A 56,225-nucleotide genomic window follows, 5' to 3' on the forward strand; every position below is an offset into this window, starting at 1 on the left:
GTGACCCCGGCGGCGTCCGGCGTTTCCAGCGTGGCGCCGCGGGCCGTACGGCGCGCCGGGTCTGACCCCGATGGCGTCCGGCGTTGCGAGCGCAGGCCATGCGGCGCGCCGGGTCCGACCCCGGGCGGCGTCCGGCGTTTCGGGCGCGGCGCCGCGGGCCGTGCGGCGCGCCGAATCCGACCCCGGGCGGCGTCCGGCGTCTCACTCCCGGATTGCTCCCCAGAATCACCGGGGTAATTCGAGGTACTTCCGGGTAACAATTGGCCATGGGTACCGTCGTCTCCTCGGCCCTGCGGCTCAAGGACGGCGCCCGCCTGTACAGCGTGCTCCACCCCGCCGTGGGCCGTCACCCCCGCCCCGTCACGGTGGTCCTCCTGCACGGATGGACGCTCGACAACCGCCTCTGGCGGCAGCAGATCGCCGACCTCCCGGCCCGGCTGGGCACTCCCGTCTCGGTGCTCGCCTTCGACCTACGCGGCCACGGCCGCTCGTCGGCCACCCACGGTGCCGACGCCAACCTCGAACAGCTCGGCGACGACCTCGCCGAAGTGATCGAGCAACTTGTCCCGCGCGGGCCGGTCGTCCTGGCCGGGCACTCGCTCGGCGGGATGGCCATCATGGAGTACGCCCACCGTCACTCGGCCGCCTTCGCGCGCCGGGTGGTCGGGGTCGTGCTCATCGCCACCTCCGCCGAGGGCTCCTCGCGCACCAGTTACGGCCTGAGCCCTCGCCTGGCCCGGGTGATGCGCGTGCTGGAAGTCCAAGGGGCCGGACTGCTGGCCCGCTCCGGGGCCTGGCGGCCGCACCGACGGCTCATGCCGCTGCTCGCCCCCGGCGTGCGCTGGCTCGTCTTCGGCCACCGCGTCGACACCAGCTGGGTGGCCCTCACGGCGTCGATGGTCGGCAATGTGCCGCTGTGCGCGATCGGCGGCTTCCGGCCGTCGGTCGACCTGCACCACCGGGTCGACACCCTGGCCTCGATGGCCGGGCTGCCCGTCACGGTGATGGTCGGCTCGCTGGACCGGCTCACCCCGCCGGCCTGCGCCGAGACGATCGCCCGCGAGCTGCCCGACGCCGAGTTAGTGGTGTGTCCCGAGGCCGGGCACATGCTGCCGATCGAGCGGCCGGACGCGGTCACCGACGCGATCATCTCCGTCCTGCGGCGCTCACGCCGCCGCGACCGTCACACCGTCAAGCGTGCCCAGGAAGCCGGGGCCCAGGGCTGACGACGGGGTATGCACGCCCGGCGGCGTCTCCCCCGCGCGGACCCGCCGCAGGGCGCGCAGCGAGGCGTCGGCGGTCAGGGCGTAGGCGTTCGGGCCGGCGAACGTCGCCGAGCGGGTGTTGCCGGCGGCGTCGCGGACCTCGGCCCAACCCTCGCTGCCCGCGCTCGCGCGCACCTCGGCCGACGGGCCGCCCCGGCGGACCATCGCCCGGGCCAGGGCGCGCAGCGGGCCGAAGCGGAAGGCGCCGGCCAGCGCGGACCCCGGCGGCAGGGGCATGTACACCGTGATGTCCGGGATGCCGGTCGAGCGGTAGGCGGTGACCAGGTCGCCCCAGCGGGTCGCGCCGACGCGGTGCGGGCCGGACGGGAACGGGACGATCCGGGACGGGGAACCGTATCGGGTCGGGATCAGCGTGCCGCCGACCCGGCGGGCGGCCCCGCCGCCCATCTCCCCCAGCGCGGTGCGGGCGGTACCCCGCGACAGGCCACCGGGGGCGCGGAAGGCCAGCTCCAGCGCGACCGCCCCGGGCAGCTCGGCGGCGAGCAGGGCGGCGAGGCAGTCGGTCGGCACCACGTCGAAGCCGGCTCCGGTGATCATTGTCACGCCGGCGGCGCGGGCCGCCTCGTCATGGCCGAACATCCGCTCGAAAACGTCCAGCTCCCCGGTAATGTCCAGATAGTGCGCGCCCGCGGCCAGGCAGGCGGCGACGGCCGGCTCGGCGGTCTCGGCGAACGGCCCGGCGCAGTTCACGACGGCATCGACGCCGTCGAGCAGCCCGGCCGACGGCGGCCCTACCCGGTGTGACAGGCCGAGCTCGTGCGCGAGCGCGGCGACCGGGCCTTGCGAGCGGCCGGCCAGGACCGGGCGCTCGCCCCGCGTCACCGCGAGCCGGGCAAGCAGTGACCCGCTGTAGCCGTTTGCGCCATATACCATCCAGCCCACGCTCAGCAAGGTATGAGACCCTGGGCGCGGACGGAAGTGGCGGACCGACGTCGCATTGAGGAGGGAGAGCCGCGGTGCATCACATCGAGGCATGGATGGGCACGCTCCCCCCGATATGGGTGTACCTGATGGTCTGCCTCGTGATCGGCATCGAGAGTATGGGCGTCCCGCTACCCGGCGAGGTCGCGCTGGTCACCGCGTCGCTACTTTCCGTCACCACCTCGGTCAGCCCGTGGCTGGTCGCCGGCGCCGCCTCGGTCGGGGCGATCGCCGGGGACAGCGTCGGGTACCTCATCGGCCGCCGCGGCGGGCGGGCCCTGCTCGAGCGGTTCGGGCGGCGCTTCCCCAAGCACTTCGGGCCGGAGCACCTGGCCAAGGCCGAGCGGGCGTTCCAGCGCTGGGGCGTCTGGGCGGTGTTCTTCGGCCGGTTCATCGCGCTGCTGCGCATCCTGGCCGGGCCGCTCGCCGGGGCGCTGCGGGTGCCGTATGGCAAGTTCCTCGCCGCCAACGCGCTGGGCGGGATAACCTGGTCGTTCGGCACCGTGTTCACCATCTACTCGCTGGGCCGGGTGGCCGAGAAGTGGCTCAAGGACTTCTCCTGGGTGGCCCTCGCGGTGGCCGTCGTCGCCGGCGTGGCCTCCACCCTCTACCTGCGCCGCCGGGCGGCCGCGGAGGCCCGGGCGCTGGCCGCCGAGGCCGACAAGGAGCCGGCGGCCACGCCGTAGCAGGGTCCCCGGAGGGGCGCCTTGCCGGAGTCGGCCCGCGCGAAGCGAGTAAGATTCCGGGGTTGTTTTCGCCGGGCGGCAGGAGTAGATAGCGTTGAGCGACGCGGTTCGCGACTCGGAGATCGCCGCCGAGCAGCAATACCTGGACCGGGTGTACGTGCGGTTGGACCAGTTGCGGATCACCGCGGCCGAGGTCGAGAAGGCCGGGTACAGCCTGGCGCGGGTCGGCAACTTCGGCGCCCTGGTCGAGCGCGACGCCATGGTCTACCACGCGGCGCGGCGCCGGCGGGCGCTGGAGAGCGAGCACGACGGGCTGGTCTTCGGGCGGCTCGACCTGGGCCCCGACGGGGTGTCCGGCGCGGACGCCGCGGCCGTGGAGCCGGCGGTGCCGGGCGGCGAGGTGCGCTACATCGGGCGGCTGGGGCTGCGCGACGAGGAGTACGAGTCGCTGGTCGTCGACTGGCGGGCGCCCGCGGCGGCGCCGTTCTACCGGGCCACGCCGGCCGACCGGATGGGCGTGGTGCGGCGGCGGAGCATTCGCAGTACCAACGAGAAGGTCGTCTCCATCGAGGACGACCTGCTCGATCCGGCCGCCGCGCCCCCGGACCTGGCCGTGGTCGGCGACGGCGCGCTGCTGGCCAACCTGTCCCGGGCCACCGGCCGGGGCATGAAGGACATCGTCGCCACCATCCAGCGCGAGCAGGACGACGCGATCCGCTCCCCCGCGTCCGGGATCACGATCGTGCGCGGCGGCCCCGGCACCGGCAAGACCGCCGTGGCCCTGCACCGCGCCGCATACCTGCTCTACGCCGACCGCAACCGCTACGAGTCCGGCGGCGTGCTCGTGGTCGGCCCGTCCGACGTGTTCGTCGGCTATGTCTCGCGGGTGCTGCCGTCGCTCGGTGAGGACACCGCGACCCTGCGGTCCCTGGGCCAACTCGTCGAGGGCGTCCAGGCGACCCGGCACGAGCCGCCGGCGGTCGCCGCCGTCAAGGGCTCGCTGCGGATGCAGCGGGTGCTGGGCCGCGCCGCCCGCAGCCCGGGCCCCGATTCGCCGGAGAGGCTCCGGATTCTGTACCGCGGGGAGCTGCTCAGCCTCGACCGCGCCGCGCTCGACGAGCTGCGCCGCACGGTGCTGGGCCTCGGCGTGAAGCGCAACGCGGCCCGGGCCAAGGCGGCCGGCTACGTGCTCGACGCGCTATGGCGCCAGAGCGTGGAGCTGCTGCCGTCCGGCCGGCAGCAGAAGCGCGAGGAGTTCGCCCCGGACATCGCCGAGCGCCCGGAGTTCATCCAGTTCATGCGCGGCTGGTGGCCGGTCCTGCGCCCGGCCGAGGTGCTCGGCTGGCTGGCCGACCGCTCGCGCCTGTCGCGCTGGGCCGGCGGCGTGCTGAGCAACCGCGAGATCGCCACCCTGGCGGGCTCGATCGCCGTCGATGACCTCTCGGTCGAGGACATCGCGCTGCTCGACGAGCTGCACGAGCTGCTCGGCGACCCGCCGGCCCGCAAGCGCCAGCCGCGCGACCCGTTCCAGGTCGCCGAGGGCGTGCGCGAGGTGACCACCTACGCCGACCGCATCGCCGCCGCCCGGGCCCAGGCCGTCGAGCGCCCGGACGACTACCGCGACTACGCGCACATCATCGTCGACGAGTCGCAGGACGTCTCCCCCATGCAGTGGCGCATGGTCGGCCGCCGAGGCCCGCACGCCACCTGGACGATCGTGGGCGACCCGGCCCAGGCCGCCTGGGCCGACGCCGCGGAGTCGGACCGCGCGATGGAGAGCGCGGTCGGCACCCGCCGCCGCTCGTCCTTCACCCTGACCACCAACTATCGCAACTCGGCCGAGATCTTCGCGGTCGCGGCCCGGGTCATCCGGGCGGCGCAGCCGGACATCGAGCTGCCGACCGCGGTGCGTTCCTCGGGCATCGCCCCGGTCGAGACGGTGACCACCGACCTGGAGGCGGCGGTCCGCGAGGCCGCGAAGACGCTGCTGGACCAGGTGGAGGGCACGGTCGGCGTGATCACCCCGACGGCCCGCCGCGCCGAGGTCGCCGCGTGGCTGTCCGGCCTGGCCCCGGAGCGCCTGCAGACGGTCGGTGCCCTGGACTCCAAGGGCATGGAGTACGACGGCGTCCTGGTCGTCGAGCCCGCCGACATCCGCGACGAGGCGAAGACCGGCTTCCGCACGCTGTACGTCGCCCTGTCCCGCGCCACCCAACGCCTGACCACCGTCGGCACCCGCCCGTTCTGACGCCGCAGTTGGCCTCATTGTTTCTCCCCAGCAAGGCACAGAACCAAACGCGAACCCCCAGGACGGCGGCTGTCCGCACAGGGACAGTCGCCGTCCATGGACCTAGGCTTGTGATCCGTGACGGCTTGCGGTAGCGGGCGGGTAGCTGTTCGAGTTTGTTGACTTCTGGTCGGCTAGGTTCGAAGCTGTACGCCATGCGAGCGCACCCGTGCGCACCCCCAGGGGGTGACCACCCGGCGGAATTCTTCGGCCGGGCCAGCGAGGTGCGCTCATGTGCGAGCGACGTACCGTCTGCGTTGGAACCCGTTGTGGGTCCGGACACTCGCGCAGTCGTGATGACGACCCCCGCTGCGCCTGCGAAGGGAACGGCGTGATGCTCGCACAGCAACGTCAGGCGGCCATCCTCGACCTGGTCCGCCGGCACGGTGGCGTGCGCGTGAGCCAGCTGGTGCGCCAGTTCGGCGTCTCCGACATGACCATCCGGCGCGATCTGGAGGCCCTGGCCGAGCGCGGCCTCGTCGACAAGGTGCACGGCGGCGCGACCATCGCCGGGCCCGGCTCGACGGAGGAGCCCGGCTTCGACGCCAAGTCGGTGCGCCAGCGCAACGAGAAGGCGGCGATCGCCGAGCGGGCCGCGAAGCTCATCGAACCGCACACCGCGGTCGCCCTGTCGGCCGGCACCACCACCGCCGCGCTGGCCGCATACCTCGTCGATGTCCCGGGACTGACCGTCGTCACCAACTCCATCCCGGTCGCCGACACCCTGTACCACGCCGGGCGCCCCGACCAGACGGTCGTGCTCACCGGCGGAATCCGCACCCCCTCCGACGCGCTGGCCGGCCCGGTGGCCGAAGCGGCGATCGGCTCGCTCAACGTCGACGTGCTCTTCCTCGGCGTCCACGGGATGAGCCCGCGCACCGGATTCACCACGCCAAACCTCATGGAGGCCGGCACCAACCGGCTGCTGGTCGCGGCCGCGCGCCGGCTTGTCGTGCTGGCCGACCACACGAAATGGGAAATGGTGGGTATCGCCACCATCATGCCCCTGGACGAGGCGGACATCCTCATCACCGACGTGGGGCTGCCCGCGGAGGCGCGGGTGCAGCTCGCCGAGCGCGTCGGTGAGCTCATCGTCGTCGACCCGAACGGCTGACCACGACCGTGGCCGGCCAAGGACACTGGAGCACGAGTGAAGCGCACGGTCACCCATCTCGCCGACGGCCGGGAGCTCATCTACTTCGATGAGCGCGACGACGCGTCCCGGGACGCCGTCGACCAACGGGAGCTGCCCCCGCCGCCGGCGGCCCCGGAGATGCGCTACGACCCGATCCTCGACGAATGGGTGGCCATCGCGGCGCACCGCCAGGCGCGCACCTTCCTGCCCCCCTCGGAGCAGTGCCCGCTGTGCCCGTCGACGCGCGAGCGGCACAGCGAGATCCCCGCGCCGGAGTACGACGTGGTGGTCTTCGAGAACCGCTTCCCCTCGTTCAGTCACCGGGTCGGACCGGCCCAGGACGACGTGCTGCCCGGCCTGGCGCCGGCCCGTCCGGCGACCGGCCGCTGCGAGGTCGTCTGCTTCACCTCGGACCACAACGCCTCGTTCGCGTCGCTGAGCCCGGCCCGCGTGCGCACCGTGCTGGAGGCGTGGGCCGACCGGACCGCCGAACTGTCCACCCGCGACGACATCGAGCAGGTCTTCTGCTTCGAGAACCGCGGCGAGGAGATCGGCGTCACCCTGCACCACCCGCACGGGCAGATCTACGCGTACCCCTTCGTCACTCCCCGCACCCGGCGCATGCTGCGCTCGGCCCGCGAGCACCGCGGCCCCGGCAACCTCTTCGCCGCCGTGCTGGCGGCCGAGCGGGCCGACGGCGCCCGGATCGTGGCCGGCAACGCGCACTGGACCGCCTTCGTGCCGGCCGCCGCGCGCTGGCCGTTCGAGGTGCACCTGTACCCGAACCGGCACGTGCCGGACATCCCGGCGCTGGGCAGCGAGGAGCGCGACGCGTTCGGGCCGCTGTACCTCGAGGTGCTGCGCCGCCTCGACGGGCTGTTCGGCCTGGCCATGCCGTACGTCGCCGCCTGGCACCAGGCCCCCGTGCGGGTCGGCCGGGAGGTGGCCTACCTGCACCTGCAGGTGTTCAGCACCCGGCGGGCGCCGGGCAAGCTCAAGTACCTGGCCGGATCCGAGTCGGCCATGGGCGTGTTCATCAACGATGTGCGGCCCGAGCAGGCCGCCTCGATGCTGCGGGAGGTCAGCCTGTGAGCACCGCCCCGCAACGGCTCCCGGACGGGCCCTACGACTGCGTGTGGGCCAGCCCCGGCCGGGTCAACCTCATCGGCGAGCACACCGACTACAACGACGGCTACGTGCTGCCCTTCGCCCTCCCCCACCTCACCGTCGCCGGCGCCCGCCGCCTGGCCGCGCCCGAGTGGCGGATCGCCTCGGAGCAGACGGGCGAGACCGTCACCTTCACCGCGGACGAGAAGGTCGAGGGCTGGGCCGCGTACGCCGCCGGGATCGTCTGGGCGCTGCGCGAGGCTGGCCACGACGTCCCGGGCGCCGAGCTGACCGTCGCCTCGGACGTGCCCTTCGGCGCCGGGCTGTCCAGCTCCGCCGCCCTGGAGTGCGCGGTGATGGCCTGCCTGCTCGACCTCGCCGGCGCCGACGTGCCCCTGGCCGATCGCCCCCGGCTGGCCCAGCGGGCCGAGAACGCGTACGTGGGCGCGCCGACCGGCATCATGGACCAGTCCGCCTCCACGCTGTGCCGGGCGGGCCACGCGCTGTTCCTGGACTGCCGGTCGCTGGCCACCGAGCAGGTGCCCTTCGACCTCGCGGCCCAGGGTCTGGCCATCCTCGTGGTGGACAGCAAGGCCCCGCACGAGCACGTCAGCGGCGAGTACGCGGCCCGCCGGCGCAGCTGCGAGCAGGCGGCCAAGATCCTGGACGTGCCCGCGCTGCGCGACATCGGCGCGGGCGGGCTCGACGCGGCCCTGGCGCGCCTCGACGACGAGGTGATGCGGCGGCGGGTGCGCCACGTGGTGACCGAGGACCAGCGGGTGCTCGACACCGTCGACGCGCTGCGGGCCGGTGACGCGCGGGCCGTCGGGCCGCTGCTGACCGCCTCGCACGCGTCCATGCGCGACGACTACGAGATCACCGTGCCGGAGGTCGACACGGCGGTCGCGGCGGCCCTGGCGGCCGGCGCGCACGGGGCCCGGATGACCGGCGGCGGCTTCGGCGGGTGCGTGCTGGCCCTGGTGGACGCCGAGCGGTGCGCCGAGGTCGAGGCGGCGGTGCGGGGGGCGTTCGCCGATGCCGGCTTCGCGCCCCCCGACGCCTTCGCCGTGACCCCCGCGGAGGGGACCCACCGCATCGGCGGATGAGCCTCGCGTACAACTCCTGACGCAGCGCCGCCACCCGCACACGTTGTGCGACCTCGCCGCCCACGGCCCCGACACGATGAGTGCCTGCCACTCACCGGAGACGCTGGGAGGTCGCGCGTGAGCGTGCCTGGATACCGCGACATGCCGGGGCGCGAGTGGGACGCCCACTCCCCCGTGGACCTTGCGGAGGCGGAGGAGTTCCTCGCCCTCTACTACCAAGAGCAGCACCAGCGCGACGGCCGGGAACGCCTGGCCCGCGTGCGGGACGAGATCGCCGAGACCGGCACCTACGCGCACACCTACGCCGAGCTGGTGTTTGGCGCCCGGGTGGCGTGGCGCAACGCGAGCCGGTGCATCGGGCGGCTGTACTGGCGCAGCCTCATCGTGCGGGACCTGCGCAACGTCGCCGAGCCGGCCGAGGTCTTCGACGAGCTCGTCCGGCACCTGCGCACGGCCGGGCAGCGGGAGCGGCACGTGATCCGCCCGGTGATCTCGGTCTTCGCGCCGCACCGGCCGGGCCGCCCGGGCCCCCGGCTGTGGAACGACCAGCTCGTCCGGTACGCCGGCCACCGCCACGCCGACGGCACCGTGACCGGCGACCCCCGGTACGCGCAGTTCACGGAGACGCTCCAGCAGTACGGCTGGCGGGGCAAGCCGGACGACCCGTTCGACGTGCTGCCGCTGGCCATCGAGGCCCCGGACGGGTCGGTGAGCCTGTACGAGCTGCCCGAGGACGCCGTCTGGGAGGTGCCGATCGAGCACCCGGAGCTGCGCTGGTTCGCCGAGCTGGGGCTGCGCTGGTATGCCATCCCGGCGATCGCGAACATGCGGCTGAACATCGGCGGGGTCGACTACCCGCTGGCGCCCTTCAACGGGTGGTACCTGGGGACCGAGATCGGCGCCCGTAACCTCGCCGACCGGGACCGCTACGACCTGCTGCCGGCGGTGGCCGCCCGGATGGGGCTGGACACCTCGACCGAGCGCTCGCTGTGGAAGGACCGGGCGCTGGTCGAGCTGAACCGGGCCGTGCTGTGGTCCTTCGACCAGGCCGGGGCGCGCATCAGCGACCACCACACCGAGTCGGAGCGGTTCCTGGCCCACCTGGCCAGCGAGGAGCGCTCGGGCCGGCGCGTGCCGGCCGACTGGTCGTGGATCGTGCCGCCGATGAGCCCCTCGACCACGGGCGTCTTCCACCGGTACTACCACGAGGCCGACCAGAGGCCGGGCTTCTACCTCGACTCCGACGCTCGCGAGCTGGGCAAGCGGGGCCGCTCCCCGGTCCCGCCGGCCGCGGCCCGCTGCCCGGTGGCCCGCACCCCGCCGCTGCCCCGGCCCAGGCCGACCCCGGCGGTCATCGCGCCGGTGCGGCCCGCCTCCCCGGACACCGTGGTCCTGGAGCCGGTGGTCCCGAGGCGCAATGCCCCGAAACCCGTGGGCGTGGACGGCGGGCCGGTGGTACCGCGGCAGCGGCCCGGCTGGCTCAGCCGGCTGATCCGGCGCTCTTGAGCACCTCGGCCAGGGCATCCACGGCGCCGTCGATCTCCTCGCGCGTCACCACTAGCGGCGGGGCGAGGCGCAGGGTCGAGCCGTGGGTGTCCTTGGCCAGCACGCCCCGGGCCATCAGCCGCTCGCTCGCCTCGCGCCCGGTCATCAGCGCCGGGTCGATGTCGATGCCGGCCCACAGGCCGCGCCCGCGCACGGCGGTGAGCCCGTGCCCGACCAGCTCGCCGAGGCGGCGGTGCAGGTGCTCGCCGACCTCGCGGGCGCGCCGCTGCGGCTCGCCGGTGGCCAGCAGGCCGACCACGGCCCGGGCGACCGCGCAGGCGAGCGGGTTGCCGCCGAAGGTGGAGCCGTGCTCGCCGGGCCGCAGCACGCCGAGGACGTCGCGGTCCGCGGCGACCGCGGAGACGGGGACGATGCCGCCGCCGAGGGCCTTGCCCAGCACGTACATGTCGGGCACGACGCCCTCGTCGTCGCAGGCGAAGGTGGCCCCGGTGCGGCCCAGCCCGGACTGGATCTCGTCGGCCACGAACAGGACCCGGCGCTCGGTGCACGCCTCGCGCACGCCGGTCAGGTAGCCGCGCGGCGGGACGAGGACGCCCGCCTCGCCCTGGATGGGCTCCAGCAGTACCGCCACCGTGGTCTCGTCGATCGCGGCCCGCAGCGCCTCGAGGTCGCCGTAGGGCACGACCCGGAAGCCGGGCGTGTAGGGCCCGTAGTCGGCGCGGGCCTCGGGGTCGGTGGAGAAGCTGACGATCGTCGTGGTGCGGCCGTGGAAGTTCCCGTCGGCCACGATGATCGTGGCCTGTCCGTCGGGGACGCCCTTGACCTTGTACCCCCACTTGCGGGCCACCTTGATCGCGGTCTCGACGGCCTCGGCCCCGCTGTTCATCGGCAGGACCATGTCCTTGCCGGTCAGCTCGGCCAGGTCGCGGCAGAACGGGCCGAACTGGTCGTGCAGGAAGGCCCGGCTGGTCAGCGTGACCCGATCCAGCTGCTCGCGGGCGGCGGCGATCAGCCCGGGGTGGCGGTGGCCGAAGTTCAGCGCCGAGTAGCCGGCGAGGCAGTCGAGGTAACGACGGCCGTCGACGTCGGTGACCCAGGCCCCCTCGGCCTCGGCGATGACGACCGGCAGCGGATGGTAGTTGTGCGCCGTGTGCCGCTCGGCCTCTTCGACCGCCGTCACGGTCCTGTTCGCAACGCTGGTCATGACCGAACCTCCAGGGTGCAGCACTTCGGGCCACCGCCGGCCTTGTGCAGCTCGGAGACGTCGACCGGGACCGGCTGGAACCCCTTTGACGCTAGCTCGGCGGCCAGCCCGGTGGCGGCGGATGGCAGGACGACCCGGTGCCCGTCGCTGACCGCGTTCAGGCCGAGCGCGGCGGCGTCGTCGGCGGTGGCGAGGACGGCGTCGGGGTACAGCCGGCGGAGCACTTCCCGGCTGCCCGGCGAGAACGCCCCCGGGTAGTAGGCCACCGCGCCGCCCGGGCCGGCCTGCGACAGCACGGTCAGCGCGGTGTCGAGGTGGTAGTAGCGCGGGTCGACCAGCTGCAGGGTGATCACCGGCCGGCCGAAGAGCTCCTGGGCTTCGGCGTGCGCGGCGTGCTCGGTGCGCAGCCCGGTGCCGGCCAGGATCCGGTCGCCGGCGAGCAGCAGGTCGCCCTCGCCCTCGTTGACGCTCTTGGCCGAGTGCACCTCGAAGCCGTTGCGGGCGAACCACTCGAGGTACGCGGGGCCCTCGTCGGCCCGCTCGGGGTGGCGGAACTGGGCGCCGTACACGCGGCCGTCGACGACCGTGGCGCCGTTGGCCGCGAAGACCATGTCGGGCAGGCCCGGGACGGGGTCGATGAGCTCGACGGTGTGGCCGAGCTCCCGGTAGAGCTCGTAGAGCGTCGTCCACTGCGCGACGGCCCGCTCGGCGTCGACCGGGGCGGCCGGGTCCATCCACGGGTTGATCGAATAGTCCACGGCGAAGTACGTCGGGCGGCACATGAGGTAACGACGACTCATGCCTCAAAACCTACGGCCGCCCGGCGCGGCGAACCATTGCGATTCACTGCTTCTGCTCGCGCCTTTCTTGTGTCCTGCTCCCCGTTTGCGGCGATCCGTTGCGCGCCGACCGTCGCCGGCCGACGGGCCACGATGCCGGGGCTGGCGTCGGGGCCGGGCAGTTGATCCGGTTGTGCAGCCGGGCGACCCGGTGGACAGGTGCGGGAGGAACGGCCGCGGCCGGGCGGCGGCTACCTGACCTCGCGCCACACGCCGGGCTGGGCCAGCAGGCCCGAGACGCAGTCCATGGCGCTGTCCTCGTCGCCGAACTCGTATCGCCGGGCGCGGCCGTCGGCGCCCCCCTCGCGGGACTCGACCCACCAGATGCCGGCGTCCTCGAAGAGGTACACGTCGCGGCGGGCCAGGCGTCCCCAACTGCCGTTCCACCAGTGCTTTCGGCGCTCCATGAGAGACTATTCGAACACATGTGCCAACTCTGCGGAAGGCCGACCCGCCCATATCGACGTCATTGCGCGCCGCAGGTTAGCCGGGCGCCCCGCTTGGGTACGCCCGTCTGCATGCCGGCGGATCTCATCGACCTCCTGGTGGCCGAACATCGCCGGTTGGAGTCGCTCTTCGCGGACGTGGAGACCGCGCGCACGTCCGACGGGCGGGAGGCGGCGCTGGGTGCGGCGCTGGCCGCGCTCGAGCGACACTCCCTGGCCGAGGAGCGGTTCCTGCACCCGGCGCTGCGCGAGTACCTGCCGGCGGGGCCGGAGATCGCCGCCTACGAGGACGCCGAGCACGCGTCGTTCAGGCGCCAGGCCGGCGATCGGGCCGCGGGGCTCTTCGACGCGGCGCGCCAGCACATGCAGGAAGAGGAGACCGAGCTCTTCCCGCGGCTGGCCCAGGCCTGCCCGGCCCGAGAGCTGCGCCGCCTCGGCGACCTGCTCGAATCGGTGCGTGTGACGGAATGATCGGGCGGGTAAGCCGCTATTCATGGCAGTTCCCGAGGACCGGCAGCCGCTGATCGCCACGCTCAAGAAGGCCGCATTCCATCTCAAGGACGCGGGGATCCCGTTCTGCCTGGCGGGCAGCTTCGCGGTGTACGCGCGCGGCGGGGAGTCCGTCGATCACGACATCGACTTCCTCATCAAGGAAGAGGACGCCGGGCGGGTGCTCGCCGCCCTGGCCGAGGTCGGCTTCCGCGGCGAGGTGCCACCGGAGGGCTGGCTGGTGAAGGCCTGGGACGCCACCGAACACGGCGACCTGCTCATCGACTTCATCTTCTGCCCGGTCCAGCGACCGGTGACCGACGCGACGTTCCGGGACACGGACGTCATCGCGGTCAGCGCCTCCCACATGCCGGTGCTCTCGGCCACCGAGCTGATGATCCACAAGGTGCTCACCTGGTCGGCGCACTACTGCGACTTCGCGCGCGGACTGCCGGTGGCGCGCTCGCTGCGCGAGCAGATCGACTGGGCGCGGGTGTACCGGGAAACGGCCCACTCGCCGTACGCCCATGCTTTCCTGTTCTTGATCGACAAGCTCGGGGTCATGTCGCTGGCCGAGGCCGGCGCCCTGTCCGCGGCCGTTTGAGGGGGCCGACGATGTCCATTGAGCATTATGTCGAAGGCGCGCTGCAGCACCTGCTCGCCGAGGACGAGCGCATCGCGGAGCAGGGGATCCGGTTCGTGCGCACCGACACCGGCATCTCGCTGGTCGGCGAGGTGGAGAGCGCCGAGCGCCGCGACCTGATCTGCCAGGTCGTCGCCGAGGCGTTCCCGGATCTGCCGGTGCGGTGCAACATCGGCCTGACCCGCTCCCACGAGCCGGAAGAGGTGGAGGAGCTGTGACGGCGTGTGTCAGGGTGGCCGCGGTCGGGGACGTGCACCTCGACGCCGATGTCCTCGGGCGGTACCGCCCGGCGCTGGAGCACCTGGCCGGCAAGGCCGACCTGCTCCTGCTCGCCGGCGACCTGACCCGTCACGGCACCCCGGAGGAGGCCCGCTGCGTGGCCCAGGAGTTCGGCGGGCTCGCGGTGCCGGTGGTCGCCATCCTGGGCAACCACGACTACCACGGTGATCAGCAGGACGAGGTCGCCGCGGTACTGCGCGACGCCGGCCTCACGGTCCTGGAGTGCTCCGGCACCGTCGTGCACTGCGACGACACCCGCGTCGGCGTGGCCGGCACGAAGGGCTTCGGCGGCGGCTTCGCGGGCGCCTGCGCGAGCGAGTTCGGCGAGCCGGAGATGAAGGCCTTCACGCGCCACGGCCGCGAACTGGCCACCCGCTTCGGCGAGTGCCTGGCCGCGCTGGACTGCGACGTGCGGATCTCCCTGACGCACTACTCCCCCGTGCCGGACACCCTGCTGGGCGAGCCACTGGAGATCTACCCCTTTCTCGGCTCGTACCAGCTGGCCCAGGCCATCGACTCGGCCCCCGGCGTGGCGCTCGCCGTCCACGGCCACGCGCACGCGGGCTCGGAGCGCGGGACGACGCCGGGGGGCGTGCCGGTGCGCAACGTCGCCCATCCGGTCATCAAGCAGGCCTACAACGTCTACCAGTTGTCGGTCCCGGCGGCCCTGACCCCGGCCTGACCGGGGATTCGGACATACACCCTGACCGGCGAAAAATAGGATAAGTCGAGCGCGCCAGCGCCCGACTTATCGGGAACCGGTCGGGTCTCAGGGGCTTCGTTTACGAGGACCTTCGTTCACAGGGGCTGTGGTAGTTCGCCGCGCAAGAAGGTCAGGGCGCGGGCCAGCAGGCGGGAGACGTGCATCTGCGAGATGCCCAACCGCTGCGCGATCTGGCCCTGGCTCAGGTTCTCGGTGAAGCGCATGGCCAGGATGCGCTGCTCGCGGGCCGGCAGGCGGGCGATCAGCGGGCGCAGGGACTCGCGGTCGTCGACCTCCTCCAGCGCGCGGTCCGTGACGCCGAGCAGGTCGGCGAGCTCGGCGCCGGCCTCCTCGCCGCCGGCCGGGGCGTTGATGGACAGGACACGGTAGGCGTGGCTGACCTCCAGGCCCTCGATGATCGCCTCCTCGGTGACGGACAGGCGGGCGGCCAGGTCGGCGATCGTCGGGGAACGGCCCAGCTCCTGGGCCAGCGGGCCGGAGACCCTGGCGATCTCCAGGCGGAGCTCCTGCAGGCGGCGGGGCACGCGGACGTCCCAGCCCTTGTCGCGGAAGTGGCGCTTCAGCTCGCCGACGATCATCGGGATGGCGTAGCTGGTGAAGGCGCAGCCGCGGGCGGGGTCGAAGCGGTCGACCGACTTGATCAGGCCGACCACGGCCACCTGGACCAGGTCGTCCAGGGGCTCGCCGCGGTTGCGGAAGCGGCGGGCCAGGTACTCGGCGAGCGGCACGTACAGCTCGATGAGGCGGCCGCGGACGCGCGGGCGGTCGGAGCTGCCGGACGGGAGATCGGCCAGGAGGGTGAGCAGGGACCGGGCGGCGGCCTCGTCGTGGTGCGGGCCGCCGTGGGAGTTGCCCCGCGGGGCGTGGGAGTGGGCGGTGACGGTCATGAGGGGATCCCCCTGCCTGCCGGCCCGGGGGACGGGTGCGGACGGCACGGCGCCCGGGCGGGAGAAGCGAACGCCGATCGGCGCCCTGTTGAGCGCCCGGCCCTGCAGCGGCCCGTGGCGGGATCGCGGCTGCTTGACGAGGCCGCCGGTGCGAGCTTCCACATCCGTCAAGGGACGACCGGCGGAGCGACCATCGGCCGTTCGGCTGATGCGGTCAGACCAACGTACCGCGGCGCGTACGCCACCGGCAAGGTGCGCTCACGAATGGGGACGAGCTCATGCCGTACAACTGCGGGGTCTCAGGAAACCTCGGAGAGGGCCTCGTCGTCCTCGTCGGTCTCGTCCGCGGGCTCGGCGTCGGCGACGACGCCGGTCACCGAACGGTAGACGCGCTCCATCTCGGTGGCGGCGCGGTCCCAGGTGTAGCGGGAACGAACCCGGTCGATGGCGGCGCTGGCGAAGCTCATCCGGCGGACCTCGTCGCCCAGCAGGCCACGCAGGGCGGTGGCCATGGCGACGGTGTCGCGCGGGGGGACCAGGACACCGGTGACGTTGTCGATGACACTCTCCGCGATGCCGCCCGACGCGTAGGCCACGACCGGCACGCCGCAGGCCATCGCCTCCAGCGGGGTCAGGCCGAAGGGCTCGTACCAGGGCGTGCAGGCCAGGACGTCGGCGGAGCGGTACCAGCCGGCGAGCTCCTCCTGGCCGACGGCACCGACGATACGCAGGCGGTCGGCGACGCCGTGGCGGTCGGCCAGCTGCAGCAGGCGGCGGGCCTCCGGGTCGCGGTCGACGCCGGACGGGTCGGGGCCGCCCACGACGACGAGCTCCGCGCCCGGGACGCGGCGCAGCGCGGCGACGAGGTCGGCGAAGCCCTTGCGGGCCACGAGCGGGCCGACGCTGAGGATGCGGCGCAGGCCGGGGCGGCGGTGGTCGGCGGCCGGGCCGCCCGGTGTGAACCGGTCGGTGTCGACGCCGGACGGGACGATGACGGTGCCGGAGCGGCGCACCCCCATGCGGCCGAGCTCGGCGACCTCATCCTCACTCTGCGCGACGACCCGGTCGGCGATCGAGCCCAGGGTGCGCTCCAGGCCGGCCCGCGGTCCCGGGCCCCTGCTGTGATCGCGCGGCATGTGATCACGTGGCAGCTGGCGGCGCTCGGCGGAGGCGAGGCCGTGGTACGTGACGACGACCGGGCGCCGGTCGTCGTTGGTGGCGGTGAGGGCGGCGAGGCCGGAGAGCCAGTAGTGGGCGTGCACGACGTCGGGTCCGGCGCCGGGGCGCGACCAGCGGGCGGCCAGCGCGCGGCCGAAGTCGCCCATCAGGGGAAGCTGCTCGTCGGCGGGCACCGGGGCCGCGGGCCCGGCCGGCATGTGCTCGATGGTGACGCCGGACTCGAGGTTCACGCAGTCGGGTAGCGCCGGGTCGTCGCGGCGGGTATAGACGACGACGTCGTGGCCGAGCCGGGCCAGGGCGTCGGACAGGGCCGCGACGTGCGTGTGCTTGCCCCCGGTGCCGGGCCGGCCCAATGCCAGCGGGTTGGCCTGCCCAGAGATCAGGGCGATCCTCAAGACACCGAACCTCCAGACTGCGCTCACCTGCCACCGCCCCTACCCAAGCCGGTTGGTGGTAAACATCAACAGGCAAGCCGGTCGTCGGCTCGCACCGGCGGACCGCACCGAGCAACCGGCAGACCGCACCGAGTAATCGGCGGACCGCACCGAGCAGAAGGGCGCAGGCATGGTCGACAGGGCACCCGAGGGCGGCAGCGCGGAGCCGGCCGAGGCGCTCGCCGCGCTGGTCGCCAAGCTGCGCGCGGAGCTGACCGGGGTGCGCACCGCCATGCGGAACCGGGCCGTGATCGAGCAGGCCAAGGGTGTGCTCGTCGAGCGGCTCGGGATCACCCCGGACCAGGGGTTCGACCAGCTGGTGCGGCTGTCGCAGCGGACGAACATCAAGCTCATCGAGGTCGCCGCGGCGATCGTGGGCACCACCTCGCCCGACCCCAACGCGCCGGACGTGGTGAATCTCATCGACGACGAGCTGCGCCTGCACGTGGCCCGGCGCAGGGCCGATGCGCGACAAGCCGGGGGGAAAAGGCCGGAAAAGCCGGATACCGTACCGTCACCGGCCCGCAGACGCGCCAGCCGGACGCCCGAGGTGGAGGCGCTGCAGTCCCAGCACCAGCTGCTCGGCGCCCGGATCGCGGCCGCCCGCAGCTACGACGAGATCTGCGAGGTGCTCAGCACCGCCCCGACCGCCTGGCCGGCGCCCAGCTCGGTGCTGCTCACCCTGCTCGATCCGGACGGGGCGCAGCGCGGCGTCGGCACCCACGGGGTGCCCGGCGAGGTGCGCAGCCGGTGGTCGCGCATCCCGCCGGACCCGGGACTGCCGCTCGTCGTGGCGGTGCAGGACGTCGAGACGCTGTGGCTCTCCGGGCGGGATTCGTCGGGCAGGTACCCCGTGATGGGGCACCTGCCGTTCAGTGGCGAGACGCTGCTGGCCTCCCCGCTGATCTCCGGCGAGCGGGTCATCGGCGGCATCCTGCTGACCTGGGCCGACGGGCTGCCGGAGGGAGAGGAGCTGCGGCGGTACGTCGGCGCGCTGCTGGAGCCGGTGGCCCGGCAGGTCGACGCGCTCATCGGCGACGAGATCGCCAGCGCCTGGTTCCACGTGGCGGGCGAGGAGAGCGGGCAGGCCGCCCCGGCCCAGGTGTGGCTGCCGACGGTGGTGGACGCCCTGCACGACCCCGGGGCGCTGCTCTCCCCCGTGTACGAGGACGGGCAGCTGGTCGACTTCCGGGTGGAGTACGCCAACGGGCTGGCCCGCAGGATCTTCGCCGCCGCCCGGGTGGACCCGGACGAGGCGACGCTGCTCGCGGCGTACCCGGCGCTGGGCAGCTCGACGCTGCTGCCGGAGTTCGCGCTGGTCCTGCAGGACGGCCAGCCGCGGCGGCTGGACGGGCTGCGGGCCGACCCGCGCACCGACGGGGTGCCCGGGCCGCAGACGCTCTCGGTGCACGCCGTGCGGCTGTGGGACCGGGTGTTCGCCGTCTGGCGGGTCGCGACCGAGGCCGACCTGCTGCACGAGCAGCTGCTGCAGGCCGAGCGCATCGCCGGCATCGGCTCCTTCTGCTGGGAGCTGCGCGACCCCGAGCCGCGCTGCTCCCCCGAGCTCGTCCGGCTCTTCCACCGCGGCGCGCCGCGCGACGGGGGGCAGGTGCCGGTCGAGGAGCTGACCGCCTCCGTGCACCCCGACGACCTCCTCGGCGTGCAGGACGCCGTGCGGCGCACGATCGTGGAAGGCAAGCAGCTGCTCTGCGAGGTGCGCGGGGCGGGCCGGGTCAACGGCCGCCGGCTGCGGATCACCGCCGAGCCGATCTTCGACGACGCCGGCAACGTGACCGAGGTCCGCGGCACCGTGCAGGACGTCACCGAGGAGCGGGCGATCGAGGCCCGCCTGCGCCGGGCCGAGGAGGCCCTGGCCGCGCAGCGGCACCGGCTGGCCGACGAGCGGCGGGCCGCCGAGGCCCTGCAGAAGGCGCTGCTGCCGACCGGCCCGGAACTCGACCGCATGGAGGGCGTGGAGATCCGCGGGCGGTGCCGCTCCCCCGAGCGGGTCGGGACCGTGGACGGCGACTGGTACGACGCCACGCCGGTGGCCGGCGACGGCACGGTCCTCGTCCTGGGCGACGTGGACGAGCGCGGGCTGTCGTCGATGACGACGGCGGCGCGGCTGCGCTACGCGGTGCGGGCCTACGCGGCGCTGGACATGTCCCCCGGCGACATCCTGACCGCGGTCAACGCGATGCTGTGCGACATGGAGGTGGAGCACACCGCGTGCCTCGTAGTGGCGCGGTACTCCCCCGCCTCGCGCGAGCTGCGGTGGGCGGCGGCGGGGCAGGTGGCGCCGGTGCGGTACACCGTGGACGGGCAGGGGACGGTGCTGTCGGGGCCGCTGGGGCTGCCGCTGGGCGAGGTCGCCGAGATGCGTTACACGGACACGGTGGTGGCCCTGGCCCCGGGCGACCGGGTGCTGTGCTACGCCGGCGGGCAGCCGGGGGCCGGGCGGAGCCGGGGCGACCGGCGCCGGGGCGGGAGCCTGGAGCTGATCCGGCGGGCCGGCGAGACCATCGACCTGACCGACTTCGACTCGGTGGTGACGCACCTGGTGACGAGCCTCAACGTGCCGGACGACGAGGACGTGTGCGCGATGCTGGTGCACGTGCCCTGAGGCCCCGCCCTCAGAGCGTGCGGGTGTCCCACTCCCACGGCAGGGACAGGCCGTCGAAGCGGCCCAGGGCGTCGCGGTGGCGGGCGGCGATGACGATCCGGTCGGGGCCCAGGTGGGCGAGCAGGTCGTCGTCGCCGTAGTAGCGCAGCCGCGGGTCGGGCCACTGCCACAGGGCGTCGTCGAGCTCGCGGAGGCGGACCTTGACGGACCGTAGCTCGCCGGGGGCCGGGTGCATGCGGACGAGGCCGTGCAGTGGGGCGTAGGTGGCCTCGTAGACGGCGGCGTACACCAGGAAGCGCGACAGCGTCAGGCCGGTCGGGGACTCGTCGTTCTCGATCACCTCGGGGTCGGGGGTGCCGGAGCGGAATGTCGCGTTGTCGTAGGAGTACCAGTCGCCGGCGCCCTGCCAGAAGCGGATCGCCGGGTCGCGGCGCTCCTGCGGGGCGGGCAGCGGGAGCATGCCGTGGTCGCGGCTGAGGGGGTAGGAGTAGCGGGCGGCCAGGCGGTGCCACTCCAGCAGCGGCTCGGGCGCCTCCGGACCGGCCTCGCCCTGTTCGACCGGTGGGGCGGGCGGGCGGTCCGGTGGGCCGTACCAGCGGTAGACGAACCGGCCGAGGCTGTCGGGGGCTACGACGTCCAACTCGTACACGGGCACCATGATGCCGCCCGGGTCGCGCCTCGGCGTCGCCGCCGACTTCGGGTGGTATCGAGCGGCCCAGCCCTCGGCGGGGGCCCGGTTCCTGGTCGGCCGGGTTCGGTCGCGGTCGGGGCTTTGAGGGTGGCGCACCGACACGCCCCGGGGGCGGCCCAGAACGTGCCGGTGCGGTCTGTGGCCCGGACTCCGGGCGGGTGGCGCGGGTCAGCGCAGGGCGGCCCGCAGGTGGGCGTGGATCGTGCGGGCCGCGGTCTGCGCGGCGCGGATGGCGGCCACGTCGGCCGGGTCGTGGGGGAAGAACGTCAGGCGGCCGTCGTCGCACAGCAGGACGGGCACCTCCAGGCGCTCGAGGATCGCGCTCAGCGCCCGCTGGGCGTCCAGCGCGGCCCGGCCGGCCCGGCGCGCCACGGCGGCCGGGACCCGCCACAGGTCGTCGACGGTGCACGCCGACGGAGTCACCACATCGACCATCATGGTTTTGACGATAAGAACCGCTCGGGAAGTACCGCCACCAAGATTTTTTTCCTGTGGATAACTTCCGTCCGGTCGGACGAGGGATGTCAATACACCCGTCGAGAGGCCGACGCGGGCTGTTGAGACGATCACGGTCAGGCGGCCGATCCGTATGCTGGCGGCGTGAACTCGGTGGGGTACCGGCTCGGGGTGGACTTCGGTACCTCGAATACCGTGGCAATGCTGGCGTGGCCGGACGGCCACGTGCGGCCTCTGTTGTTCGACGGCTCGCCGACGCTGCCGTCTGCGGTGTACGCGGACGAGACGGGCGACCTGCTCGTGGGGCGCGACGCGATGCATGCGGCGCGGATCGGGCCCGAGCGGTACGAGCCGAACCCCAAGCGGCGCATCGACGAGCCCGCGGTGCTGCTCGGCGACCGGGAGATCGCCACCGTGGACCTCATCGCCGCGGTGCTCGGCCGGGTCGCCGGGGAGGCGCGGCGGGTGACCGGCGGGAGCCTCGGGCCGGCCACCGTGACCTGCCCGGCCGCGTGGGCGCAGACCCGGCGGGGGGGTGCTGCTGGCCGCCGCGCGGCGGGCCGGGCTCGGCGAGGTGACGCTGGTGCCGGAGCCGGTGGCCGCCGCCCAGGTCTTCCTCACGCTGCCCGCGCCGGACGCGCCGCACGGGCGGCCGGGGTCGGCGTTCGTCGTGTAGGACCTCGGCGCCGGGACGTTCGACGCCTCCGTGGTCCGGCACGCCGGAGAGCGCTTCGAGGTGCTCGCGACGGAGGGGCTGAACACCAGCGGCGGGCTGGACATCGACGCGGCGATCGTGGCGTACCTCGGCGCGAGCCACGGCGGGCAGAACCCGCAGGCGTGGGGGCGGCTGGCGCACCCGTCGACCAGCGCCGAGCGGCGGGCGCACCGGATGCTCTGGGACGACGTGCGCTCGGCGAAGGAGATCCTCTCGCGGACCGCGTCGACGATGATCCATGTGCCGCCGCTCGATACCGACGTGCCGCTGGGGCGGGACCAGTTCGAGCAGCTTGCGCGGCCGATCCTCACGGCCACCGTGACGGCCACGCGGGCCGCGATCGCGGCGGCCGGGCTCGGGCCCGAGGACGTCGGCGGGGTGTTCCTCGTGGGCGGCGGGAGCCGGATTCCGCTGGTGGCGACGATGCTGCACCAGGCGCTCGGGAAGGCTCCTACGGTGGTGGAGCAGCCGGAGCTGGTGGTGGCGCAGGGGGCCGTGGGGGCCTCCGCGCAGTTCACGTTGCCCTCGACGGGTGGGGTTGCCCGCGGCGGGGTGGTTGGCGGCGGGTCCGCTCCGGGGGCGTATGCGGCCGGCTCCGGGACATTCGGGGCGCCCGTGTCGGGGGCGCCGTCCTCGGGCGGCGGGCCCACTCCGGGGGCGTATGCGGGCGGCTCCGGGACATTCGGGGTGCCCGTGTCGGGAGTGCCCATGTCAGGCGCGCCGTCCTCCGGCGGTGGGCTCGGCGGAGGTGGGGCGGCCGCGCCCGTGTCGCCCGCGTTCTCGGCGGCGCCGGTCAGTGGGCACCCGGTCGCGTCTCCCGGGAACGGAGCGGTCACCGGCGGACGGGTTCCCGCGGGGCCGGTCGGGGTCGGTCCGGCCGGCGGTGGCGGGCGGGCCGCATCCGGTGGCGCCGCGGGTGGCGCGAGCCCGGCCGAGCAGGGGCGCGGCAAGGGGGTGATCGCCGCCGCCGTCGTGATCCTGGTGCTGGTGCTCGGGCTCGGGGCGTGGGGGGTGGTGTACGCCATCGGCAAGCTGGGCGGCGGGTCCGGCGTCGCGGTGGACCGCGAGCATCCCGGCGACGACTGGTCGAGCACGGCCGAGACGTACGACAGCAAGCCGGGCACGACGGTCGCGTACCGGTGCGCGCCGAACGGGACGATCATCACGGTGTGGGGGTCGGGGCCGTACACGACGGACTCGTCGGTGTGCACGGCCGCGGTGCACGCCGGGAAGATCACGCTCGACGCGGGCGGCCGGGTGGTGATCAAGATCGTGGCCGGGCCGAACTCCTACGAGGGGACCACGCGGCACGACATCGCGACCTCCTCGTACAACGAGTTCCCCTGGGCGTTCGAGTTCGTCGGTTGAAGCGCGCGGCGCCGGGCCCGGGCCGTGTGACCCGGACCCGGCGGTCGCGCGCTGGCGCCCGGGTCAGAGGGTCTGAGTCCTGGCCACGGCGAGCAGCTCACTGGAGTGGCTGCCGAAGACCCCTACCGTGTCGGGGCGAGGAGTGAAGCCGGGCAGGGTGGTCAGGCCGTCGCTGCCGTCGACGAGGCGCAGGGCGAACGGGGCGGTGTCCTGCAGCACCAGCGTGACGTCGAGGCCCTCGGCCGGCGGGCCGTGGAAGACGACGCCGAAGCGGTCCTGGCCCTCGATGTAGGTGGTGGCGGCGCGGCCCTCCACCGTGGCCGACACGACCCGGTGGTCGCCGGCCGCGCCGTAGAACGACAGGAAGCGGACCGGGCGCTTCGAGGCGATGCGCAGGTGCAGCGTGCGCTGCCCGCCCGCCGTGCTGTCGGACAGCACCGTGGCCTCGGGGGCGGGGAGGTCGGCGGCCTGGGCCGGGCCGACCGAAAGCTCGCCTGCGGGCAGGACCGGGAACTGGCGGTTCAGGGACTGGCGGCCGTGCACGTAGCGGGAGGTCCAGGCGCCCGGGGACTGCTCCAGGCTGACCCACTCGGCGGTGCCGGTGTCGCGGTCCAGGGCGTACATCAGGTGGGTCGGCTCGGGGTGGGTCGGGTCCCAGTTGTCGACCACCATACCGGTGGCGGTGCACACCAGCGACGCCACTAGGGCCACGGCGGCCGGGCCGGCGGCGCGCAGACGGTTGCGCGCGGCCAGCGGCGGGCGGAACAGCAGCTCCAGGACCGGCAGCACGGCCAGGCCCAGCAGCGTCGCGAACATCGCCGCCGCCGCGCCGGTGGCCAGGCCGAGGGCCGGGAGGAACAGCGCGACGGTCGGGGCCAGCACCAGCACGGGCACGGCGGCGCCGACCGTCAGCACGGCGGTCCTGGCCAAGGGCGGGCGGACGTACAGGGCGGCGATGCCGGCCAGCGATCCGACCAGGGCGGGGATGGCCACCAGGTAGGAGCCGCCGGGGATCACGGCGGCGAAGAGCGCGCCCAGCAGGGCGAGCAGCGCCAGGCCACCGGTCGCCAGTGGGACCGGGCCCAGGCGTCGGCGACTCATGGCGTACCACGACAGCAGCATCGCGGCCGTGAGCGCCAGCACGCCGAACCGGAACCAGGTCGGGCGGGCCGGGTCGAGCAGTTCGCCGTAGCCGGGGCGGATGAGCACCAGCAGCGACCACAGGGCCTGGGCGGCCACGGCGGCGGCGATCAGCGGTACCAACGCCAGGGCCAGGGCGGACAGGGTGCGCGGGATCGTGGTCAGGCCGCGGCGGCGGGCCAGGAGGACCAGGGCGGCGACGGCGAGCAGGGCCAGCGCCGCGATCGGCCACGTCAGGGTCGCCGGGTAGCGGACCAGGAGGCCGGCGAAGGGGAAGTACACGGCGTCGCTGCTCGCGGGGCGCATGAGCGGGGGCAGGTCGGCGCGGCCGAACTCGCGGGCCAGCGCCAGGGCGTTGTCGCCGTGGTGCTGGAGGCTGGCCCGGTTCATCGTCGACGGGCGGTCGAACGGGCTGTGGTAGACCGAGGAGCCGTCGATGTACGCGGTGTTGAGGCCGGTGAACCGGGACTGGGCCAGGAACGGCGTGAAGTCGGTGTCGTTGGACAGCAGGCGGTACACCTCGACGGCGAGGCTGGTGCCGACGGGGTGCGGGGTGCGGGCGTAGACGTCGATGAGGTCGGCGTTGCTCTCGGAGGTCTGGAACATGACGGCGGGGCCGCTGCTGCCGCGGGCCTCGAAGTTGAGCACGACGGACGGCTTCTGGCCGAGCGGGTGCTGGCTGACGAACGCCTCGGCGCCGCAGAGGCAGGCCTCCTCGGCGTCGGTGAACAGGAAGACGACGTCGTTGCGGGGGCGCTCGGCGCCGGGGGCGGTGAGGGCGCGGGCGACCTCGAGCAGGGTGCTGGTGCCGGCGCCGTCGTCGTTGGCGCCGTAGCTGACCTGGACGGAGTCGTAGTGGGCCATCAGGACCAGTTGGCCGGTCGAGGCGGTGCCGGGGAGCACGGCGACGACGTTGCGGATGTGGGCCATGCCGCCGTCGCCGAACTTGCCGGCGTTGACGCCGACCGCGTCCTGAATCTCGGGGTGGAGGCCGTCGGCGGTGAGGGTGTCGATGACGTACTGCCGGACGCGGTCGGCGGCGGGGCTGCCGGTGACGTGGACCTCCTGGCCGATGCGCTGGACGTGCTCGAACGCGCGGCCGGCGGAGAACTGCTCGGCGGGGGCCGTCGCCGGGCGGGGGGACGGCGGCTGGACGTCGGCGATGCCCAGGGCGGCGATGATCGCGAGGACGATGAGGGTGGCGGCGGCGACCAGCGGGCGGCGGGGTGGGGCGACGAAGCTGCGGTCCCCGGGCGCGGGAGCCGGGACGGGCGGTGGGGTGACGGCGCCGGTCCGATCCGGTTCGGCGTCGTTCGCTCGCTCTGGGGTGGGCTCTGAGGCGGGCTTGGCGGCGGGCGCCGGGGTGTCGCCAGGGCTGGCGGGTGGAATGTCGTCGGACACGGTTCGTCCTCCTGGGCAGATGCCGGCGGGGTCTCCCGGCGCGGGGGTGAAGACATTCTGCACGCGGTCCCCGGTGGGGCTCGGGCCGCCCGGAAGACCGATTCCGGAGCGTGATGTCCTCCGAACGGAGTGCTCCGGGTCATGAACGGGTGCCGGTCGGTTGTTGGCGACCAATTCGGGGCCCGGAGTGCCTAGCGTCATCGTCCATGAACAACGAACTCACCCCCGCCGCCCCCGTCGAATTCGACGCCGGGTACCTGGCGACCGCCGAGCTCGACGCCCGGTTCTACCTCGACCAGGTCATGGCCATGGTCGGCGTCGATGGGCTGGTCGAGGCCCTTGCCCAGCCGTACCTGCTCGCGCGGGTCGACCAGCACTCCGCGGCGGTGCGGGAGAGCCTGATCGCGGCCGGGAAGGCGATCGACTCGATCTCGCTGGCCGGGTACGCCCGGTCGGTCATCGCCGTGCAGCAGCGGCACGGGCGACCGCTGCCGACACCGGACAGCGTGGACTGGTCGGACGCGGACTGGACCGTGCTTCGGCTGGTGGCGGTCTGCCACCTCGCCGACGCCGTCGACGCGTTCTGATCGCCGCCCGGGGGTGGGTGTGGCGCGCTCACCGTACGGCTCGCCGCGGGCGGGCCGTGGGCGCGTGACTCGGGATCAGAATGCTGTAGAACCGGACATAAGCTCCGGCGGGCGAAAAAGGCACATTGCCGGAGTCAGGCCCGTTCAGGAGCCAGGCGCGCTTGTAGGACCAGGGCCGTTGTCGCCCAGGGTTATCGTCGCCTAGAGCCGTCGTCGCGGCCCCATTGTCAGGGCCAGGGTCATCGTCAGGACCAAGCCGAGGCTCTACGCGGGAGTGCATGTCGCTCGGGAGCGGGTCGGCGTCGGGGGCTGTTCGGCGAGGAGCGCAGCGCGTGGCGGCCGTTGCCGGGGCGCTGGTCAACGCATGGGTCAGCACGGCCCTGAGTGTCGGCAGGGCACTGTGCGCGCTCTGGGCCCGATGTCACCGTTTGTTGCCGTCAGGGCACTGTGGGGTGCTGGAGCTGGCACATGACGTACCACTGCGGCGGTTAACGGCGGCGGCCGGAGGACTCATTCCAGCGGAAATGCACGAACAGGCGGCCGAAGTTGTCGGAGTCCTTTTCGATGCGGTGGTACAGGGCCTTGATCTCGCGCTGGTCGAGGAAGCGCAGCACGCGCTTCTTGAGGGCGCCCGACCCCTTGCCGGGGATGATCTCGACGAGGGTGGCGCGCTTGGCCACCGCCTCGTCGATGATCGCTCGCAGCGCGCGGTCGATGTCGCCGCTGCGGTTGAAGATGTCGTGGAGGTCGAGCTTGAGCTTCACCCTCCCAGCGTAGTCACTCCCGCGGTGACCGGGTGCCCGGCCGCCTTCCAGGCGTGGAAGCCGCCGGTCAGGTCGGTCGCCCGGTGCAGGCCGAGGTCCTGCAGCGCCGCGGCGGCCAGCGACGAGGTGTAGCCCTCCGAGCAGAAGACGACGACCGGCAGGTCGTAGCGGTCGGCGATGTCGAGGCGGGCGTCGCTTCGCGGGTCGAACCGCCACTCCAGGACGTTGCGCTCGATCACCAGCGCGCCCGGGATCTCGCCCTCGGCGGCGCGCTGCGCGGCGGGGCGGATGTCGACGAGGACGGCGCCCTCAGCGGCGGCCAGGCGGGCCTGGTCGGCGTCGAGGCGGGTCAGGCGGGCACGGGCCTCCGCCAGGATGGCGTCGATGCCTCGGCCGGGGGTGCGGGTCGGGGTGGTCGTCGTCACCAGTCCGCCCCCGCCGTCGTGATGGACTCGACGCTGAGGCGGCCGTCGTGCAGGCGGTAGCGGGTCATGGCGGTCAGGGCCGGGCCGTAGGCGTGCACGGTGACGGCCGGGCGGGCGCCGGCGTTGACGATGCGGTGCACGTGGTGGGCGCCGAAGCGGCGGCCGTCGCCGGCAATGTAGGGGGTGGCGGCCAGTTCTCCGCCGCGGACGGTCTGCTCGACGACCTCGCCGGAGACCACGGTGAAGGCGCCGGCGGAGCCGCCGTGGTCGTGCAGGTCGGTGCCCTGGCCGGGCAGCCAGGTGAGCAGCCAGACCTCGTGGTCGTCGGCGACGGCGAGGCGGCCGTACCAGCGTTTGGCGGGGTCGAAGCGGGGGGCGAAGGGCCAGTCGTCGGGCTCCGCGGCGTAGTTGCGGGCGAGGGACAGGAAGTCGGTGGCGGTGACGATGGGCATACGGTTCTCCAGTATTAGTACTTGTTAGATAGGAATTTAAGCAGAGACTGCGCCCCGGCGGGCAACGGCACGGCGAAAGGGGTCGCGAGCGAGGGCTCTAGCGGGTACAGCGCGCGCTGGCGTGTCGAACCAGGTCGACCACCAGTCGTTGGGTCAGCAGCGCGCCGTCAGGCCCCATGAAATCGATGTTGCCGAGCCGCCCGCGAGATCGTCAACCTGCGTCCACAATGCGGGAAGGATGTGATGCTGAGAACGGCGAGCGGGACGCCGCCGGATGACAGGACAATGTGCGCGGTTTGACAGCGGGAGCGGGCATGCTGCACTGCGTAAGGAGAGACTTCCACAGGGGGAACACGCCATGAGCTTCGCTTTCCAGGCAACCGGCCTGGTCAAGCGCTTCGGCAAGACCACCGCGCTGGCCGGGGTGGACCTGGCCGCCGAGCCCGGGACGGTGCTCGGCGTCCTGGGCCCGAACGGGGCCGGGAAGACCACCGCGGTGCGCATCCTGGCCACGCTGCTGCGCCCGGACGAGGGCCGGGCGGTCGTGGGCGGGTACGACGTCGTGCGCCAGCCGGCCGCGGTGCGCCGCATCAGCGGGCTGACCGGGCAGTTCGCGTCGGTGGACGAGGATCTCACCGGGACCGAGAACCTCGTGCTCATCGGGCAGCTGCTGGACCTGCGGGCGAAGGAGGCCAAGGTCCGGGCGGCGCAGCTGCTCGCCGAGTTCGACCTCACCGAGGCGGCGAACCGGCCGGCCAAGACGTACTCCGGCGGCATGCGGCGCCGGCTCGACCTGGCCGCGAGCCTGGTCGGGCGGCCGGCCGTCGTCTACCTCGACGAGCCGACCACCGGGCTGGACCCGGCCAAGCGCGAGGACGTGTGGAACATGGTGCGCTCGCAGGTGCAGGAGGGCACGACGGTGCTGCTGACGACGCAGTACCTGGAGGAGGCCGACGCGCTCGCCGACAACATCTCGGTGATCAACCACGGGAAGGTCATCGCGCACGGCACGCCGGCGCAGCTCAAGCACATCGTCGGCGGGCAGACGATCAGCGTGCGGCCGGCCGACCCGGCGCACCTGGACACGGTCGCGACGATCCTCGCCGCGGTGTCCGGCAACGAGCCGGAGTCGCACGGGCGCGGGGTGCTGTCGGTGCCGGTCTCCGACGACAGCGCCATGACGGCCGTGGTACGGCGGCTGGACGAGGCCGGGATCAGCGTCATCGAGCTGTCGCTGCACCTGCCCAGCCTCGACGAGGTGTTCTTCACGCTGACCCGCGAGCGGCAGGAGGTGGCGGCATGACGACCACGACGACGCGCGAGGCCTCGGCCGACGGCACGCAGTTCATCGCGGCCGTGCCGGCGCGGCCGTTCGGGCTGGTGCGGCACAGCCTGGTGATGGCCCGGCGCAGCCTGATCAAGACGATGCGCACGCCGGAGCAGCTGCTCGACGTCACGCTGCAGCCGATCATCTTCATCGTGCTGTTCGTGTACCTCCTGGGCGGCGCCATCGCCGGGTCGCGCCACGACTACCTGCAGTTCCTGCTGCCGGCCCTGATGGTGCAGAACGTGCTCTTCGCATCGGCGCCGACCGGGGTGAGCCTGAACACGGACATCAAGACGGGTGTCTTCGACCGGTTCCGCAGCCTGCCCATCGGGCGTTCGGCGCCGCTCATCGGCGGCGTGCTCGGGGACATGATCCGGTTCGTGGTGTCGATCGTGGTGATGATCGGCTTCGGGTACATCCTGGGCTTCCGCATCGGCACGTCGTGGCTCGAGGTGATCGCGCGCTGCCTGCTGGTCATGTTCATGGCGTTCTGCTTCAGCTGGATGTTCGTGCTGCTGGGCATGATCGTGCGGGAGCCGGGCGCGGTGCAGGGGCTCGGCTTCGTGATCATGTTTCCGCTGACCTTCGGGACCAACGTGCTCGTGCCGACGAACACGCTGCCCGGGTGGCTGCAGGCCTGGGTCAACGTGAACCCGGTGGCCGACGCGATGCAGGCGGCGCGGGGGCTCATGGTGGGGCACTCGCCCGTGTTCGAGCCGGTGATGAAGACGCTGGCGTGGTCGGTGGCGATCCTGCTGGTGTTCGCGCCGCTCGCGGTGCGCGCCTACCGCCGCAAGGCCTGACGCTCCATCGTTCGCCGGTCCCGGCGTAGGTTGTCCGACGCTCGCGCTGGAGCTGGTCGTCCCGTGCTCACGGGGTGACCAGCTCCAGCGCCTCGGCCCGCGGCATGCTCGTGCCGCGGGCCAGCGCCGTTTCCAGGGCAGGCTCACCCAGCACGGTGCGCAGGGCCGCCAGCCGGGTCGTCCAGTCGACGTTGGCGGCGTCGCGGGCGCCGGCGAGCTGGGCGGCGGCGCCCAGCTGCCGCGCCGCCCGGGCGTGGTCGCCGAGGGCCATGGTCAGGCCGGCCAGCACAACGGCGAGGGTGCCGACGACCGGCATGTCCCGGGCGCTGAGGGTCAGGGTCATCGCCTCGGCCAGGCGCGTGCGGGCGAGGTCGTGCTCGCCACGGGCGATATCGACCTCGGCCCGCCCGGCCAGGATGATCGCCTTGTACTGCGGGGCGACCATCCGTGACCCCTGCTGCAGCCGCCACGCCTCGATGTAGAACCGGTCCGCCTCATCGAAGTCTCCGGCGGCTCGCTCCAGGTGGCCGAGCTCGAGCATCGCGTGCGACACGCCGCGGGCGGCCTGTCTGGCGTCCTCGACGAACCCGCGCAGCGCCGCCCGGGCCGCCTCCGCGCCCTCGGTGTGCCGGCGCAGGGCGGCGATGTTGACCTGCAGGTAGGCCTGGCTCGAGCGGATTCCGAGCTGGGTGTGCAGGTCGATCGACTCCTCGAACAGCTCGATCGCGGCCGCGAAGTCGCCGCGGCGGGTGTTGGCGGCGGCCAGCGAGGCGAGGGTCATCGCCAGGCCCCAGCGCTCGCCGATGCGGCGGAATGCGGCGGCGGAGGCGTTAAGGTCGCGCACCATGCCGTCGATGTCGCCGTCGTTCTCGTGCAGGTGGCCGAGGATCGACAGCAGCATGGCTCTCGTCCAGGTGTCGATCGACGAGGCCAGCCGCCGCTGGATGGCCTCGGCGCCGCGCTCGCTGTCGTCGCGGAACAGCAGGACCACCGGCTCGATCAGCGTCACGAACGGGTGGGCGCCGGATGGGATCGCGGCGGCCAGCTCGACCAGCTCGTCGAACTGGCCCGGCGGATACTGGAAGTCGCCGGAGAAGCCGCTGTTGACCACGTACATCGACATGACGATCAGCCGCAGCTCCATCGACACTGCCCCGGTCGCCGGCGCCGATTCCCCGTCCGCTTTCTCGGCGGCTTCCTCACCGGGTTGCTGCTCAGGCTTCTCCCCGGGCTTCTCGTCGGCTTTCTTGCTGGGTTTCTCGTCGGCCGGGCGGGTCGGTATGGCGAGGATGCGGCGCAGCCACAGCGCCGCCTCGGCGTGGTTGTCCTCGAACGTCCAGAACCAGCCACAGGCGGCGCCTAGGCGGTAGGCGGTCGGCGCGTCGCCGGCGTCGCATGCATAGGCCACGGCGGCGTGGAGGTTGTCCTGCTCGGGGCGCAGCCGCTCGAGCCACTCCAGCTGCGCCCCGGTGCGCAGGTGCGGGTCGCCCTCCTCCACCAGGGCCAGGAAGTGGGCGGCGTGCGCGGCCCGCGCGGGGCCCACTCCCGCGCGGCGGCCGAGTTCCTCGAGCGCGAACTCGCGGATGGTCTCGAGCATGCGATACCGCACCCGGCCGTCGCCGGCCACCTGGAGCAGCGACCGGTCGAGCAGGGTGTCGAGCAGCTGCTCGGCGTCGGCGACGCCGCTGACGGCCTCGGCGGCCTCGGCGTCGAACGTGCCCGGGAACACGGCCAGGGACTCGGCGAACTCGCGCTCCCGGCGGCCGAGCAGGTCCCAGCTCCAGGCGACCACGGCGTGCAGGGTGCGATGGCGGGGCAGGGCGGTGCGGCTGCCGCCGGTGAGCAGCCGGAATCGGTCGTCGAGGCGGGCGGCGACCTGCTCCGGCGTGAACGATCGCAGCCGGGCCGCGGCCAGCTCGATCGCCAGCGGCAGGCCGTCGAGGCGGCGGCAGATCTCCACGACCGCCCGGGCATTGTCGTCGGTCACGGTGAATCCGGGGCGCACGGCCGTCGCCCGATCTTGCAGGAGTTGTACGGCGGGAGAGGCGCCCACCAGCGCGGCGCTCACCGCCGCCGGGTGGTCGGGGGCCGCCTGGTCCGCGGCCGGGGGCGGCTCCGGCAGCGGGAGCGGGCCGACCGGGAACAGCGTCTCGCCCAGGATGCCGAGCGGCTCACGGCTCGTGGCCAGGATGCGCAGCTTCGGGCAGCGGCCGAGCAGGTCCTCGCTCAGCTTGGCGGCGGCGTCCACCACGTGCTCGCAGTTGTCCAGCACGAGCAGGACGCCGGGCAGCATCAGCGTCTCGGCCAGCTGGTCCAGGACGTCGCCCCGGCGCGGGCGCATCGCCGCCTCCTGCTGGACGAGACCGCCGGCGGTCAGCGTTCGCAGTACCGCTGCGGGAACCTCCTCGGCCTCGGCAACCGGCGCGAACTCGACCAGCCACGCACCGTCGGACAGGTGCCGGGTCAGCGTCGCGGCGACCGTGGTGGCCAGCCGGGTCTTGCCGGCGCCCCCGGGGCCGACGAGCGTCACCAGGCGGCTGTCGGCGACCTGTGAGGCGAGCCGCTCGACGTCGTCGACGCGGCCGACGAAGCTGGTCAGCGGGGTGCGCAGGTTGCCGGCGCGGGGCGGGCGGGCCGCGGCGCGCAGGACGGCGATGTGGGCGTCGCGCAGCTCCGGGGAGGGATCGGCGCCCAGCTCGGCGGCGAGGCGGGCCCGGCTCTGCTCGAACGCGGCGAGCGCCTCGGCCTGCCGCCCGTCGGCGTGCAGGACCCGCACGAGCAGCGCCGCGAGCCGCTCGCGCAGCGGGTGGGCGACGATCAGCTCCTGCAGCTCGGCGATGGCGGAGGCGCGGGTGTCGGCGGCGAAGCCGGATGCCTCGATGAGGTCTTCGGTGGCGGCCAGGCGCAGTTCGTCCCAGCGCGCGACGACCGCGCCGTGGTCGTCGAGGTCGGCCAGCGCGGGGCCGCGCCACAGGCCGAGCGCCTCGCGTAGCAGCCGGGTCGCGGTGGGCGCGTCGTCGGCGCGCAGGGCACGGCGGCCGTCTGCGACGAGGCGCTCGAACCGGCAGGCGTCCACGTCGGCGGGCTCGATGTCCAGGCGATACCCGCGCGGGCCGGACTCCAGGGCGGGGTGGGTGCTGAGCACCTTGCGCAGCCGGGAGACGAGCGACTGGACGGCGTTGGCCGGGTCGCTGGGGGCCGGCGTGTTCGTCCTGCCGCTGGTGGTCCTTCCGCCGGTATGCGTGTTGAGCGCGGGTGTGCTGTCCGGCCACAGCGCGTCGACGAGCTGATCGACGGGCACGAAGCGGCCGGGTTCGAGCGCCAGGCGGACGAGCAGGGTGCGCAGCCTCGCCCCGCCGACCTCGATCGGTCGGCCGTCCACCTCGACCGTGAGCGGTCCGAGCAGCCCGACTCGCATGCCTCAACTTTGCCATCCGGGTATGACAAAAAACGGTGAGCGGGCGACGTTCCCGCCCGGTCACCGTCGATTGGCACCTTGCCGCTGCCGTCAGTAGCCGTACCCGCTCAGCGGTTCGGTGACCGGCTGGAAGTCGGTGACGCCGCCGCTGGTTCAGTTGCCGCTGCCGCCCGACGTGCGGCCGATCGCCATCGTGCCGTCGGCAGGGAGCCGCCGCTTGTGCTGTGGCGTCTGGCGGTGGGCCGCCGCGACGGTCCGCCGTCTCGCTTCAGCGGTCCGTCCCGCCCGCGATCACGCCTCCGCGGCGACGCCCTCCAGCAGGAAGTCGCTGACCGGGCCGTACAGATGCGGCTGGACGTTGTCGTCGATCGGGACCGTCACCGAGATGCGGCCCTCGGCCTCGCCGATGAACAGCGCCGGGTCGTTGCAGTCCGCGAACGAGACCACGTCGAGGCCGGCCGCGGCGGCCGCGCCGGCGAAGCCGTGGTCGGCGACGACCAGGTCCGGGGGCGCCTGGCGCTGCTCGTCGAGCTCCGCCAGCATGGCCCGCATGCCGTCGGGCGAGTGGGTGTGCCACAGCGCGACGCCGCGCTCCGCGGCGACGGCGACGCCGCCGATGTACCGGACGGCCAGAGGAAATTCACGGCCGGCGTAACGGCCGGGTCCGTCGAAGGCCGCGCCGGGGGCGGGCTGCAGCAGTTCACAGCCGGCCGCGCGCAGTCCTGCGGCGATCGCCAGATGCACCTCGATGATGCCGGCCGGGTGGCCCGTCGCGACGATCACCCGCTCGCGGCGCTGGGCGGCGAGGCGCAGGCGGTCGCGCATGCGCTCGAGCGCCCGGACCGTCTTGTCGGGGTCGATGACGTCGGTGCCCGTCGATCGCTCGGGGTCAGGGTCGATGCCCACCCGCTCGGCCATGACGGCCAGTACCCCGGACAGCGTCCAGGTCTTCAGCGGTACGAGACCGAAGACAAAGCCCTCGCGCCCTTCGGCGAAGGCCGCGGCGTTGCCATGATTGGAGTCCCGCGTGGTCTCGACATCGCCGGCGAGCAGGGCTTCGCGAAGGTAACTCACAAGCTCAGGCATGTGAACCATGGTAGGTAACACGCGCAGCGCCGCCGAGGAATGCGGCTTAAGGTCACAGCATGGCCGACATCTACCTCGAAACGGGCAAGAAGAAGGTCTTCGCCGGCAGCCTCGACTGGCCCGGCTGGGGGCGGTTCGGCAAGAGCGAAGAGGACGCGATCGAGGCGCTTATCTCGTACGGCGCCCGCTATGCGCCGATCGCCACCGCCGCGGGGTACAGCTTCCCCGCCGCGCCCCGGCTGCATGTGGTCGAGCGGGTGCCCGGCACGGCGACCACCGAGTTCGGCGCGCCCGACGGGCGGCCCGCGGCGGACAACACGCCGGTCACCGCGGCGGTGGCTGGTCGGCACACCAAGCTGCTTCGGGCCGCGTGGGCGGCGTTCGACGCGTACGGCGCCGTCGCGCCCGAATCGCTGCGCAAGGGGCCGCGGGGTGGCGGGCGGGACCGGGACAAGATGATCGGGCACGTCGTCGAGACCGAGGCCGCGTACGCCAGGAAGATCGGCGTCAAGCACCGGCCGCCGGCGCTCGACGACCACACCGCCATCGAGGCGCTGCGCGACGACGTGATCGGCGTGCTCGGCCGGACCAGCGACGGCGGGCCGCTCACGGACAAGGGCTGGACCGCGCGGTACGCGGCGCGGCGGTTCGTGTGGCACGTGCTCGATCACTTATGGGAGATGGAGGACCGCACAGAGTGATATAGGAGATTGACGATGCAAGGGTTCGGGGTGGGGGTGGTTACGGTCGGGGAATGGATGTGGTGGGGGTGGTGGGGCCCCTCTCGGAGGCGCTGTCCACGCTCGCGACGCTCGATCCCGACACGCTCGGCGACGCGGCGGTGCGGGATGCGCTGCTGGAGCTGCTGCGGTGCCAGCACCGGCTGGACTCGGTCATCGGCAAGTTCGTCGGCGTCTTCGACGACCGCCGGCTGAGTCATCGCGACGGGTTCGGGACGACGAAGCAGTGGCTGGTCGGGTTCGGCCGGCTGTCCGGGCCGGCGGCCAGCGGCAGAATGCGCGCCACCGAGGTCACCCGGCTGCTGCCGGAGCTGGCGCAGGCGTTCGAGGCGGGCGAGGTGAGCGCCGAGCACGTCAACCGGATGGGCCTTACCGCCGATGAGGTCGGCGACGAGGTCATGGAGCAGGCCGAGCACACGCTGGTCGAGCTGGCGCAGAACGCCAATCCGGAGCATCTGCAGGAGGCGTGCGGCCATCTTCGGGATCTCGCGCTGGCGGATCGGAACACGCCGCGGGAGGAGCAGTACCGTCGGCGGGGCGTGACGCTGACCCGGCTGGGCGATATGTGGCGGCTGCGCGGCGTGCTCGACATCGAAACGGGAGCGCTGTTCGACACCGCGCTGGAGGCGTTTACGAAGCCGCCGGGGCAGGGGGACGACCGCAGCCCGGCCCAGCGGCGGCACGATGCGGCGGCGGACATGCTCAACGCGGTGCTGCGCTCGGGCCAGGCGCCCGAGGTCGCCGGGGGACGGCCCTGTATCGGGTTGCTCATGCCGGTTCGGCGGTATCTGCAGGTGCACGACCACGGCGGCGTCTCCGCGGAGATGGCTTCCGGTGGCGGGGAGTCGGGGCGCGGCCAGGGCTCCGACGCGGACGACGGGGATGCCGACGGGCTCGCGGTGATGGCGGGGTGGGGGCCGATCAGCGACGCGCTGGTCGCGCGGCTCAGCTGCGATGCGACGCTGCAGCAGCTGTGGCTGCATCCTGAGAACGGGGTGCCGCTCAAGCTCGGCCGGGCATATCGCAACACGCCGGCGGCGCTGCGGCGGGCGCTCGCGGCTCGGGACCCATTCTGCCGGTGGCCGGGCTGCCGGATACCGGCGAACTGGTGCGACAGCCATCATCTGCGCGAGTGGATACGGGACCACGGCGAGACCGACGTGGACAATCTCGTGCTGTTGTGCCGGTACCACCATGTCTGTATGCACGAGCGCGGCTGGCGCATGTTCCGCGAGCCGCGCAGTGGCTGGATCTGGATCATGCGGCCAGACGGGCAGCGGTACGAGTTGGGGCCGAGCCGGCCGCGGGTCCGTGCGGCGCCGGGCGCGGCAAGCGGGGAGCCGCCGCCGCGGTCGCGGCGCGCCCATGACGCCGGCTCGGTGGGCGCGGCGGTACTGCCCTCTGGGCCGGTCGTGACCAGCAGGCGGAGCGCCGGATCCGGCGGGGGTGCCGGGATGCCGGGGCCGCAGGGCGAGGCTGCGGCGTCACCCGGGAATTCGGTCGGCGGGCGCGGTTCGCCGCCGGGTGGGGGTTCCCCGCCGGGTGGGGCCCCGCCGCCGACGGTGGCGGCGGAGCGGGCCGGGCCTGGGCGGGGAAGCCTCCGGGTTCGCGGGCGGCGCGAGCGTGGGCAGGAGGACCGGATCAGCCGTGGAACGCCGTGAGGCGGTCGGCCTCGGCGGCGACCTCTCGGCGGACCCGCGGCGATAGCGGGGCGAACTCGGCCCATTCGACGCGGTTGGCCTTCAGGGACCAGGTGCCGGCCACCTGGCCGTCGACGAGGAACGTGCCGATCGACTGCGGCATGCGTACATGGAACACCTTCGAGCGGTGCTCCTCGGGCAGAATCAGCGTCCGGCGGGCGTGTGCGAGCAGCGTGGCGTCGTAGGTCGGCAGGAACCGCACCGGGGCCGGGGTGTCGGGATCCGGGAGCGGGCCCTCCGGCACGTCGACCAGCTCCCGGCCGCGCTCATCGCGGTAGGTGCGCAGTTCGTGGCGGGCGAGCACCTTGGTCACCTCGGACACCGGCAGCCCCGCCCAGTCCGCGATCTCGGTGCGGTGGGCGGGGCCGAACGCGCCGAGGTAGCGGCGGATCAGGAGGTCTCGCGCATCCTCCTCGACCACGTCGGGCGGGCCTACCCAGTCCTCGGCGGCGCCGAAGAGGTCGGCCCGGCGGCGCGCCCACGTGCCGGACGGGGGTAGGCGGACCAGGTCGATGTGCATGCCGATCCCCTGGCGGATCCGCGGCCCGAAGAGCTCGTCGAGCTCGGTCCGGCGGATCGGGCGCTCGCTGAGAAGCGTCCGCAGCCGCCGTACCGCGTCGTCCATGGCCTCGGGGTCGGGCCGGTCGCGGACCGTCCGCAGGTATACGTTGCGGCGTGCCAACCGGACGCCGACCTCGAACGGCCAGTAGTCGGATCGGGAGACGAGATGGATGGTGGCGCGCAGCAGGGTCGCCTGGATCACCTCGCGGCGCTCCAGCAGGCGGGTCAGCTCGTCGCGGTCGAAGCCCTCGATGCGGGTCCACAGGCCGATGTACATCGACGGTGCGTACTGGGCCTGGAGGCCGCCCATGCGCTGCAGGACCTCGGGAACGTCCAGCGACACGCGTTCCAGCAGCATCTGGCGGGCGAGGAGCGACCGGTTCAGGTCGCGCCAGGTGAGGGTCCGCTCCATGGCGGAACCGTAGACGATTCCTGGGTGGCGCATGAAATTCCCAGGGTCGGGCAGCGTGCGCCGCTCGTCATCGTGGAGCGCCCGGCGCGTATATCGAGCCTGTCAGACGGGTCGAGCCGGTCAGGCGGCGTTCTTCAACGCGGTCAGCACGAGGTCGGCGGTGCGGTCGTACGTCATGCCGAGCTCGCGCAGGAGCCGGCCGCCGTTGCCGCGCTCCTCCTTGAGAACCCCCAGCAGGAGGTGTTCGGTGCCGATGTAGTTGTGCTTCATCGACAGCGCGCTCCGCAGCGACAGTTCGAGGCTCTTCTTGGCCGAGTTGTTGAAGCGGGTCGGCATCTTCGTGCGGCGGAACAGAAACCCGCCACGCTCGGCCGGCTCGGCACGCTCCAGCGCGCCCGGCCCGAAGGTCTGATCGACGCTGGCCCGTACCGCGTCGAGATCGATGCCGATCGTGCGCAGGGCCGCGGCATCGTCCCCCGCGGCCACGGCCGCCCGCACGGCGTCGTACTCGATGCCGCAGGCGCGCAGCACCGTGCCACCGATGCCGCCCTCGTCCCGTAGCAGCGCCAGCGCCATGTGCTCGGTGCCGATCGCGCGGTGGTTGAGGCTGTCGGCCTCGTCCTTGGCGACCCTGACGACCGTCCTGGCCCGGTCGGTGAACCGTTCGAACATCAATGCTCCCCTTTCGGCGTGCGCGCCGCCGAGGGCGACACTCCGGTTGTCGGTTGCGAGGCCGCCCGCTCATCAACCAGGGACGGCCCAGGCCCCGGCGCCGGGGGCCCTGATGATGCCTGCGCGGCGTTGGCGGCAGCGCGCGTCGGCGTGCGCCCGGCGTGCTTCTTGTGCACAGCCTGCCGCGACACGTCGAGGGCGTCGGCGATTTCCTGCCACGACCAGCCCTGCAGGCGCGCGTTGTCGACCTGGAGCACCTCCAGCGCGTCGGCGAGCCGCCGTAGCGCCACCGCCGCCCGTAGGCCGATGCGCGGATCGGGACTTGCCGCCGCGGCCGCGAGGTCGTTTGCCTCCGTCATGCGTCAACCTTAGTTGACGCCCCTTAATCGCGTCAACCATGGTTGACGTCCGAACGAGGCAATGAGCGGCCGCCGCCGGGCGCCTACGCTTCGCGGGGTGACCTCATCTCAGGCCGGGCTTCCCGTCGTCGACGTCGCCAACCTGATCCGCCACGGCGAGGACGATCGCGCCGCACGCGAGATCGAGTCGGCCTGCCGTGCCAGCGGGTTCTTCTACATATCGGGCCACGGCGTCGACCCAGGGCTCATCGCCCGCCTCAACCGCAGCGCACGCGACTTCTTCGCCCTCCCCGAGGCGGACAAGCTCGAGATCGCCATGGCCCGGGGCGGGCGGGCCTGGCGCGGCTTCTTCCCGGTCGGCGCCGAGCTGACGTCCGGCGTGCCGGACCAGAAGGAGGGGCTCTACTTCGGTACCGAACTGGGCCCGGACGCCCCGCAGGTGCGCGCCGGCCTGCCGCTGCACGGCGCCAACCTCTTCCCGCGGCAGGTCCCCGAGTTGCGGGGCGCCGTGCTTGAGTACCTGGCGGCCATGACCGCCACCGCGCAGGCCGTGATGCGCGGCATCGCGCAGAGCCTCGGCCTGTCCCCCGACTACTTCGCGGCGAGCTACACCGCGAACCCCACCGTCCTGTTCCGGATCTTCCACTACCCGCCGACACCCCCGGAAAGCACCGCCTGGGGCGTCGGCGAGCACACCGACTACGGCCTGCTGACGCTGCTGCTGCAGGACGACAACGGCGGCCTCCAGGTCCGCGCGCCCGACCCGGCGCCAACGCAGCCACAGGCCTCGGCCGCGCAGGACGCCGACCAGAAGGCCACCACCGGCGCTCACCCGGAGAACTGGCTCGACGCCCCGCCGATCCCCGAAACGTTCGTATGCAACATCGGCGACATGCTCGACCGGATGACGGGCGGCTGGTACCGCTCGACGCCACACCGGGTCCGCAATGTGAGCGGCAACGAACGCCTGTCGTTCCCGTTCTTCTTCGACCCGGACTTCACCGCCGAGGTACCTCCGCTGCCCGGGCGGGCCGCCACCGGCGACCCGGGCGGGGCCAAGCGCTGGGACGGCCAGGATTTGAGGGCATTTACCGGCACCTACGGTGAATACCTCGTACGGAAGGTGGGCAAGGTGTTCCCTGAGTTGAGCGCGGACGTCGGCGGCGGCATCGCACCCGGCATCGGCCCGACGACCTGACACCGGCCGTCAACGGAGACGACGCCCAGCCGCCGCGGCAGCCCTCGAACGAGCGCCGCCGAGACGGTTCGAGACGGGTACCCGTTACCCCACGGCGGCCCGGATCGTAGAACCCACGTAAGGGTTCGGCGAGCCGTTCGAGCAGGTCGGGCAGGTGGCACGATGACGGGAGCAAACCTGTCCGCGGTGTTCGTAGCGTAAGAGTCACCACACCGCAACAGGAGGCGACGATGGCCACCCCGACCCCCACCACGACCCGCAAGCTCACCAAGCTCGACAGCGAGCAGGGCATGCTGCTGTTCCTGGCGGCGGTCGTCCTGCTGAGCGTGGTCGGCGTGATCGCCGTCGGCAGCTGACCGCCACCGATCGCCACCGTCACAAAGGCGCGCTGACCGCCATCCGCGAGGCGTCCGCCGGGCCGAAGATCCAACAGAAGCGAGTAGCAGGAAGAACGCGCAGTCGCAGCACTGCACAGCCAGACAGCCGAGTGAGCGCCAGGAAGCCGCCGCGCCCGGCAACGGAGCCCGTAACCGAGCCGGCACTCATGTCGACCACGACGTCGAGCCACCCAGCAGCGGAAGCACCGAGCGCAGCAGTCCCTCGAACAGGAGCCACGAGCAGTGTTCCAACGCCACGAGCCCCTCGATGAGGCATCCGACCGGCCGGCCGACAACACGTCGCGCCGGCCGATGTCGTCTGCGCCCGCGTCATCGAACGCCACCCGAACCAAGCCGAGGGCCGAGTCACAAGCCGCACCGGGCGCGCGAAGGACCGAGATGACGCCCGAACCGCCGGCCGCGTCAGGCGACGGCGCCCACCCTCACGCGGACGCCGACACCGGCAAGGACCCCACCAGAGGCAGAGGCAACAACGCAGCAAAGGTCGCCGGCGCGAACATGAGCAGCCTCCGCCGAACCCGCCGCGATCCGAAGTGGGCCCGCACGCTGGTCGTGCTGGGCGCGCTCATGATGATGCTCGCCGGTGGCGCCTTCGTGACGAAGAACCTGCTGGTCGGGTACGTCACGAGCAACGTACAGCAGGACGACCTCATCATCCCCGCGGCCGAGCAGCAGGGCCGCCACGTGACGATCAGTGGCGCGAAGACGATCCTCCTCGTCGGCATCGACCCTCGACCGGACCAGGATCCGTCGGAGGCCATCCGCTCGGACTCGATCATCATCGTCCACATCCCGGCGGATCACCGGTCGGCGTACCTGATCTCGATCCCGCGCGACACCTGGGTCCGAATCCCGGAGTTCAACAACGGCCGGACACGGTACAACGGCGGCCACGACAAGATCAACGCCGCCTTCGCCGAGGGCGGCCTGAAGCTGACCGGCAAGGACCAGCGCCGCTACGGCATGTCCCTGCTGGCCAACACGATCGAGGAGAACTGGGGCCTCACCTTCGACGCCGCGGCGATCATCGACTTCGCCGGCTTCACCAAGGTCGTCGAGGTGCTCGGTGGCGTGGACATGTACGTCGACCAGGAGACCCGCTCCGTCCACGTCGGTCACGACGCCAAGGGCGAGACCAAGGTGCCGTACATCCAGCGCTTCAACAGCTCCGGCGGCACCGACCTCATCCCCATCGCCGGCGTGACCCCCCAGACGTACCACGTCGGCTACCAGCACCTGGAGCCCTGGCAGGCCCTGGACTACGTCCGCCAGCGGGACACCCTGCCGAACAGCGACTACGACCGCCAGCGCCACCAGCAGCAGTTCATCAAGGCGCTGTTCAGGGAGATCGCCAGCCGCGACGTGCTGATCGACCCCGGAAAGCTCAAGAAGGTTCTCGACGTGGTCGGTCAGTCGATGACCATCGACTCCGGCGGCATCGGCCTGCAGGACTGGATCTTCGCCATGAAGGGCATCGGCGCCGACACCTTACTCACCGTCAAATCCAACAACGGCACGTTCCACGAGTCGGCGAAGCAGCCCGGCGCGGAGGCGCTCGACGACAACACCCTGGCGCTGCTGCAGGCGGTCCGCAGCAACACCGTGGAGCAGTTCCTGGCGTCCCACGTCGACCTCGTGAGCAAGAGCTAAAGGCCGCAGTCGTACCGCGAAAGCCCCCACCCCCACGCAAAGCCTCCGCCTACGCCACGGCGGGACAGGGGCGGACACGACAAGCACGGTACCGGAGTGCGTGAACCGCGAAACGCCCGACCGAAGCGGCGACCCGCGGCTAGTCCATGCTCCGCCGCAGATGCTCCAGCACGGTCTCGGTGATATCCCCCAGCATCCGCACCTGTTCCTCGGTCATCAGGTCAATGAAGTGTTCCCGTACCGCCGTGACGTGCCCGGGCGCCGCCGCCCGCAGGACCTCCATCCCCTGATCCGTCAGCACGATGAACGCCCCGCGCCCGTCGGACGGGCATTCCTTGCGCGTGACGAGCCCGCGCTGCTGCATCCGCGTCACATGGTGGGACAGGCGGCTCTTGGACCACAGCATCCGCTCGGCCATCTCACTGAGCCGGATGCGCCGGTCCGGCGAGTCGGACAAGCTGGTCAGCACGTCGTAGTCGGGCTCGGACAGCCCTTGGTCGGCCGCGAGCCGGCGGGCCAGCTGCAGGTCGAGCAGTGCGCGCATCCGGCGGTAGCCGATCCAGGCGCGGAACTCGGCGTCATTGAGCCAACGGGGTTCGCTCGCCGGCCCGGCCCCGACGCCCTCGGGCTGTGTCGGCAGGACTGCGGTGTCTTCCATGTCTCAACTGTACTTGTTGACGCGTCACCAATCCAGCGCCATGATGATGACATGTCAACGACAAGTTCCGGACACACCGCTCCTACCGGCGCAGCCCCCGCAACGACCCCCTCCCACCCCACGGAGACCAGCACTCCGGCGGAAGGCAGTGGCGAGCACCCGGCGCGCCGCCCGCGGCTCGAGGTCATCGTGGCCAGCACCCGTCCGGGCCGCGTCGGCCGCGTGATCGCCAACTGGTTCATCGGCCAGGCAGAGCAGCACGGCGGCTTCGACATCCACGTGTCGGACCTGGCCGAGCTCAACCTGCCCCTGCTCGACGAGCCGGAGCACCCGGTGCTGCGCCGCTACACCAAGCCGCACACCCTCGAGTGGAGCGCCACCATCGACGCCGCCGACGCGATCGTGTTCGTCACGCCGGAGTACAACCACAGCTTCACCGCCCCGTTGAAGAACGCGCTCGACTACCTCTCCAAGGAGTGGCGCGACAAGCCGGCGGCGTTCGTGAGCTACGGCGGGATCTCCTCCGGCACCCGGGCGGTGTACGCACTACGCCCCGTGGTCAGCGTCCTCGGCATGATGGCGATCAACTCCGCCGTGGCCATCCCCACCCGCACGCACATCACGCCGGACAAGCAGTTCACCTCGGACCCCGGCCTGGAGGCCTCCGCGAAGGCCGTCCTCGACGACCTGGCCCGCCTGTCCCCGGCCTTCGCCAACCTCAGGGCCGTCAAGTAACCAAGCGCAAGCAGCCCGAAGCACAGGTAGGCAGCGCCCGCAACCAAAACACGAGCAGTCGAAGCGCAACCAGACTAGGCGCAGCCAACTGAAGCGCAGTCGGCCGAAGCGCGGCCAAGCAACAGAGCACCAGGCGGCGGCAACCAACCGGCAGGCAGCAGACCACCGGCAGACAGGACGACCGCGAGCAGAGCCGCCAGCACGTGAGCCAGCAGTAGGTCAACACGAACCTGGACCGCGAGGGCGGTCGCCGGCACCACCGACGGCCGCCCCGGGCGTGCGATCTCCAGCACCGCGCGGCCAGCGGGGCGCGGCCGCATGACAAGATCGCCCCATGTCACGGATCGTCGTCACCGGTGCAAACGGCAAGACCGGGCGGGTGGTCGTGGCCGACCTGCTCGCCCACGGCTACGACGTCGTCGCCACCGACGCCGTCGGCAAGGCCGGCCACCTCAGCGACCTCGGCACCCCGATGCTCGTCGCCGACCTGACCGACTACGGCCAGGCGGTCGAGGTGCTGCAGGGCGCCGATGCCGTGGTGCACCTGGCCAACATCCCGGCGCCCGGCATGTATCCGTCGGCGGTGACCCTCAACCGCAACTCCACCATGAACGCCAACGTCTTCCTGGCCGCCCAGGCCGTCGGGGTGGGGCGGGTCGTCTGGTCGTCCAGCGAGACGACCCTGGGCCTGCCGTTCGACACGCCGCCGCGGTACGCCCCGGTCGACGAGGACCACTTCCCGTACCCGACCACGACCTACGCCCTGTCGAAGGTCGTCGGCGAGACGCTCGCCCGGGAGATCTCCGGCTGGAGCGGCATCCCGTTCGTCGCCCTGCGCCTGTCCAACGTCCACACCGTCGACGGGTCGCAGCCGGGCGACTACGCCGCAGTGCCGGGCTATTGGGCCGATCCTCACGCGCGGAAGTGGAACCTGTGGGGGTACGTCGACGCCCGCGACGTCGCCGCCGCCTGCCGTCTCTCGCTGGACGCCCCCGTGGAGGGCGCCCAGTCCTTCGTCATCGCCGCCGCCGACACGATCATGAACCGCTCGTCGGCGAGCCTCCTGGCCGAGGTGTTCCCGGACGTCCCGATCCGCCGGGAACTCGGCGAGTTCGAGACCCTGCTGGCCATCGACCGCGCCCGCGAGGTCCTCGGCTACGCCCCGGCCCACTCGTGGCGCGACCACGTAGCCGAGTAACCCCGAGGCGACATGGCCCGCGGTGACGACCCCGCCGCCGCACAACAGCCGCGCCACCACGCGACGAGGCACACGCAGCCGTGTACGCGCGGTGACCACCCCGCTGCCGCACAGCAGCCGCGCCACCACACGGCGAGGCGACGACCCGCGGCCATGCACCCGCGGTGATCGCCTCGCCGCCGCACGACCGGCTGACCACTCCCGACCCTGCAGCCGGGTGACCGCCCGAAGCCGGACGGCCACCCGAGGAGCCCAAGCGCACCGCCGGGCCCCATAGGCGACCGGCGCTGCGAGGCCAGGCCCCGAAGGCACGCGGCAACCGCCAGGCGGCCCGAGGCGGGTCACGGTTGGCGGGACAGGAGCTCCAGCAGTACCGCCAAGGCAGCCGGCGAATCGAGCGCCGCCCGGGCCAGCAGGATCAGGTTGTGCTGCTCCCCCTCCGGGCTGACCATCACCCCGGCGGCCGCCGGATGGACCCGCCGCCAGCCCTGAGCGGTCAGCGCCGACTCGGCCACCACCACGACCGACGGCGTGCCGTCCAGCTCCTCCGGTTCGGCCGGCGGCTCCGGCTGCGCCGGCCAGTTCGCCGCCACCAGCTCGTCCAGCCGGGTCAGCAGCACCTCCACCACCTCCGCCGGCCCGATCGGCGGGCGCCGCAGCAGCGTCGCCACCTGGTCCGACACCGCCCGGGCCTGCCGGGCCAGCCAGCCCGGCCACTCGTCGTCCGGGACGGCGGCGAAGGTGACCCATTGGCCGCTGTCGCGCTTCAGCACGTGCCGCGCCAGCTCCCGCTCCACGTCCGGCGGTAGCGGCACCAGCGGTACCGAATCCACGGCTCTCAAAGCCACGTGCGCCGGGGACAGCGACGCGATCGCCCCGGCCAGGCTCGGGTGGCGCGCCATCAGGGCGATGCGGGTGTCGTCGTCCAGCGACGCGACCACCGCCCCCACCCGGACCGCCTCCCGCCAGCCGGCGTGCAGGTCCTGGACCCCCGCGCTGGTGCGCTGCCACACCTGCTCCTCCACGTCGAAGGCCAGGTCGGCGAACTCGAACGCGGCGAGGTCGGCCTTGACCACGGCCCGGGCCGCGGTGTGCAGCCCGGAGGCGCTGCTGGCCGCCTGATCGGCCTTGCGCTCCAGCGCCGCGGCGAAGTCCCGGGTGGCTCGCGCGATCGTCTCCGAGCGCATCGACGGCACCATCGAGAGCGGATCGACCGCCTCCTCGTACAGCGCGCGCAGCCGCACCACCAGGTGCGCCCGCCGGTGGTCGACGACCGCGAGCTCGTGCGCGACCAGCGCCCGCACCTCGTCGACCGTCAGGCACTGCAGCAGCGGCAGCCCCACGAGCAACAGCCGACGCCGCCGGCTCGCCCAGGAACGGATCGTTCCGTACCCGGTCAGCAGCACAGCGTCCGGCCGCGCCACCCCCACCCGCGCCGCCACCTCGGCGACCAGCGCCAGCAGCTCGGCCTGCGCGGCAGCCGGCACGCCCGGATATGACGGCTCCCCGGGGGCACGGCCGCTGTACCGCATCAGCAACCACCGCGCCCGCCAAATGCTGATATTGCCGGGCAATCCGCTTCTGGGTTCTTCCACAACGGCAACCGACACAGCGAAGCATCCTCACGACGCCATCGCGACCCGTCAACGAGTCCGGCCCACGCGCCCGGGGTGAAACCCGAAAGTCACCCGGATAGCCGCCGATAGGCCCTCCGGCGACACGGGGGTGAGATGTACCAGACGTTCAGGCCGTTACTGGACGCGCTGAAAGAACGCGGGGCAGACGCACAGGCCGTCGACCGGGCGGCCGAGGAGGCCGAGCACACCGGCCGATCGATCCGTGCCGTGCTCATCAACGACCACATCGTCACCGAGGAGCAGCTGACCGCGGCGTCCGCCGACGCGTACGGCATCGCCACCCTCGACCTGGTCGGATACCCCATCGACCCGGCGGCCGTCACCAAGATCCCGATGGCCCTGGTGCTGAGGCACCGCGTCCTCGGCATCGCCCTCAACGACCACGAAATCACCGTCGGCATCACCGACCCGGGTGACGTGCTCGCCCTGGATGATGTACGGGCCGCCACGGGCCTCACGGTCCGCCCGGTCGTCGTCGCCCGCTCCGAGCTGCGCAAGATCATCGACCGGCTCAAGCGCGAGGAGAACGACCTCGGCGAGGTCGCCGAGAGCCTGCGCGCCGAGGCCACCCCGGCCGTGTCCAACCTCACCGCCGCGAACGAGGACGCGCCCATCGTGCGGTACGTCAACTCCCTGCTCGAGCAGGCCATCGTCAACCGCGCCTCGGACCTGCACCTCGAGCCCGGCGAGCACAACATGCGCGTGCGCTACCGCATCGACGGCGTGTTGCACGAGGTCGACACGGTGCCCAAGCACGTCCAGTCGGCCCTGATCTCCCGCCTCAAGATCATGTCGAACGTCGACATCACCGAGCGCCGCGTGCCGCAGAACGGCCGCATCACGGTCGAGATCAACCAGCGGGCGGTCGACCTGCGCACGGCCACCCTGCCGACGGTGTGGGGCGAGAAGATCGTCTTGCGCGTGCTCGACACCAGCGGCATGGACCTCAAGCTGGCCAAGCTCGGCTTCAGCAAGACCAACTACGACCGGTTCGCCACATCGTTCAACAAGCCGCACGGCATGCTGCTCGTCACCGGCCCGACCGGCTCGGGCAAGTCGACCACGCTGTACGCGACCCTCGCCGAGATCAGCAAGCCCACCGTCAACATCATCACCGTCGAGGACCCGGTCGAGTACCGCCTGCCCGGCATCAACCAGGTCCAGGTCGACATGAAGGCCGGCCTGACCTTCGCCGCCGTCCTGCCCGCGATCCTGCGCTCCGACCCCGACGTGGTCCTCATCGGCGAGATCCGCGACCGTACCACCGCCCAGCTGGCCATCGAGGCCGCGCTCACCGGCCACCTGGTGCTGTCCACCCTGCACACCAACGATGCCCCCAGCGCCGTCACCCGCCTCGTCGAGATGGGCATCGAGCCGTTCCTGGTCGGCTCGTCGGTCGACTGCGTCCTGGCCCAGCGCCTCGCCCGCCGCCTGTGCGACTGGTGCAAGACCGAGTACCGCCCCACCGAGGCCGAGCTGATCGGCGCCCGGTGGCCGTACGACCTGCTCGGCACCCCGCGGACGCTGTGGCGCCCGGTCGGCTGCCGCTCGTGCGCCAACACCGGCTACCGCGGCCGCATCGCGCTGCACGAGGTCATGCCGGTCTCCTCCGACATCGAGAAGCTCGCCATCGACCGCGCCTCGGCCCACGAGATCCAGGCCGTCGCCTACCGCGAGGGCCTGCTCGACCTGCGCATCGACGGACTGGCCAAGGCGGCCGAGGGCCAGACCTCGATCCCCGAGGTCGTGCGCGTCGCCGTGTGAGCGCCCCGCGAGCGGCTCGAATCCTCAGCTCCGCCCCACGGCTGCCGATCGGGCCCACGAGGTCTTTTTCGCTGCACCGGTACCGCAAGGAGCCCGCGTGACCACACAAGCAGCCCCGGGCGGCTGGTCCACCCCGGCGTCCTACGGCACGCCCCCGGACGCGGTGCAGAACGCGATGGCCGGCGCCCACACCACCCGCGCCGCCACCAGCGACGAGCGGGCCTCACTGGACGCCATGCTCGTCTCCCTGGTTCGCGTCGGCGGCTCCGACCTGCACCTGACCGTCGGCGCCCCGCCCACGGTGCGCATCAACGGCGGCCTGCGCTACCTGCCCGGCTACGAGAACCTCACCCGCGAGGACACCGAGATGCTGGCCCGCGCCGCGGTGCTCAACAACAACCAGTGGCGGCAGTTCCTCGACGTACAGGAGCTCGACTTCGCCTACGCCATCGAGGGCGTCTCCCGCTTCCGGGTCAACCTCTACAACCAGCGCGGCTCGTTCGGCGCTGCCTTCCGCGCCATCCCGCACAACATCAAGCCGCTCGACCAGCTCGGCGTGCCCGAGCAGGTGGCCCGCTTCGCCCACATGCACCGCGGCCTCGTGCTCGTCACCGGCCCGACCGGCTCGGGCAAGACGACCACCCTCGCCGCCATTCTCGACCTGGCCAACCGCACCCGCTCGTCACACATCGTGACCATCGAGGACCCGATCGAGTTCCTGCACGAGCACAAGCGCTGCCTGGTCAACCAGCGCGAGGTCGGCGCCGACACGCAGTCCTTCGCGCTCGCTCTCAAGCACGCGCTGCGCCAGGACCCGGACATCATCCTCGTCGGCGAGCTGCGCGACCTGGAGACCACCTCGACGGCGCTCACCGCCGCGGAGACCGGCCACCTCGTGCTGGCCACCCTGCACACGCAGAGCGCCGCCCAGACGGTCGACCGGGTCATCGACATCTTCCCGCCCCACCAGCAACAGCAGATCCGCGCGCAGCTGTCCAACGCGCTGCAGGGCGTGGTCACCCAGGCGCTCGCGCCGCGGGCCGACGGGCAGGGCCGCACGATCGTCGCCGAGATCATGTTCGCCACCCCCGCCATCCGCAACCTGATCCGCGAGGGCAAGAACCACCAGATCCCGTCGTTCATGCAGTCCAGCGGCAACGAGGGCATGCTCTCGTTCGACCAGCACCTGGCCGAGCGGGTCCGCCAGCAGCTGATCACCTACGAGGTGGCGCTCGAGCTGAGCCACTCGGCGGAGGAGTTCCGCCGCCTGGCCGGCCGCACATAACCGCCGCCCGCCACCAGGACACCCGGGAGCGACCGGCCCGGCGAAGGACGACCCGACGACCGAGGGTGCCGTGACAGATGCCTGCCACCAAGACGTACGACTACCAGACGATCGACCACGACGGTAAGCGCACGAAGGGCAAGATCGAGGCGTCCAACGAGCTGGCCGCGGCCCAGCTGCTGCGCCAGCAGGGTCTCACGCCACTGGCCATCACCAGCGCCGACAGCCTGATGCGGCGCGACATCACCATCCCCGGGCTCGGCGGCCGGACCACGCTCAAGGACCTGTCGATCTTCGCCCGCCAGTTCGCGACGATGACCCAGTCGGGCATGTCGCTGCTGCGCTCCCTGGCCGTGCTGGAGGACCAGGCGCCCAAGCCGCCCCTGAAGAAGGCGCTGGGCGAGGTGCGCGCGGACATCGAGGGCGGCATGTCGCTGTCCGGGGCGCTGGGCAAGCACCCGAAGGTGTTCCCGACGCTCATGGTCGCGATGATCCGGGCCGGCGAGACGGGTGGTTTCCTCGACGGCGCCCTGGACCGGATCGCGACCAACTTCGAGAAGGACGCCGCCCTTCGCGGAAAGATCAAGGGCGCGCTGACGTACCCCGTCATCGTCCTGCTGTTCACCGTGGTGATGATCAGCGCCGTCCTGATCTTCATCGTGCCCATCTTCGAGAAGATGTTCCAGCAGCTGGGCGGCGAGCTGCCGCTGCCCACCCGGATCATCGTCACCGCCAGTCACACGCTGTTCTGGCTGGGGCCGGTGCTCATCGTCGTCCTGGTCGCCGTGACCGTCGCCTTCCGCCGGCTCATGGCGGCGAATCCGGCCGTGCGCCTGTGGTTCGACAAGATGAAGCTGCGCCTGCCGGTGTTCGGCCCGCTGTTCACGAAGATCGCGCTGAGCCGCTTCTCCCGCAACCTCGGCACCCTGCTCGGGGTCGGCGTCCCGGTACTGCAGGCCCTCGACGTCGTCGGCGGCACCACGGGCAACACCGTCATCACCGCGGCGATGACCGACCTGCAGCAGGCGGTGCGCGAGGGCCGGCCCATGTCGAGCAAGCTCAGCCAGCACAAGATCTTCCCGCCGATGGTCGTGCAGATGGTCGAGGTCGGCGAAGAAAGCGGCCAAATCAGTCAGATGCTCGAAAAGGTTGCCGATTTCTACGACCGAGAGGTCGACAGTGCGGCGGAGGCACTGACCGCGTCCATCGAACCGATCATGGTCCTCGTCATGGGTGGCGTGGTCGGCGGAATGATCGTCTGCCTGTACCTGCCGATGTTCTCGATCTACCAGAACATCCAGAGCAACTGACCGAGCCCCCGCAACGCGGTCGCACCGCGGAGGACAACCCCGGACGCACCCGGCGAATCGGTTACTGAGAAGCAAGCAGGACAACAAGGCAAGCCCCTGGCGCCAGGCACCGGAGCCTCGCCACTTCCCACACCCCAGGCAGTCGAGCAGGAGGCTCACCCATGAAAGAGACGCTGCGCAGGATGCAGAAGAAGCGTGCTGCCGGAGACGGCGGCTTCACGCTCGTCGAGCTGCTCGTCGTGGTTGTCATCATCGGCGTGCTCGTCGCGATCGCGGTGCCGATGTACCTGAACTACCGCAAGGGTGCGGCCAACAAGTCGGCCGAGTCCGACGTGCGCGCCGCGGTCAGCGCGATCGAGCAGTTCTACACCGAGAACAGCAACGCGTACCCGGCCAGCACCGATGCCGACGCGACCACCAAGCTCGAGTTCGGCACTACGAAGAGTGGCAGCACCTTCGAGGGCGGCACCAAGCAGACGGCCACGTTGTCGCCGGGCAACAAGATGCAGTACAAGCGGATGGGCACCACCAACGACAGCTACCGCATCTGTGCTGTGAACTCCGACGGCGCCGTCTTCTACGTCTACGACAGCGCGGCCGGCGGCTCGGTCCGCAAGGCGTCCGACACCACCAAGAACATGGCCGACTGCCTCGCCACCGGCTGACCTGATCACCACATGATCGAAGCGGCCTCGGCGGCCCGCGACCGGAAAGCGTTCCGGCCGCGGGCCGCCACCGCCGCCTCCCGGACCCGGCTCCAAGCGCCACCAGCGGCATCGACCAGACGGAAAGGATCCCGGACATGACGCTCGTGCTCGTCGTCGTCGGCGTTCTCGGGCTGGCCGTCGGATCGTTTCTCAACGTCGTCATCCACCGCCTCCCCCGCGGCGAGTCCCTGCTGCGCCCGGCCTCCCACTGTCCACAGTGCACGGCCCCGGTGCGCCCCTGGCACAACGTCCCCGTCCTCGGCTGGCTGCTGCTGCGCGGCCGCTGCGCCGACTGCGCCGCGCCGATCGGCGTCCGGTACCCGCTGGTCGAGCTGGGCACGGCGCTACTGTTCGTCGCCGTCGCCGCGCGCATCGCCGCACCATCGTCCGGCCACCGTTACACAACAGGCGGTGACTGGCTCAGCAACGCGGCGCTCGTCAACCTCCCCGCCTGGCTGTACCTCGCCGCGATCGCCGTCGCCCTGGCCCTCATCGACCTCGACGTGCTGCGCCTGCCCGACGCGATCGTCCTGCCCTCCTACGTCGTGGCCCCGCTGCTGTTGCTGCCCGGCGTCATCGTCGAGCGCGACTGGCCGGCGGCCCTGCGCGGCGTGCTCGCGATGGCCGCACTGTGGACCCTCTACTTCCTGCTGTCGTTGTACCGCGGGGGAATGGGCCCCGGCGACGTCAAGCTCGCGGGCGTGCTCGGCCTGTACCTCGGCTGGCTCGGCTGGCCCTCGGTCGCCATCGGCACGCTCGCCGCCTTCGTCCTCGGCGGCACGGTCGGCGTCGTGCTGCTGGCCACCCGCCGGGCCGGGCGCCGCACCCCGCTGCCGTTCGGCCCGTCGATGCTGGCCGGCGCCCTCATCGCGCTGTTCGCCGCGGCGCCGATCACCGACTGGTACACCAACCTGCTGGTCCCCGCGTAAGTGTGCGCCGCCCCCGGCACGAGGCGTGGGCGGCTCTTGTCGAAGGAGCACGATGGCCGCTGTCAACCTGATCGGCCTGGACATCGGGACGGTGTCCATCCGCGCGGCGGAGACCAGCAACGGCAAGGACGGCCCGACCATCAGCAACTTCGGCCACATCCTGCTGCCGCCCGGGGTCGTGCAGAACGGCGCCGTCCAGGACGAGCCGGCCGTCACCGGCGCGCTCAAGCAGCTGTGGCACACGTTCAAGTTCCGCAGCCGCAAGGTCGCGCTCGGCGTCACCCACCAGCAGGTCGTCGTGCGCGAGACCACGGTGGCCAACCTGCCGGCCAAGGAAATGCGCAAGGCCCTGCCGTTCCAGGTCCGCGACGCGCTGCCGCTGCCGCCGGAACGCTCGCTCATCGACTTCTATCCCCTGGAGGACGCCGGCTCCGCCGACACGATCCGCGGCCTGCTCATCGCCGCGCCCAAGGAGCCGGTGCTGGCCGCAATACGCGCCGTCGAAGCGGCCAAGCTGCACGTGGTGCGGGTCGACCTCGCCTCCTTCGCGCTGCTGCGGGCCGCCTCCCGCCTCGACGAGCAGGTCGAGGCCCTCGTCGACATCGGCGCCCACGCGACCAGCGTGGTCGTGCACCACGACGGCGAGCCGCTCATCGTGCGCACCATCCCGCGCGGCGGCAACGAGATCACCAAGACCGTCGCCGACCGCCTCGACATCCCGCTGCAGGAAGCCGAGGAGCTCAAGTGCCGCGTCGGCCTGCGCCCCGACGCCGACCCCGCCAGCGCCTCGGCGCTCAAGGACTCCGTACGCCCGCTCATCAACGAGATCGGCAGCTCGTTCGCCTACCTCACCGCCGCCGGCCGCCAGGCCCGGGTCAGCCGCCTGGCCCTGTGCGGCGGCGGCTCCATGCTCCCCGGCCTGCTCGAGGCCCTGCACCTACAGCTCGGCGTCGAGGTGATCGCCGTCGACCCGGTCATGCGCGTGCGCGGCCTGCGCCGCGTCCGCCACGGCAGCCTGGAGCAGGTCCGCGCCTCCGCCGCCATCTCCGTCGGCCTGACCCTGGGAGCGGACACATGAGCGGCCCGCAGCGTTGCGGCGCCTGGTCCGGGTCGACCGCCGCGGAGCCTCGTCGAGCCGGGCCAGGCGTTGGGGCCGCGAAAAATAGACACGGCATCGGGCTCAGGCCGGCGCCGGAGCGCAGCGGAGGCGACGGGATGAGCGGCCCGCAGCGTTGCGGCGCCTGGTCCGGGTCGACCGCCGCGGAGCCTCGTCAAGCCGGGCCAGGCGTTGGGGCCGCGAACAATCAGCACAGCTGTGGCTCACGCCGGCGCCCGAGCACAGCGGAGGTGACAGCATGAGCGGCCCGGACGACGAGCAGGTGCCCGTATGGCAGCAGGAGGCCACCTGGGCCGACTCCGGTCGCAAGGACCCGGAGCGCCGCCTGACCGGCATCGTCCTGCCGTCCTTCGACGACCAGGCCGACGACCACCTGGACGAGGTGGAACGCGACCGCCGCATGCGCGCCAACCGCCATGACCCGCGCCCCGCCCCCGACGAGCCCACCTACCAGCAGTCCTCGTACCTCCGGCCCACCTACAACCGGTCAACGTACGACCCGCCCGCCTACGACCGATCCACCCACGATCAGTCCACATCGGACCAGCCCGCCCACAGACAGCCCAGCTACGGACAGTCCGACTATGACCAGCCCGACTACGGACAGCCAAGCTACGGGCGGTCGGGCTACAGCGAACTCGACGGGCCCATCCCAGCCGGCCCGCCGGTCCGCGTCGTGCCCGCCGGCCCTCCCCCGGCCTGGCCACCACCCGAGCCCACGCTGCCCGACTCCACGCTGTCCAGATCCGCACTGCCCGAGCCCGCACCCGACTCCACGCTGCCCGGGTCCGCGCTGTCCGGGTCCACGCTGTCCGGGTCCACGCTGTCCGGGTCCACGCTGTCCGGGTCCACGCTGTCGGGGACCATGCTGCCCGGAACGACGGCGCCCGGGGCCGCGCCGGTCACGGCCCCGGCCGATGCCGCCGCGGTCCCGGTGCGCCGCGAGTTCCCCCGCTACGTCCACGGCGAGCTCCTGCTACCCGACCTCGACGAGCCGACCGACCCGGCCCGACCGACTCGCTCGGCCCCGTCGGCCACGCTGACCGAGCGGGCGATGTCCTCGGCGGGCGGGTTCGATCCGCTCACCGCCCCCGCCGACATCGTGGCCAACCATCTGCAGGCCCCACCGGCCGAGCCACGCAACGCTCTGCCGTCCTGGGCGATGCCTCCTCCCCCGCCGCCCCCGGCCGAGGGGTGGGAGCGCACCCCGTACGCCGACCTGCCACCGTCCACATCGGACGAACCACCGGCCCGACCGGCCACCCTGCCGACCGCCACCTGGACCCCGCAACCGGCCGCGGCTCCATCACCGGCCCCAGCGGTAGCACCAACCCCGGCGACGGGACCGGAGCCGCAGGAGCACCCGCAGCCCACGGACTGGCCGACCGCCCAGCTGCCCACGGTCCAGGCACCGCCCTCGCAGGGCACGCCGACCGCCCAACTGCCGCCCGCCCTCGCGCCGGCCCAGCAAGCCGCACCGCCGCAACAAGACGCACCGACCCGGCAAAAAGCGCCAGCCCAGCAGAACACCCCGACCCAGCACAACGCACACAGCCAGCAGCACGCCCCGAGCCAGCACAACGCGCCGAGCCAGCACAACGCGCACAGCCAGCAGCACGCCCCGAGCCAGCACAACGCGCCGAGCCAGCACAACGCGCACAGCCAGCAGGACGCCCCGAGCCGGCAGAACACGCACAGCCGGCAGAATGCCCCGAGCCGGCTGGAGGCGCCGGCCGAGCGGCTGGCGCCGGTCGAGCAGGCTCAGGACGTACAACCGCCGGAGAATGGCGCCGAGAAACCGCGCAAGGCCGGGTCCTGGGGCGGCGCCCCGCACCCGGCGTTCCCCGACGCGACCGCGCGCACGTTCCGGATCCTGCCGATCGCGGCCGACCTCATGCCGCTGGAGATCGCCGAGACGCGGCACGTGCGCCGCCTGCGCCGCCTGGTGATCAGCGGCGTCGTGGTGGTGGCCGCGCTCGTCGGCGGCTGGTACGGCCTCGCCGTGCACGAGCACTCCAGCGCCGACGAGGAACTGCAGGCGGTCCTGGACACCCGGCAGGGCCTGATCCGCGAGCGCCACAACAAGTACGACGAGCTCACCAAGATCCAGGGTGACTCGAAGCTGATCGACGAGCGGCTGCGCAAGGTGCTCGAGCGGGACCTGTCCTGGTCGAAGGTGATCGCCTCGCTGCGCGACACCGCGGACGCGAAGCACGTCAAGCTCACCGGCATCACCTGCGCCCTGAACCAGGACACCGCCGCGACGCAGGCCAACCCGGGCAAGGTCGGGACGATCATCGTGAACGGCACGGCGCAGACGAAGGCGGTCGTCGCCGCGTACGTGGACGCCCTGGCGACGCTCAACGGAATCGCCAACCCGTTCCCGACCGACGCGACGGAGGAGAACAACGCCGTGACGTTCACCATCCGCATGGAGATCACCAGGGCCGCGCTCGGCGGACGGTTCAACACGCCCACCGCCGCCCCCACCGCGAGCGGGGGCAAGTGATGCGCAACGACCGCCTGTGGCTGCTCGGCGGCGCCCTGTTCGCCGTCGTCATCGTCGCGTTCGGCTACTACTTCCTCATCGCCCCCAAGAAGGCCGATACCACGTCGATCCGGGAGAGCGCCGCCAAGACCGAGATCGAGAACGCCGGCAAGCGCAAGGAGCTGGCCGACCTCGCCAAGCAGTTCGCGAACATCGAGCGGTACAAGACCGATCTGGCCAAGGACCGGGCCGCCCTGCCGGCCGACGACGCCGCCGCCGACCTGCTGCGCGAG

50 protein-coding genes and 2 pseudogenes (1 of these 52 running past the window's edge) are annotated in these 56,225 nt (G+C 72.5%); 33 read left to right on the forward strand and 19 right to left on the reverse strand.

What is annotated here, in order from left to right; all coding sequences use genetic code 11:
- Positions 1–266: 266 nt before the first annotated feature.
- Positions 267–1,226, forward strand: coding sequence for an alpha/beta hydrolase (locus AB0M46_RS24790; RefSeq protein WP_363339398.1), 960 nt, complete (start codon positions 267–269; stop codon positions 1,224–1,226).
- Here the strand turns inward: AB0M46_RS24790 and AB0M46_RS24795 are convergent.
- Entirely contained in the window at positions 1,167–2,159 is a 993-nt protein-coding gene (locus tag AB0M46_RS24795) for a saccharopine dehydrogenase NADP-binding domain-containing protein (RefSeq protein ID WP_363339400.1), read from the reverse strand. The two genes, AB0M46_RS24790 and AB0M46_RS24795, sit on opposite strands and share 60 nt — an antisense overlap.
- Positions 2,160–2,263: 104 nt before the next feature.
- Here AB0M46_RS24795 and AB0M46_RS24800 point away from each other — a divergent pair, with 104 nt between their 5' ends.
- From AB0M46_RS24800 to AB0M46_RS24825, 6 genes are all read left to right on the forward strand, one after another.
- Positions 2,264–2,893, forward strand: a complete 630-nt coding sequence (locus AB0M46_RS24800) for a DedA family protein (protein WP_363339402.1) — start codon at positions 2,264–2,266, stop codon at positions 2,891–2,893.
- Positions 2,894–2,987: 94 nt separating this feature from the next.
- Positions 2,988–5,141 carry an ATP-dependent DNA helicase gene (locus AB0M46_RS24805; RefSeq protein WP_363339404.1) on the forward strand — a complete coding sequence of 718 codons (2,154 nt, stop codon included), beginning with the start codon at positions 2,988–2,990 and terminating at the stop codon, positions 5,139–5,141.
- 373 nt (positions 5,142–5,514) lie between these two features.
- A complete protein-coding gene (locus AB0M46_RS24810; protein ID WP_363339406.1) occupies positions 5,515–6,294 on the forward strand; it encodes a DeoR/GlpR family DNA-binding transcription regulator in 780 nt (259 codons plus the stop codon).
- A gap of 36 nt (positions 6,295–6,330) precedes the next feature.
- Positions 6,331–7,407: a galactose-1-phosphate uridylyltransferase gene (galT, locus tag AB0M46_RS24815; RefSeq protein ID WP_363339408.1), complete on the forward strand. Its 1,077-nt coding sequence runs from the start codon at positions 6,331–6,333 to the stop codon at positions 7,405–7,407.
- The gene (gene galK, locus AB0M46_RS24820) at positions 7,404–8,528 is read left to right on the forward strand and encodes a galactokinase (RefSeq protein ID WP_363339410.1); all 1,125 of its coding nucleotides are present in this window, start codon (positions 7,404–7,406) and stop codon (positions 8,526–8,528) included. Before galT ends, galK begins: the two co-directional genes overlap by 4 nt.
- A 117-nt stretch (positions 8,529–8,645) precedes the next feature.
- Positions 8,646–10,034 carry a nitric oxide synthase oxygenase gene (locus tag AB0M46_RS24825; RefSeq protein ID WP_363339412.1) on the forward strand — a complete coding sequence of 463 codons (1,389 nt, stop codon included), beginning with the start codon at positions 8,646–8,648 and terminating at the stop codon, positions 10,032–10,034.
- On the opposite strand, the gene rocD is transcribed toward AB0M46_RS24825, so the two are convergent.
- The 3 genes from rocD to AB0M46_RS24840 form a co-directional block, all read right to left on the reverse strand.
- Positions 10,009–11,238 carry an ornithine--oxo-acid transaminase gene (gene rocD / locus AB0M46_RS24830; protein ID WP_363339414.1) on the reverse strand — a complete coding sequence of 410 codons (1,230 nt, stop codon included), beginning with the start codon at positions 11,236–11,238 and terminating at the stop codon, positions 10,009–10,011. The two genes, AB0M46_RS24825 and rocD, sit on opposite strands and share 26 nt — an antisense overlap.
- Positions 11,235–12,038, reverse strand: a complete 804-nt coding sequence (gene ddaH / locus AB0M46_RS24835; protein ID WP_363339416.1) for a dimethylargininase — start codon at positions 12,036–12,038, stop codon at positions 11,235–11,237. Before ddaH ends, rocD begins: the two co-directional genes overlap by 4 nt.
- Before the next feature lie 230 nt (positions 12,039–12,268).
- Positions 12,269–12,484 (reverse strand): hypothetical protein, encoded by a 216-nt coding sequence (locus AB0M46_RS24840; RefSeq protein ID WP_363339418.1) that lies wholly within the window; start codon positions 12,482–12,484, stop codon positions 12,269–12,271.
- A 111-nt stretch (positions 12,485–12,595) separates the two neighbouring features.
- On the opposite strand from AB0M46_RS24840, the gene AB0M46_RS24845 reads away from it, so the two are divergent.
- The 4 genes from AB0M46_RS24845 to AB0M46_RS24860 are packed head-to-tail and all read left to right on the forward strand — an operon-like array spanning position 12,596 to position 14,616.
- A complete protein-coding gene (locus AB0M46_RS24845) occupies positions 12,596–12,994 on the forward strand; it encodes a hemerythrin domain-containing protein (protein ID WP_363339420.1) in 399 nt (132 codons plus the stop codon).
- Between the two features lie 22 nt (positions 12,995–13,016).
- Positions 13,017–13,616 carry a nucleotidyltransferase family protein gene (locus tag AB0M46_RS24850; protein WP_363339422.1) on the forward strand — a complete coding sequence of 200 codons (600 nt, stop codon included), beginning with the start codon at positions 13,017–13,019 and terminating at the stop codon, positions 13,614–13,616.
- Between the two features lie 11 nt (positions 13,617–13,627).
- Positions 13,628–13,873, forward strand: a complete 246-nt coding sequence (locus tag AB0M46_RS24855; RefSeq protein ID WP_363339424.1) for a hypothetical protein — start codon at positions 13,628–13,630, stop codon at positions 13,871–13,873.
- Positions 13,870–14,616 carry a metallophosphoesterase gene (locus tag AB0M46_RS24860; protein ID WP_363339426.1) on the forward strand — a complete coding sequence of 249 codons (747 nt, stop codon included), beginning with the start codon at positions 13,870–13,872 and terminating at the stop codon, positions 14,614–14,616. The genes AB0M46_RS24855 and AB0M46_RS24860 overlap by 4 nt, the downstream gene beginning before the upstream one ends.
- 116 nt (positions 14,617–14,732) lie before the next feature.
- Here the strand turns inward: AB0M46_RS24860 and AB0M46_RS24865 are convergent, their stop codons facing one another.
- Both AB0M46_RS24865 and AB0M46_RS24870 read right to left on the reverse strand, forming a co-directional pair.
- Complete coding sequence (locus AB0M46_RS24865) at positions 14,733–15,707, reverse strand: RNA polymerase sigma factor SigF (RefSeq protein WP_363339428.1); 975 nt, start codon at positions 15,705–15,707, stop codon at positions 14,733–14,735.
- A 137-nt stretch (positions 15,708–15,844) separates the two neighbouring features.
- The gene (locus AB0M46_RS24870; protein WP_363339430.1) at positions 15,845–17,119 is read right to left on the reverse strand and encodes a glycosyltransferase; all 1,275 of its coding nucleotides are present in this window, start codon (positions 17,117–17,119) and stop codon (positions 15,845–15,847) included.
- A gap of 169 nt (positions 17,120–17,288) precedes the next feature.
- Here AB0M46_RS24870 and AB0M46_RS24875 point away from each other — a divergent pair, with 169 nt between their 5' ends.
- Positions 17,289–19,781: a SpoIIE family protein phosphatase gene (locus tag AB0M46_RS24875; RefSeq protein ID WP_363339432.1), complete on the forward strand. Its 2,493-nt coding sequence runs from the start codon at positions 17,289–17,291 to the stop codon at positions 19,779–19,781.
- Positions 19,782–19,791: 10 nt separating this feature from the next.
- Here AB0M46_RS24875 and AB0M46_RS24880 read toward each other — a convergent pair whose 3' ends face one another.
- Positions 19,792–20,430 carry a hypothetical protein gene (locus AB0M46_RS24880; RefSeq protein WP_363339434.1) on the reverse strand — a complete coding sequence of 213 codons (639 nt, stop codon included), beginning with the start codon at positions 20,428–20,430 and terminating at the stop codon, positions 19,792–19,794.
- Positions 20,431–20,640: 210 nt separating this feature from the next.
- Positions 20,641–20,910, reverse strand: a complete 270-nt coding sequence (locus AB0M46_RS24885) for a hypothetical protein (RefSeq protein WP_363339436.1) — start codon at positions 20,908–20,910, stop codon at positions 20,641–20,643.
- 553 nt (positions 20,911–21,463) lie between these two features.
- Between AB0M46_RS24885 and AB0M46_RS24890 the strand changes: the two genes are divergently transcribed.
- The 3 genes and pseudogenes from AB0M46_RS24890 (at position 21,464) to AB0M46_RS24900 (ending at position 23,011) form a co-directional block, all read left to right on the forward strand.
- A complete protein-coding gene (locus AB0M46_RS24890; protein ID WP_363339438.1) occupies positions 21,464–21,604 on the forward strand; it encodes a hypothetical protein in 141 nt (46 codons plus the stop codon).
- Between the two features lie 12 nt (positions 21,605–21,616).
- Positions 21,617–22,129: pseudogene (locus AB0M46_RS24895) on the forward strand (Hsp70 family protein); the annotation flags it as partial.
- Positions 22,130–22,351: 222 nt separating this feature from the next.
- The gene (locus AB0M46_RS24900) at positions 22,352–23,011 is read left to right on the forward strand and encodes an LCCL domain-containing protein (RefSeq protein WP_363339532.1); all 660 of its coding nucleotides are present in this window, start codon (positions 22,352–22,354) and stop codon (positions 23,009–23,011) included.
- Between the two features lie 63 nt (positions 23,012–23,074).
- Here the strand turns inward: AB0M46_RS24900 and AB0M46_RS24905 are convergent, their stop codons facing one another.
- Positions 23,075–25,552 carry a M28 family peptidase gene (locus tag AB0M46_RS24905; RefSeq protein WP_363339440.1) on the reverse strand — a complete coding sequence of 826 codons (2,478 nt, stop codon included), beginning with the start codon at positions 25,550–25,552 and terminating at the stop codon, positions 23,075–23,077.
- 206 nt (positions 25,553–25,758) lie between these two features.
- Here AB0M46_RS24905 and AB0M46_RS24910 point away from each other — a divergent pair, with 206 nt between their 5' ends.
- Positions 25,759–26,139 carry a DUF6401 family natural product biosynthesis protein gene (locus AB0M46_RS24910; protein WP_363339442.1) on the forward strand — a complete coding sequence of 127 codons (381 nt, stop codon included), beginning with the start codon at positions 25,759–25,761 and terminating at the stop codon, positions 26,137–26,139.
- 488 nt (positions 26,140–26,627) lie between these two features.
- Here the strand turns inward: AB0M46_RS24910 and AB0M46_RS24915 are convergent, their stop codons facing one another.
- Genes AB0M46_RS24915 through AB0M46_RS24925 form a run of 3 tightly spaced genes read right to left on the reverse strand, consistent with a single transcriptional unit; the run spans position 26,628 to position 27,780 of the window.
- A complete protein-coding gene (locus AB0M46_RS24915) occupies positions 26,628–26,903 on the reverse strand; it encodes a Smr/MutS family protein (RefSeq protein ID WP_363339444.1) in 276 nt (91 codons plus the stop codon).
- Positions 26,900–27,328 (reverse strand): rhodanese-like domain-containing protein, encoded by a 429-nt coding sequence (locus tag AB0M46_RS24920; RefSeq protein WP_363339446.1) that lies wholly within the window; start codon positions 27,326–27,328, stop codon positions 26,900–26,902. The genes AB0M46_RS24915 and AB0M46_RS24920 overlap by 4 nt, the downstream gene beginning before the upstream one ends.
- Positions 27,325–27,780, reverse strand: a complete 456-nt coding sequence (locus AB0M46_RS24925) for a cysteine dioxygenase family protein (RefSeq protein WP_363339448.1) — start codon at positions 27,778–27,780, stop codon at positions 27,325–27,327. Before AB0M46_RS24925 ends, AB0M46_RS24920 begins: the two co-directional genes overlap by 4 nt.
- 358 nt (positions 27,781–28,138) lie before the next feature.
- On the opposite strand from AB0M46_RS24925, the gene AB0M46_RS24930 reads away from it, so the two are divergent.
- Entirely contained in the window at positions 28,139–29,083 is a 945-nt protein-coding gene (locus AB0M46_RS24930) for an ATP-binding cassette domain-containing protein (protein WP_363339450.1), read from the forward strand.
- Positions 29,080–29,910 (forward strand): ABC transporter permease, encoded by an 831-nt coding sequence (locus tag AB0M46_RS24935; protein WP_363339452.1) that lies wholly within the window; start codon positions 29,080–29,082, stop codon positions 29,908–29,910. Before AB0M46_RS24930 ends, AB0M46_RS24935 begins: the two co-directional genes overlap by 4 nt.
- 67 nt (positions 29,911–29,977) lie before the next feature.
- Here AB0M46_RS24935 and AB0M46_RS24940 read toward each other — a convergent pair whose 3' ends face one another.
- Both AB0M46_RS24940 and AB0M46_RS24945 read right to left on the reverse strand, forming a co-directional pair.
- The gene (locus tag AB0M46_RS24940) at positions 29,978–33,328 is read right to left on the reverse strand and encodes a BTAD domain-containing putative transcriptional regulator (RefSeq protein ID WP_363339454.1); all 3,351 of its coding nucleotides are present in this window, start codon (positions 33,326–33,328) and stop codon (positions 29,978–29,980) included.
- Positions 33,329–33,619: 291 nt separating this feature from the next.
- Positions 33,620–34,414, reverse strand: a complete 795-nt coding sequence (locus tag AB0M46_RS24945) for a phosphatase (protein ID WP_363339456.1) — start codon at positions 34,412–34,414, stop codon at positions 33,620–33,622.
- Positions 34,415–34,473: 59 nt separating this feature from the next.
- Between AB0M46_RS24945 and AB0M46_RS24950 the strand changes: the two genes are divergently transcribed.
- Both AB0M46_RS24950 and AB0M46_RS24955 read left to right on the forward strand, forming a co-directional pair.
- On the forward strand, positions 34,474–35,115 hold the full coding sequence (locus AB0M46_RS24950; RefSeq protein WP_363339458.1) for a hypothetical protein: 642 nt from the start codon (positions 34,474–34,476) through the stop codon (positions 35,113–35,115).
- Between the two features lie 53 nt (positions 35,116–35,168).
- Positions 35,169–36,815 carry a DUF222 domain-containing protein gene (locus AB0M46_RS24955; protein WP_363339460.1) on the forward strand — a complete coding sequence of 549 codons (1,647 nt, stop codon included), beginning with the start codon at positions 35,169–35,171 and terminating at the stop codon, positions 36,813–36,815.
- Here AB0M46_RS24955 and AB0M46_RS24960 read toward each other — a convergent pair.
- The 3 genes and pseudogenes from AB0M46_RS24960 to AB0M46_RS24970 all read right to left on the reverse strand — a co-directional run.
- The gene (locus tag AB0M46_RS24960; protein ID WP_363339462.1) at positions 36,796–37,827 is read right to left on the reverse strand and encodes a winged helix DNA-binding domain-containing protein; all 1,032 of its coding nucleotides are present in this window, start codon (positions 37,825–37,827) and stop codon (positions 36,796–36,798) included. The two genes, AB0M46_RS24955 and AB0M46_RS24960, sit on opposite strands and share 20 nt — an antisense overlap.
- Before the next feature lie 120 nt (positions 37,828–37,947).
- Positions 37,948–38,499 (reverse strand): Clp protease N-terminal domain-containing protein, encoded by a 552-nt coding sequence (locus AB0M46_RS24965; RefSeq protein WP_363339464.1) that lies wholly within the window; start codon positions 38,497–38,499, stop codon positions 37,948–37,950.
- A gap of 152 nt (positions 38,500–38,651) precedes the next feature.
- Positions 38,652–38,858 (reverse strand): annotated as a pseudogene (locus AB0M46_RS24970) (helix-turn-helix domain-containing protein); the annotation flags it as partial.
- Between the two features lie 97 nt (positions 38,859–38,955).
- Here AB0M46_RS24970 and AB0M46_RS24975 point away from each other — a divergent pair.
- The 3 genes from AB0M46_RS24975 to AB0M46_RS24985 all read left to right on the forward strand — a co-directional run bounded on the left by AB0M46_RS24975 (position 38,956) and on the right by AB0M46_RS24985 (position 42,104).
- Positions 38,956–40,056, forward strand: a complete 1,101-nt coding sequence (locus AB0M46_RS24975) for a 2-oxoglutarate and iron-dependent oxygenase domain-containing protein (RefSeq protein ID WP_363339466.1) — start codon at positions 38,956–38,958, stop codon at positions 40,054–40,056.
- A gap of 230 nt (positions 40,057–40,286) precedes the next feature.
- Entirely contained in the window at positions 40,287–40,412 is a 126-nt protein-coding gene (locus AB0M46_RS24980) for a hypothetical protein (protein ID WP_363339468.1), read from the forward strand.
- Positions 40,413–40,952: 540 nt separating this feature from the next.
- Complete coding sequence (locus tag AB0M46_RS24985; RefSeq protein WP_363339470.1) at positions 40,953–42,104, forward strand: LCP family protein; 1,152 nt, start codon at positions 40,953–40,955, stop codon at positions 42,102–42,104.
- 139 nt (positions 42,105–42,243) lie between these two features.
- Here AB0M46_RS24985 and AB0M46_RS24990 read toward each other — a convergent pair whose 3' ends face one another.
- Positions 42,244–42,762 carry a MarR family transcriptional regulator gene (locus AB0M46_RS24990; RefSeq protein ID WP_363339472.1) on the reverse strand — a complete coding sequence of 173 codons (519 nt, stop codon included), beginning with the start codon at positions 42,760–42,762 and terminating at the stop codon, positions 42,244–42,246.
- Positions 42,763–42,813: 51 nt separating this feature from the next.
- Here AB0M46_RS24990 and AB0M46_RS24995 point away from each other — a divergent pair, with 51 nt between their 5' ends.
- Positions 42,814–43,497: an NAD(P)H-dependent oxidoreductase gene (locus AB0M46_RS24995; RefSeq protein WP_363339475.1), complete on the forward strand. Its 684-nt coding sequence runs from the start codon at positions 42,814–42,816 to the stop codon at positions 43,495–43,497.
- A 334-nt stretch (positions 43,498–43,831) separates the two neighbouring features.
- Positions 43,832–44,695, forward strand: a complete 864-nt coding sequence (locus tag AB0M46_RS25000) for an NAD(P)-dependent oxidoreductase (protein ID WP_363339477.1) — start codon at positions 43,832–43,834, stop codon at positions 44,693–44,695.
- 341 nt (positions 44,696–45,036) lie between these two features.
- On the opposite strand, the gene AB0M46_RS25005 is transcribed toward AB0M46_RS25000, so the two are convergent.
- Positions 45,037–46,182: a hypothetical protein gene (locus AB0M46_RS25005; RefSeq protein WP_363339479.1), complete on the reverse strand. Its 1,146-nt coding sequence runs from the start codon at positions 46,180–46,182 to the stop codon at positions 45,037–45,039.
- A gap of 243 nt (positions 46,183–46,425) precedes the next feature.
- On the opposite strand from AB0M46_RS25005, the gene AB0M46_RS25010 reads away from it, so the two are divergent.
- From AB0M46_RS25010 to pilO, 8 genes are all read left to right on the forward strand, one after another.
- Entirely contained in the window at positions 46,426–48,096 is a 1,671-nt protein-coding gene (locus AB0M46_RS25010; protein WP_363339481.1) for an ATPase, T2SS/T4P/T4SS family, read from the forward strand.
- A 175-nt stretch (positions 48,097–48,271) separates the two neighbouring features.
- On the forward strand, positions 48,272–49,381 hold the full coding sequence (locus AB0M46_RS25015; RefSeq protein ID WP_363339534.1) for a type IV pilus twitching motility protein PilT: 1,110 nt from the start codon (positions 48,272–48,274) through the stop codon (positions 49,379–49,381).
- Positions 49,382–49,458: 77 nt separating this feature from the next.
- The gene (locus AB0M46_RS25020) at positions 49,459–50,691 is read left to right on the forward strand and encodes a type II secretion system F family protein (protein WP_363339483.1); all 1,233 of its coding nucleotides are present in this window, start codon (positions 49,459–49,461) and stop codon (positions 50,689–50,691) included.
- Positions 50,692–50,852: 161 nt separating this feature from the next.
- Positions 50,853–51,356, forward strand: coding sequence for a prepilin-type N-terminal cleavage/methylation domain-containing protein (locus AB0M46_RS25025; RefSeq protein ID WP_363339485.1), 504 nt, complete (start codon positions 50,853–50,855; stop codon positions 51,354–51,356).
- Positions 51,357–51,493: 137 nt separating this feature from the next.
- The gene (locus tag AB0M46_RS25030; protein WP_363339487.1) at positions 51,494–52,327 is read left to right on the forward strand and encodes a prepilin peptidase; all 834 of its coding nucleotides are present in this window, start codon (positions 51,494–51,496) and stop codon (positions 52,325–52,327) included.
- A gap of 52 nt (positions 52,328–52,379) precedes the next feature.
- Positions 52,380–53,405 (forward strand): type IV pilus assembly protein PilM, encoded by a 1,026-nt coding sequence (gene pilM / locus AB0M46_RS25035; protein WP_363339489.1) that lies wholly within the window; start codon positions 52,380–52,382, stop codon positions 53,403–53,405.
- A 277-nt stretch (positions 53,406–53,682) separates the two neighbouring features.
- A complete protein-coding gene (locus AB0M46_RS25040) occupies positions 53,683–55,953 on the forward strand; it encodes a hypothetical protein (RefSeq protein ID WP_363339491.1) in 2,271 nt (756 codons plus the stop codon).
- Positions 55,953–56,225, forward strand: partial view of a type 4a pilus biogenesis protein PilO gene (gene pilO, locus AB0M46_RS25045; protein ID WP_363339494.1) — the beginning only. It continues 285 nt past the right edge of the window; 273 of the gene's 558 nt are visible here — the first part of the coding sequence; it begins with the start codon at positions 55,953–55,955; its stop codon lies beyond the right edge, outside the window. Before AB0M46_RS25040 ends, pilO begins: the two co-directional genes overlap by 1 nt.

The sequence above is a fragment of the Dactylosporangium sp. NPDC051485 genome (assembly GCF_040682015.1).
Classification (GTDB): Bacteria; Actinomycetota; Actinomycetes; order Mycobacteriales; family Micromonosporaceae; genus Dactylosporangium.

Bases quoted from the DNA above. Each gene is read 5' to 3' on its own strand.
- AB0M46_RS24945 (WP_363339456.1), bottom strand. From the start codon at position 34,414: ATGCCTGAGCTTGTGAGTTACCTTCGCGAAGCCCTGCTCGCCGGCGAT.
- AB0M46_RS25010 (WP_363339481.1), top strand. From the start codon at position 46,426: ATGTACCAGACGTTCAGGCCGTTACTGGACGCGCTGAAAGAACGCGGG.
- AB0M46_RS24810 (WP_363339406.1), top strand. From the start codon at position 5,515: ATGCTCGCACAGCAACGTCAGGCGGCCATCCTCGACCTGGTCCGCCGG.
- AB0M46_RS24995 (WP_363339475.1), top strand. From the start codon at position 42,814: ATGTCAACGACAAGTTCCGGACACACCGCTCCTACCGGCGCAGCCCCC.
- AB0M46_RS24960 (WP_363339462.1), bottom strand. From the start codon at position 37,827: ATGGAGCGGACCCTCACCTGGCGCGACCTGAACCGGTCGCTCCTCGCC.
- AB0M46_RS24935 (WP_363339452.1), top strand. From the start codon at position 29,080: ATGACGACCACGACGACGCGCGAGGCCTCGGCCGACGGCACGCAGTTC.
- AB0M46_RS24790 (WP_363339398.1), top strand. From the start codon at position 267: ATGGGTACCGTCGTCTCCTCGGCCCTGCGGCTCAAGGACGGCGCCCGC.
- AB0M46_RS24850 (WP_363339422.1), top strand. From the start codon at position 13,017: ATGGCAGTTCCCGAGGACCGGCAGCCGCTGATCGCCACGCTCAAGAAG.
- AB0M46_RS24950 (WP_363339458.1), top strand. From the start codon at position 34,474: ATGGCCGACATCTACCTCGAAACGGGCAAGAAGAAGGTCTTCGCCGGC.
- AB0M46_RS24910 (WP_363339442.1), top strand. From the start codon at position 25,759: ATGAACAACGAACTCACCCCCGCCGCCCCCGTCGAATTCGACGCCGGG.
- AB0M46_RS25000 (WP_363339477.1), top strand. From the start codon at position 43,832: ATGTCACGGATCGTCGTCACCGGTGCAAACGGCAAGACCGGGCGGGTG.
- AB0M46_RS25020 (WP_363339483.1), top strand. From the start codon at position 49,459: ATGCCTGCCACCAAGACGTACGACTACCAGACGATCGACCACGACGGT.
- AB0M46_RS24940 (WP_363339454.1), bottom strand. From the start codon at position 33,328: ATGCGAGTCGGGCTGCTCGGACCGCTCACGGTCGAGGTGGACGGCCGA.
- AB0M46_RS24875 (WP_363339432.1), top strand. From the start codon at position 17,289: ATGGTCGACAGGGCACCCGAGGGCGGCAGCGCGGAGCCGGCCGAGGCG.
- AB0M46_RS24795 (WP_363339400.1), bottom strand. From the start codon at position 2,159: ATGGTATATGGCGCAAACGGCTACAGCGGGTCACTGCTTGCCCGGCTC.
- AB0M46_RS25015 (WP_363339534.1), top strand. From the start codon at position 48,272: ATGGCCGGCGCCCACACCACCCGCGCCGCCACCAGCGACGAGCGGGCC.
- AB0M46_RS24930 (WP_363339450.1), top strand. From the start codon at position 28,139: ATGAGCTTCGCTTTCCAGGCAACCGGCCTGGTCAAGCGCTTCGGCAAG.
- AB0M46_RS24990 (WP_363339472.1), bottom strand. From the start codon at position 42,762: ATGGAAGACACCGCAGTCCTGCCGACACAGCCCGAGGGCGTCGGGGCC.
- AB0M46_RS24925 (WP_363339448.1), bottom strand. From the start codon at position 27,780: ATGCCCATCGTCACCGCCACCGACTTCCTGTCCCTCGCCCGCAACTAC.
- AB0M46_RS24885 (WP_363339436.1), bottom strand. From the start codon at position 20,910: ATGATGGTCGATGTGGTGACTCCGTCGGCGTGCACCGTCGACGACCTG.
- AB0M46_RS25025 (WP_363339485.1), top strand. From the start codon at position 50,853: ATGAAAGAGACGCTGCGCAGGATGCAGAAGAAGCGTGCTGCCGGAGAC.
- ddaH (WP_363339416.1), bottom strand. From the start codon at position 12,038: ATGAGTCGTCGTTACCTCATGTGCCGCCCGACGTACTTCGCCGTGGAC.
- AB0M46_RS24845 (WP_363339420.1), top strand. From the start codon at position 12,596: ATGCCGGCGGATCTCATCGACCTCCTGGTGGCCGAACATCGCCGGTTG.
- AB0M46_RS24840 (WP_363339418.1), bottom strand. From the start codon at position 12,484: ATGGAGCGCCGAAAGCACTGGTGGAACGGCAGTTGGGGACGCCTGGCC.
- AB0M46_RS24965 (WP_363339464.1), bottom strand. From the start codon at position 38,499: ATGTTCGAACGGTTCACCGACCGGGCCAGGACGGTCGTCAGGGTCGCC.
- AB0M46_RS24985 (WP_363339470.1), top strand. From the start codon at position 40,953: ATGAGCAGCCTCCGCCGAACCCGCCGCGATCCGAAGTGGGCCCGCACG.
- AB0M46_RS24955 (WP_363339460.1), top strand. From the start codon at position 35,169: ATGGATGTGGTGGGGGTGGTGGGGCCCCTCTCGGAGGCGCTGTCCACG.
- AB0M46_RS24855 (WP_363339424.1), top strand. From the start codon at position 13,628: ATGTCCATTGAGCATTATGTCGAAGGCGCGCTGCAGCACCTGCTCGCC.
- AB0M46_RS24800 (WP_363339402.1), top strand. From the start codon at position 2,264: ATGGGCACGCTCCCCCCGATATGGGTGTACCTGATGGTCTGCCTCGTG.
- pilM (WP_363339489.1), top strand. From the start codon at position 52,380: ATGGCCGCTGTCAACCTGATCGGCCTGGACATCGGGACGGTGTCCATC.
- rocD (WP_363339414.1), bottom strand. From the start codon at position 11,238: ATGACCAGCGTTGCGAACAGGACCGTGACGGCGGTCGAAGAGGCCGAG.
- AB0M46_RS25040 (WP_363339491.1), top strand. From the start codon at position 53,683: ATGAGCGGCCCGGACGACGAGCAGGTGCCCGTATGGCAGCAGGAGGCC.
- AB0M46_RS25030 (WP_363339487.1), top strand. From the start codon at position 51,494: ATGACGCTCGTGCTCGTCGTCGTCGGCGTTCTCGGGCTGGCCGTCGGA.
- AB0M46_RS24980 (WP_363339468.1), top strand. From the start codon at position 40,287: ATGGCCACCCCGACCCCCACCACGACCCGCAAGCTCACCAAGCTCGAC.
- AB0M46_RS24900 (WP_363339532.1), top strand. From the start codon at position 22,352: ATGTCAGGCGCGCCGTCCTCCGGCGGTGGGCTCGGCGGAGGTGGGGCG.